This is a genomic window from Oceanibaculum pacificum, from assembly GCF_001618175.1.
Lineage (GTDB): Bacteria > Pseudomonadota > Alphaproteobacteria > Oceanibaculales > Oceanibaculaceae > Oceanibaculum > Oceanibaculum pacificum.
The window spans coordinates 1-52,484 of record NZ_LPXN01000057.1 but is presented as its reverse complement, the minus strand read 5'-3'; the positions used below and the strand labels follow the sequence as shown (position 1 = coordinate 52,484).

At 66.2% G+C, this 52,484-nt stretch carries 54 protein-coding genes and 1 riboswitch; of the genes, 40 read left to right on the top strand and 14 right to left on the bottom strand.

Features of this window, described 5'->3' with window-relative positions; all coding sequences use genetic code 11:
- Positions 1 to 136: 136 nt before the first annotated feature.
- From AUP43_RS04635 to AUP43_RS04625, 3 genes are all read left to right on the top strand, one after another.
- Positions 137 to 1,261 (top strand): DSD1 family PLP-dependent enzyme, encoded by a 1,125-nt coding sequence (locus tag AUP43_RS04635; RefSeq protein WP_067553236.1) that lies wholly within the window; start codon positions 137 to 139, stop codon positions 1,259 to 1,261.
- Between the two features lie 37 nt (positions 1,262 to 1,298).
- Positions 1,299 to 2,198 (top strand): DMT family transporter, encoded by a 900-nt coding sequence (locus AUP43_RS04630; protein ID WP_198154825.1) that lies wholly within the window; start codon positions 1,299 to 1,301, stop codon positions 2,196 to 2,198.
- A 182-nt stretch (positions 2,199 to 2,380) separates the two neighbouring features.
- Positions 2,381 to 3,685, top strand: coding sequence for a hemolysin family protein (locus tag AUP43_RS04625; protein WP_067553234.1), 1,305 nt, complete (start codon positions 2,381 to 2,383; stop codon positions 3,683 to 3,685).
- A gap of 3 nt (positions 3,686 to 3,688) precedes the next feature.
- Here the strand turns inward: AUP43_RS04625 and AUP43_RS04620 are convergent, their stop codons facing one another.
- The 3 genes from AUP43_RS04620 to AUP43_RS04610 form a co-directional block, all read right to left on the bottom strand.
- The gene (locus tag AUP43_RS04620; protein WP_067553232.1) at positions 3,689 to 5,257 is read right to left on the bottom strand and encodes a sodium:solute symporter; all 1,569 of its coding nucleotides are present in this window, start codon (positions 5,255 to 5,257) and stop codon (positions 3,689 to 3,691) included.
- 144 nt (positions 5,258 to 5,401) lie between these two features.
- The gene (locus tag AUP43_RS04615; RefSeq protein ID WP_067553230.1) at positions 5,402 to 5,647 is read right to left on the bottom strand and encodes a DUF1902 domain-containing protein; all 246 of its coding nucleotides are present in this window, start codon (positions 5,645 to 5,647) and stop codon (positions 5,402 to 5,404) included.
- A 46-nt stretch (positions 5,648 to 5,693) separates the two neighbouring features.
- The gene (locus AUP43_RS04610) at positions 5,694 to 6,086 is read right to left on the bottom strand and encodes a RidA family protein (protein ID WP_067553229.1); all 393 of its coding nucleotides are present in this window, start codon (positions 6,084 to 6,086) and stop codon (positions 5,694 to 5,696) included.
- 165 nt (positions 6,087 to 6,251) lie between these two features.
- On the opposite strand from AUP43_RS04610, the gene AUP43_RS04605 reads away from it, so the two are divergent.
- From AUP43_RS04605 to AUP43_RS04585, 5 genes are all read left to right on the top strand, one after another.
- Complete coding sequence (locus AUP43_RS04605) at positions 6,252 to 7,685, top strand: NAD-dependent succinate-semialdehyde dehydrogenase (RefSeq protein WP_067553227.1); 1,434 nt, start codon at positions 6,252 to 6,254, stop codon at positions 7,683 to 7,685.
- A 125-nt stretch (positions 7,686 to 7,810) separates the two neighbouring features.
- Positions 7,811 to 8,662 (top strand): ABC transporter permease, encoded by an 852-nt coding sequence (locus AUP43_RS04600; RefSeq protein WP_232314875.1) that lies wholly within the window; start codon positions 7,811 to 7,813, stop codon positions 8,660 to 8,662.
- A 15-nt stretch (positions 8,663 to 8,677) separates the two neighbouring features.
- Entirely contained in the window at positions 8,678 to 9,511 is an 834-nt protein-coding gene (locus tag AUP43_RS04595; protein ID WP_067553225.1) for a sulfotransferase family protein, read from the top strand.
- A complete protein-coding gene (locus tag AUP43_RS04590; RefSeq protein WP_067553223.1) occupies positions 9,511 to 10,755 on the top strand; it encodes a glycosyltransferase family 4 protein in 1,245 nt (414 codons plus the stop codon). The genes AUP43_RS04595 and AUP43_RS04590 overlap by 1 nt, the downstream gene beginning before the upstream one ends.
- Positions 10,756 to 10,815: 60 nt before the next feature.
- The gene (locus tag AUP43_RS04585; RefSeq protein WP_067553221.1) at positions 10,816 to 11,385 is read left to right on the top strand and encodes a PAS domain-containing protein; all 570 of its coding nucleotides are present in this window, start codon (positions 10,816 to 10,818) and stop codon (positions 11,383 to 11,385) included.
- 1 nt (position 11,386) lies between these two features.
- Here the strand turns inward: AUP43_RS04585 and AUP43_RS04580 are convergent, their stop codons facing one another.
- On the bottom strand, positions 11,387 to 12,361 hold the full coding sequence (locus tag AUP43_RS04580) for an SDR family NAD(P)-dependent oxidoreductase (RefSeq protein ID WP_067553219.1): 975 nt from the start codon (positions 12,359 to 12,361) through the stop codon (positions 11,387 to 11,389).
- Entirely contained in the window at positions 12,358 to 14,055 is a 1,698-nt protein-coding gene (locus AUP43_RS04575; protein WP_157089234.1) for a glycosyltransferase family 4 protein, read from the bottom strand. Before AUP43_RS04575 ends, AUP43_RS04580 begins: the two co-directional genes overlap by 4 nt.
- A gap of 298 nt (positions 14,056 to 14,353) precedes the next feature.
- Here AUP43_RS04575 and AUP43_RS18565 point away from each other — a divergent pair, with 298 nt between their 5' ends.
- From AUP43_RS18565 to AUP43_RS04515, 13 genes are all read left to right on the top strand, one after another.
- Positions 14,354 to 16,060: a methyl-accepting chemotaxis protein gene (locus tag AUP43_RS18565; RefSeq protein WP_084462562.1), complete on the top strand. Its 1,707-nt coding sequence runs from the start codon at positions 14,354 to 14,356 to the stop codon at positions 16,058 to 16,060.
- Between the two features lie 66 nt (positions 16,061 to 16,126).
- A riboswitch (TPP riboswitch) is annotated at positions 16,127 to 16,234 on the top strand.
- Entirely contained in the window at positions 16,195 to 17,367 is a 1,173-nt protein-coding gene (gene thiO / locus AUP43_RS04565; protein ID WP_322096371.1) for a glycine oxidase ThiO, read from the top strand. It overlaps the preceding riboswitch by 40 nt.
- Before the next feature lie 7 nt (positions 17,368 to 17,374).
- Positions 17,375 to 17,599, top strand: coding sequence for a sulfur carrier protein ThiS (thiS, locus tag AUP43_RS04560; protein WP_067553215.1), 225 nt, complete (start codon positions 17,375 to 17,377; stop codon positions 17,597 to 17,599).
- Positions 17,600 to 17,616: 17 nt separating this feature from the next.
- Entirely contained in the window at positions 17,617 to 18,399 is a 783-nt protein-coding gene (thiG, locus tag AUP43_RS04555) for a thiazole synthase (RefSeq protein ID WP_232314874.1), read from the top strand.
- 7 nt (positions 18,400 to 18,406) lie between these two features.
- Positions 18,407 to 19,024: a thiamine phosphate synthase gene (locus tag AUP43_RS04550; RefSeq protein ID WP_067553213.1), complete on the top strand. Its 618-nt coding sequence runs from the start codon at positions 18,407 to 18,409 to the stop codon at positions 19,022 to 19,024.
- Between the two features lie 85 nt (positions 19,025 to 19,109).
- Entirely contained in the window at positions 19,110 to 19,562 is a 453-nt protein-coding gene (locus AUP43_RS04545; protein WP_157089233.1) for a hypothetical protein, read from the top strand.
- A gap of 94 nt (positions 19,563 to 19,656) precedes the next feature.
- The gene (gene secF / locus AUP43_RS04540) at positions 19,657 to 20,613 is read left to right on the top strand and encodes a protein translocase subunit SecF (protein ID WP_067553209.1); all 957 of its coding nucleotides are present in this window, start codon (positions 19,657 to 19,659) and stop codon (positions 20,611 to 20,613) included.
- 2 nt (positions 20,614 to 20,615) lie between these two features.
- Positions 20,616 to 20,831, top strand: a complete 216-nt coding sequence (locus tag AUP43_RS04535) for a twin-arginine translocase TatA/TatE family subunit (protein ID WP_067553207.1) — start codon at positions 20,616 to 20,618, stop codon at positions 20,829 to 20,831.
- Positions 20,828 to 21,031, top strand: a complete 204-nt coding sequence (locus AUP43_RS04530) for a hypothetical protein (protein ID WP_067553204.1) — start codon at positions 20,828 to 20,830, stop codon at positions 21,029 to 21,031. Before AUP43_RS04535 ends, AUP43_RS04530 begins: the two co-directional genes overlap by 4 nt.
- Before the next feature lie 103 nt (positions 21,032 to 21,134).
- Positions 21,135 to 21,848 (top strand): GNAT family N-acetyltransferase, encoded by a 714-nt coding sequence (locus tag AUP43_RS18930; protein WP_157089232.1) that lies wholly within the window; start codon positions 21,135 to 21,137, stop codon positions 21,846 to 21,848.
- Positions 21,849 to 22,020: 172 nt separating this feature from the next.
- Complete coding sequence (locus AUP43_RS18925) at positions 22,021 to 22,887, top strand: PAS domain-containing protein (RefSeq protein ID WP_157089231.1); 867 nt, start codon at positions 22,021 to 22,023, stop codon at positions 22,885 to 22,887.
- Positions 22,888 to 23,315: 428 nt separating this feature from the next.
- Complete coding sequence (locus AUP43_RS04520; protein WP_067553200.1) at positions 23,316 to 25,928, top strand: glycosyltransferase; 2,613 nt, start codon at positions 23,316 to 23,318, stop codon at positions 25,926 to 25,928.
- Positions 25,929 to 25,993: 65 nt separating this feature from the next.
- Positions 25,994 to 27,646: a glycoside hydrolase family 17 protein gene (locus AUP43_RS04515; RefSeq protein WP_067553198.1), complete on the top strand. Its 1,653-nt coding sequence runs from the start codon at positions 25,994 to 25,996 to the stop codon at positions 27,644 to 27,646.
- Between the two features lie 10 nt (positions 27,647 to 27,656).
- Here the strand turns inward: AUP43_RS04515 and AUP43_RS04510 are convergent, their stop codons facing one another.
- The gene (locus AUP43_RS04510) at positions 27,657 to 28,088 is read right to left on the bottom strand and encodes a TIGR01244 family sulfur transferase (RefSeq protein ID WP_067553195.1); all 432 of its coding nucleotides are present in this window, start codon (positions 28,086 to 28,088) and stop codon (positions 27,657 to 27,659) included.
- Between the two features lie 18 nt (positions 28,089 to 28,106).
- Positions 28,107 to 28,538: a hypothetical protein gene (locus AUP43_RS04505; protein WP_067553193.1), complete on the bottom strand. Its 432-nt coding sequence runs from the start codon at positions 28,536 to 28,538 to the stop codon at positions 28,107 to 28,109.
- A 187-nt stretch (positions 28,539 to 28,725) separates the two neighbouring features.
- Between AUP43_RS04505 and AUP43_RS04500 the strand changes: the two genes are divergently transcribed.
- Genes AUP43_RS04500 through AUP43_RS04480 form a run of 5 tightly spaced genes read left to right on the top strand, consistent with a single transcriptional unit; the run spans position 28,726 to position 32,126 of the window.
- Positions 28,726 to 30,156: a mannose-1-phosphate guanylyltransferase/mannose-6-phosphate isomerase gene (locus tag AUP43_RS04500; RefSeq protein WP_067553191.1), complete on the top strand. Its 1,431-nt coding sequence runs from the start codon at positions 28,726 to 28,728 to the stop codon at positions 30,154 to 30,156.
- Positions 30,153 to 30,533, top strand: coding sequence for a VOC family protein (locus AUP43_RS04495; RefSeq protein ID WP_067553189.1), 381 nt, complete (start codon positions 30,153 to 30,155; stop codon positions 30,531 to 30,533). Before AUP43_RS04500 ends, AUP43_RS04495 begins: the two co-directional genes overlap by 4 nt.
- 39 nt (positions 30,534 to 30,572) lie before the next feature.
- Positions 30,573 to 31,142, top strand: coding sequence for a helix-turn-helix domain-containing protein (locus tag AUP43_RS04490; protein ID WP_067553187.1), 570 nt, complete (start codon positions 30,573 to 30,575; stop codon positions 31,140 to 31,142).
- 5 nt (positions 31,143 to 31,147) lie between these two features.
- Entirely contained in the window at positions 31,148 to 31,669 is a 522-nt protein-coding gene (locus AUP43_RS04485; RefSeq protein WP_067553185.1) for a GNAT family N-acetyltransferase, read from the top strand.
- Between the two features lies 1 nt (position 31,670).
- Positions 31,671 to 32,126 carry a DMT family transporter gene (locus AUP43_RS04480; RefSeq protein WP_067553183.1) on the top strand — a complete coding sequence of 152 codons (456 nt, stop codon included), beginning with the start codon at positions 31,671 to 31,673 and terminating at the stop codon, positions 32,124 to 32,126.
- 3 nt (positions 32,127 to 32,129) lie between these two features.
- Here AUP43_RS04480 and AUP43_RS04475 read toward each other — a convergent pair whose 3' ends face one another.
- The 4 genes from AUP43_RS04475 to AUP43_RS04460 are packed head-to-tail and all read right to left on the bottom strand — an operon-like array spanning position 32,130 to position 37,750.
- Positions 32,130 to 33,125, bottom strand: a complete 996-nt coding sequence (locus AUP43_RS04475; protein WP_067553181.1) for an isopenicillin N synthase family dioxygenase — start codon at positions 33,123 to 33,125, stop codon at positions 32,130 to 32,132.
- The gene (locus tag AUP43_RS04470; RefSeq protein WP_084462561.1) at positions 33,094 to 35,658 is read right to left on the bottom strand and encodes a branched-chain amino acid ABC transporter ATP-binding protein/permease; all 2,565 of its coding nucleotides are present in this window, start codon (positions 35,656 to 35,658) and stop codon (positions 33,094 to 33,096) included. The genes AUP43_RS04475 and AUP43_RS04470 overlap by 32 nt, the downstream gene beginning before the upstream one ends.
- Positions 35,655 to 36,527 (bottom strand): branched-chain amino acid ABC transporter permease, encoded by an 873-nt coding sequence (locus AUP43_RS04465; RefSeq protein WP_232314873.1) that lies wholly within the window; start codon positions 36,525 to 36,527, stop codon positions 35,655 to 35,657. Before AUP43_RS04465 ends, AUP43_RS04470 begins: the two co-directional genes overlap by 4 nt.
- A 26-nt stretch (positions 36,528 to 36,553) precedes the next feature.
- A complete protein-coding gene (locus AUP43_RS04460; protein WP_067553179.1) occupies positions 36,554 to 37,750 on the bottom strand; it encodes an ABC transporter substrate-binding protein in 1,197 nt (398 codons plus the stop codon).
- A 244-nt stretch (positions 37,751 to 37,994) separates the two neighbouring features.
- Between AUP43_RS04460 and AUP43_RS04455 the strand changes: the two genes are divergently transcribed.
- The 13 genes from AUP43_RS04455 to AUP43_RS04400 all read left to right on the top strand — a co-directional run bounded on the left by AUP43_RS04455 (position 37,995) and on the right by AUP43_RS04400 (position 49,610).
- Positions 37,995 to 38,960, top strand: coding sequence for an MBL fold metallo-hydrolase (locus tag AUP43_RS04455; protein WP_067553177.1), 966 nt, complete (start codon positions 37,995 to 37,997; stop codon positions 38,958 to 38,960).
- A 90-nt stretch (positions 38,961 to 39,050) separates the two neighbouring features.
- Complete coding sequence (locus AUP43_RS04450) at positions 39,051 to 39,392, top strand: ArsR/SmtB family transcription factor (protein ID WP_067553175.1); 342 nt, start codon at positions 39,051 to 39,053, stop codon at positions 39,390 to 39,392.
- Positions 39,389 to 40,414 (top strand): ArsJ-associated glyceraldehyde-3-phosphate dehydrogenase, encoded by a 1,026-nt coding sequence (locus tag AUP43_RS04445; RefSeq protein WP_067553173.1) that lies wholly within the window; start codon positions 39,389 to 39,391, stop codon positions 40,412 to 40,414. Before AUP43_RS04450 ends, AUP43_RS04445 begins: the two co-directional genes overlap by 4 nt.
- Positions 40,411 to 41,631, top strand: coding sequence for an organoarsenical effux MFS transporter ArsJ (arsJ, locus tag AUP43_RS04440; RefSeq protein WP_067553172.1), 1,221 nt, complete (start codon positions 40,411 to 40,413; stop codon positions 41,629 to 41,631). The genes AUP43_RS04445 and arsJ overlap by 4 nt, the downstream gene beginning before the upstream one ends.
- A 10-nt stretch (positions 41,632 to 41,641) precedes the next feature.
- Positions 41,642 to 42,169, top strand: coding sequence for an arsenate reductase ArsC (locus tag AUP43_RS04435; RefSeq protein WP_067553170.1), 528 nt, complete (start codon positions 41,642 to 41,644; stop codon positions 42,167 to 42,169).
- A 78-nt stretch (positions 42,170 to 42,247) separates the two neighbouring features.
- On the top strand, positions 42,248 to 42,475 hold the full coding sequence (locus AUP43_RS18920) for a hypothetical protein (protein WP_157089230.1): 228 nt from the start codon (positions 42,248 to 42,250) through the stop codon (positions 42,473 to 42,475).
- Between the two features lie 230 nt (positions 42,476 to 42,705).
- Positions 42,706 to 43,920: an amino acid ABC transporter substrate-binding protein gene (locus AUP43_RS04430; RefSeq protein ID WP_067553168.1), complete on the top strand. Its 1,215-nt coding sequence runs from the start codon at positions 42,706 to 42,708 to the stop codon at positions 43,918 to 43,920.
- Positions 43,921 to 44,023: 103 nt separating this feature from the next.
- Positions 44,024 to 44,884, top strand: a complete 861-nt coding sequence (locus tag AUP43_RS04425) for a branched-chain amino acid ABC transporter permease (RefSeq protein ID WP_067553166.1) — start codon at positions 44,024 to 44,026, stop codon at positions 44,882 to 44,884.
- Positions 44,884 to 45,849: a branched-chain amino acid ABC transporter permease gene (locus AUP43_RS04420; protein ID WP_067553164.1), complete on the top strand. Its 966-nt coding sequence runs from the start codon at positions 44,884 to 44,886 to the stop codon at positions 45,847 to 45,849. Before AUP43_RS04425 ends, AUP43_RS04420 begins: the two co-directional genes overlap by 1 nt.
- The gene (locus AUP43_RS04415) at positions 45,846 to 46,625 is read left to right on the top strand and encodes an ABC transporter ATP-binding protein (protein WP_067553162.1); all 780 of its coding nucleotides are present in this window, start codon (positions 45,846 to 45,848) and stop codon (positions 46,623 to 46,625) included. Before AUP43_RS04420 ends, AUP43_RS04415 begins: the two co-directional genes overlap by 4 nt.
- Entirely contained in the window at positions 46,618 to 47,334 is a 717-nt protein-coding gene (locus AUP43_RS04410; RefSeq protein WP_067553160.1) for an ABC transporter ATP-binding protein, read from the top strand. Before AUP43_RS04415 ends, AUP43_RS04410 begins: the two co-directional genes overlap by 8 nt.
- A 226-nt stretch (positions 47,335 to 47,560) precedes the next feature.
- Positions 47,561 to 48,763 (top strand): amino acid ABC transporter substrate-binding protein, encoded by a 1,203-nt coding sequence (locus AUP43_RS04405; RefSeq protein WP_067553158.1) that lies wholly within the window; start codon positions 47,561 to 47,563, stop codon positions 48,761 to 48,763.
- Positions 48,764 to 48,782: 19 nt separating this feature from the next.
- Positions 48,783 to 49,610: a phytanoyl-CoA dioxygenase family protein gene (locus tag AUP43_RS04400; protein WP_067553156.1), complete on the top strand. Its 828-nt coding sequence runs from the start codon at positions 48,783 to 48,785 to the stop codon at positions 49,608 to 49,610.
- Here the strand turns inward: AUP43_RS04400 and AUP43_RS04395 are convergent.
- On the bottom strand, positions 49,607 to 50,344 hold the full coding sequence (locus tag AUP43_RS04395) for a phosphoribosyltransferase (protein ID WP_067553154.1): 738 nt from the start codon (positions 50,342 to 50,344) through the stop codon (positions 49,607 to 49,609). The two genes, AUP43_RS04400 and AUP43_RS04395, sit on opposite strands and share 4 nt — an antisense overlap.
- Between AUP43_RS04395 and AUP43_RS04390 the strand changes: the two genes are divergently transcribed.
- Entirely contained in the window at positions 50,343 to 50,702 is a 360-nt protein-coding gene (locus AUP43_RS04390; protein WP_198154824.1) for a Rieske (2Fe-2S) protein, read from the top strand. The genes AUP43_RS04395 and AUP43_RS04390 overlap by 2 nt on opposite strands.
- Positions 50,703 to 50,704: 2 nt before the next feature.
- On the opposite strand, the gene AUP43_RS04385 is transcribed toward AUP43_RS04390, so the two are convergent.
- The gene (locus AUP43_RS04385; RefSeq protein WP_067553150.1) at positions 50,705 to 51,829 is read right to left on the bottom strand and encodes an oxamate carbamoyltransferase subunit AllG family protein; all 1,125 of its coding nucleotides are present in this window, start codon (positions 51,827 to 51,829) and stop codon (positions 50,705 to 50,707) included.
- 27 nt (positions 51,830 to 51,856) lie between these two features.
- Positions 51,857 to 52,366 carry a MarR family winged helix-turn-helix transcriptional regulator gene (locus AUP43_RS04380; protein ID WP_067553148.1) on the bottom strand — a complete coding sequence of 170 codons (510 nt, stop codon included), beginning with the start codon at positions 52,364 to 52,366 and terminating at the stop codon, positions 51,857 to 51,859.
- Between the last annotated feature and the right edge of the window lie 118 nt (positions 52,367 to 52,484).

The following is a 52,484-nucleotide window of genomic DNA, read 5'->3' as shown; positions in this document are numbered from 1 at the left end:
GGCGTCTCGAAGCATAGGGCGGCTTATGCCCGAAAAGAGGCATCGTTTCCATGACGACGGAAAAATATCCCTCTATCCTGCCGTCATCTTCCCGCCATTCGGCCGCATCCGGCCGTGATCAATTGCGAGGCCTGATATGACGATGCGTCCGCCCGCCACCGTGGGCATGAAGCTGGCCGAGGTCGATACACCGGCGCTTATCCTGGACCTCGATGCGTTCGAGGCGAATTTGCAGCGGATGGCCCGGTCGGTCGCCGGCACGCCGGTCCGGCTGCGGCCGCACGCCAAGTCGCACAAATGCGCCGAGATCGCCAAGCGGCAGATGGCGCTGGGCGCCGTCGGCGTGTGCTGCCAGAAAGTCTCCGAGGCCGAGGCGATGGTCGAGGCCGGCATTCCCAACGTGCTGGTCAGCAACCAGGTCGCCGGCCGGCAGAAGCTGGACCGGCTGGCGGCGCTGGCGAAACAGGCCGAGTGGATCGGCGTATGCGCCGACGATGCCGGCAATGTCGACGCCATCGACGAGGCCGCCGGCCGCGCCGGGGTGATCCTGCCGGTGCTGGTGGAGATCGATGTCGGGGCCGGGCGCTGCGGCGTCCAGCCGGGCGAGCCGGCCGTCGCCCTGGCGAAGCACATCGCCGCCAAGCCGAACCTCTCCTTCGCCGGCGTACAGGCTTATCAGGGCCGCGCCCAGCATCTCCGCACGTTGGAGGAACGCCGCGCCGCCATCGACACTGCCATCGCGCTCACCCGCAAAACGGTGACGGCGCTGGAAGCCGCCGGTCTCGACTGCCCGATTATCGGCGGCGCCGGCACCGGCACGCATGCGTTGGAGGCCGCGTCGGGCATCTATAACGAATTGCAGGTCGGCTCCTACGTCTTCATGGACGCCGATTACGGGCGCAACCTGAAGGCCGACGGCAAGCCGGTGGACGAATTCCGCCACAGCCTGTTCATCTACGCCACGATCATGAGCCACCCGGCCCCAGAACGCGCCTATGTCGATGCCGGGCTGAAGGCGTTCAGCGTCGATTCCGGCCTGCCGCTGGTCTTCGACATCGAGGCGACGCTGGAGCGCGCATCGGACGAGCATGGCAATTTGGCGCTGGCCAAGCCGGCCAACCGCTCGCTGGTCGGCGAGAAGCTGCGGCTGATCCCCGGCCATTGCGACCCGACGGTCAATCTGTACGACTGGATCGTGTGCGTGCGCGGCGGAATTGTCGAAGACGTATGGCAGGTAACCGCCCGCGGGGCGCTGCTGTAGCTGGTCGCGGGGGCGGTAAGCGGCTAGGGTCGCGCTCATGCTGACCCCAAGCCAAATCCAGACGCGCTGGTCCACCGTTCCCGCCAATGTGCGCGGCATGTTCTGGATGGCGCTGTGCGGGCTTATCTTCGCCAGCTTCATGGCCATCGTGCGCCTGTTGAGCCACCAGATGCATCCGGTGCAGGTTTCCTTCCTGCGCTACTCGCTGGGGCTGGCCTTCATGGTGCCGCTGATCCTGCGGATGCGCGCGCAGGATTTCCGCGCCGCGAACCTGCCGCTGCACGCCATGCGCGGCATCGGCCACGGCGTCGGCGTCATGCTGTGGTTCTACGCCATGAGCCGCATCCCCATCGCCGAAGTCTCGGCCATCGGCTTCACTGCGCCGGTCTTCGCCACCCTGGGCGCGGCGCTGCTGCTGGGCGAGAAAATCCGGCTGCGGCGCATCCTGGCCATCGTGATGGGGCTGTTCGGCGCTTTCGTGGTGATCCGCCCCGGCTTCGCCGTGGTCGATCCCGGCGCCATCGCTATGCTGATCACAGCACCCTTGTTCGGCTTCTCCGACGTGTTCGCCAAGATGCTGATGCGCAAAGAGAGCGGGCCGGCGGTGGTCGGCTTCCTGTCGCTGTTCGTCACGCTGGTGACGCTGGGGCCGGCGATCTATGTCTGGCAGACCCCGACGCTGGAGCAATGGGGGCTGGCCTGCCTGATCGCCTTCCTGGCCAATCTGGGCCATCTGTCGATGATGCACGCCTTCAAGATCGCCGAGATGTCGGCGGTGCAGCCGGTGAAGTTCCTGCAGCTCCTCTGGGCGGCGCTGATCGGCTTCATGGTGTTCGGCGAGCTGCCCTCGGTCTGGACCTGGGTGGGCTCGGCCATCATCGTGCTCAGCGCCTATTACATCGCCCGGCGCGAAGCGGCGGCGCGGCGCGGCTTGTAGAGAGCGGCCGCAATCCCTATCCTGTCGGTTCCGCAGCCATTTCGCCAAAGAACGATGCCCGACGATATTGCCGACAGTTGCTCCGCCCGACCTAGCGCGCGCCAGTGCGGCGATAGCGACGAGGAAGGGCCACGACGAACGCCCCGACCCGCTAAGAGCAATCGATCGAAGGCCCCGGCGGCATGTTGATCTGGGAAATTCTGATCGTCGTCGGCCTAGTGCTGCTGAACGGCTTCTTCGCCATGTCGGAAATGGCGCTGGTGTCCTCCCGCCGCGCCCGATTGCAGCAGATGGCCGACGAAGGCAGCCGCCAGGCCGCCGCGGCGCTGCGGCTGCTGGACGACCCCACCCGCTTCCTATCCACCGTGCAGATCGGCATCACGCTGGTCGGCGTCTTCGCCGGCGCCTATTCCGGCGTGACGCTGGCCCAGCCGCTGTCGCTGGCCCTGGCGGATACGCCGCTGCCGGCGCAATACGCCTATCCCGTCGCATTGACGCTGGTGGTGGTGGGCATCACCTACCTGTCGCTGATCATCGGCGAGCTGGTGCCCAAGCGCCTGGCGCTGGTCCATGCCGAGAGCATCGCCGCCTTCGTCGCCCGGCCGATGGGGCTTCTGGCGACGGCGGCGGCGCCGCTGGTCTGGCTGTTGCGCGTGTCGACCGAGACGGTGCTGCGGCTGCTCGGCATGCATGACGCCAAGGGCAGCCCGATCACCACCGAGGAAATCCGCACCCTGATCGCCGAGGGCCGCGAGGCCGGAGCGATAGAGCAGGCCGAGCGCGAGATGATCGACAGCGTGCTCGGCCTGGGCGACCTGCAAGTCCGCGGCGTCATGACGCCGCGTTACGAGGTGGTCTGGCTCAATCTGGACGACGACGCCACCGAGATCCGCGCCAAGCTGGAGCAAAGCGGCCATTCCCGCTTTCCGGTCGCCAAGGGCGGGCTGGACGATTTCGAGGGCGTGGTCCAGTCCAAGGACATGCTGGAGCATCTGCTGAAGGGAGAGGCGCTGGCGCTGAAACCGCTGCTGCGCCAGCCGCTTGTGGTGCATGAGCGCACCTCGGTGCTGAAAGTGCTGGAGATGTTCCGCAACAGCCCGGTGCACATGGCCATCGTGGTCGACGAGTATGGCGGCTTCGAGGGGCTGGTGACGCCGACCGATATCCTGATCGCCATCGCCGGCGACCTGCCGGAGCACGGCGCGATGCAGGGCGACGACGCGGTGCGCCGCGCCGACGGCTCCTGGCTGATCGACGGGGCGATGCATGTGCAGGATGTCGAGCGGGTGCTCGGCCGGGGCGTCATCCCGGTCTCCGAATCCTATCAGACCCTGGCCGGCTTCATCCTGTGGGAGCTGGGCCGCCTGCCGGAAGTGGGCGAGACGCTGGAATATAATGGCTGGCGCTTCGAGGTGATGGACATGGACGGCCGCCGGATCGACCGGCTGCTGGCCAGTCTGGCCGATCCCACGGCCGGGGAAAACTGACGCTCACCAGAAACCGATGACGATGGCCAGCGTCAGCAGGGCGACGCCGATCACCTGGGTGCGATAGTCGGCCAGCACGCTATGCCGGCGGTCCGGCGCGACCAGCCCGCGATGCCACATCAGGCCGGCGGGGTCGCGCGCATTCTCGCCCGGCAGCGCCAGGCTGACCACGATGCAGACCAGCGCGCACAGGCCGGTGGCGATGCCGGCGGTGATGGTGAAATGCAGCGTCAGCCAGCCGGTCTGCGCCGCCGTCAGCGAGGCCAGGCCCAGCACATGGCCGAAGATCAGCGTCGCCAGCGCCGCATCGGCCGTCACCCGCCGCCAGACCATGCCGATGACGAAGATCGCCACCACCGGCGGCACGGCGTAGGAGAAGATTTCCTGCAGATAGGCGAAGATGCCAGGGAAATTGCCGATCATCGGCGCCCATAGCGCGGCCACCGCCATGAAGCCCAGCGTCAGCATCCGGCCCAGCCGCAGCGCGCCCTTCATGCCGAGATTCTCGCGCCTCTCTTCGCTGAGGAAATCGAAGAAAACCAAGGTGGAGGCGGCGTTCAGCGTGCTGTCGATGGTCGACATGATGGCCGCGATCAGCGCCGCCAGCACCAGCCCGCGCAGGCCCACCGGCAGCAGTTCGGTCACCAGCGTGGGGAACACTTCGTCCGGCCGCTCGATGCCGGGCAGGATGGCGACCGCCATCGCGCCGGGCAGCACCATGACGAACAGCGGCGTAAGCTTCAGAAGCCCGGCCAGCGTGAGGCCCCAGCGGGCATGGTCCAGGCTGCGCGCGGCCAGCGCGCGCTGCACGATGTACTGGTTGGTCGACCAGTAATAGAAGCCCAGGACTGGCACGCCGATCAGCGTTCCCAGCCAGGGCAGGTGCTCGTCCTCCAGCGGCCGGATCAGCGACAAATGCCCCTCCGGCAGGCCGCCGGTCGCCGCCTGCCAGGACCAGCCATTGTCGGCGAAGATGATCAGCGTCAACGCCGTGGAACCGGCCAGCAGCACGATGGCCTGGATCACGTCGGTATAGACCACGGCCCGCAGGCCGCCGGCCACCGTATAGAGCCCGGCGAACAGCGCCAGCCCCAGGCAGGTCGGCCAGAAGGGCAGCCCCGGCACAAACACCTGCAGGATCAGCGCGCCGGCATAGATGCTGCCGGCGGTATCGACGAAGATCGACAGGAAGATGGTCATCGCCGAGATGTAGCGCCGCACCCGGCCGTCATAGCGCTTCTCGAAATATTCCGGGATGGTGGACAGCCGGTTGCGATAGAAGATCGGCACGGTCACGAAAGCCATGACCAGGAACAGCAGGCCCGCCATCCATTCGTAATTCGCGACCGAAATGCCGGCGCTATAGGCCTGACCCGACAATCCCACCAGGGTCGTACCCGAGATGTTCGAGGCAAACAGCGAGAACCCGATGGTCGCGAATCCCAAGCCGCGCCCGGCCAGGAAGAAATCGTCGGTATCCTTGATATGGCGCGACGCCAGAAAGCCGATGACGAAGACCGCAATCGCATAAACGGCAACGATGAATGCATCGATGGCCGGAAATTCCGCCATGCCCCTGTCCGATCGTTATTTTCGATTTCTTATCAGGGATTAGCCCAAGCCACCCGCCCGGATCAACCTTTAGGGCCGATCCTCGATCAAAAAGCCAGCCAGCCTGACGTAACAACTGCTTCAGCGGGCTGCTGAAATTATTCATCAGCCCGCGGCGCGAATCCGTTCCAGGCGCTCGGCATGCACATGGATCGGAACATCGGTTCCGTGGCGCAGCGCTGCCGGATGATCATTCAGTTCCAGCAGCTCCGGCACCATCATGCGGACCTTCTCGACCAGTGCCTCCAGCGTATCCGCTTCGGTCGCCAGTCCCGGCACGCCGCTGTCGGTGACATACCACACCCGGGCTTCGGCATCCCACTCAACGAAAATGTCAAAAGGCTGTGTCATTGCGGCGGCCTTCGGCTGTTGCGACTGGCGTCTTAGCAGCAAATTCTCATTTCACCGCCGTGATCTCGATTTCCACCTGCCAGTCCGGCTTGGCCAGCGCGGGAACGTAGACCAGGGTGGAGGCGCAGACATGGCCGGCCATCACGCGGTCGCGGATCGGCCGCAGCAGGGCGATGTCGGCGGCCCCGTAGACCAAGTATATCTGCATCTTCACCACATCGCTCCAGGCCATCTGCGCCTCGGCCAGGATTTCCGACAGATTGTGGAACACCGCCTCGACCTGCCCGGCGAAATCGGCGGGGGTGGTGCCGTCCGGCCGTTCGCCGACCTGGCCGGAGGTCATCAGAATCGTGGCGTCGGCCGGCAGCGAGACGGCGTGCATATAACGGTTGCCGGTCGGCACGGCGATGCTCTTTGGGTTGAAGAAGCGGGCTTTCATCGGCGTCCTCCGTTTTGCCTGCGGTCTATTTTCCTGGCCGAGCTGCCATGATAGAGCATGCCGGCCATAACCCGTCAGCCCTCTTGGAATTGCCTGTCCGCATCCCTAACATCCGGTCAGGCGATTTTTAACGACCTTATCCGAAAAGCATTAGGAGCCACCGCCATGTATCCCGAGGTTTCCCTCTATATCGACGGCAAATGGTGCAAGGGTGCCACCGGCCGCAGCGAGCCGATCCTGAACCCGGCCACCGAGGAGGAAATCGGCACCGTTCCGCATGCCGACAAGGCGGACCTCGACCGCGCGCTGGCCGCCGCCGAAAAGGGCTTCGAGCAGTGGCGGAAGGTCTCCGCCTATGATCGCTCGAAGATCATGCGCAAGGCCGCCGACCTGCTGCGCAGCCGCGCCGACGCCATCGCCAAGGTGATGACGCTGGAGCAGGGCAAGCCGGTCGCCCAGTCCAAGGGCGAGACCCTGGCCGGCGCCGACGTTATCGACTGGTTCGCCGAGGAAGCGCGCCGCACCTATGGCCGCGTCATCCCCGCCCGCGCCGACGGCATCTATCAGCTGGTGATCAAGGAGCCGGTCGGCGTCGTCGCCGCCTTCACGCCGTGGAACTTCCCGATCAACCAGGCGGTGCGCAAGATTTCCGCCGCCCTGGCCGCCGGCTGCTCGATCATCATCAAGGGCCCGGAGGAAACCCCGGCCTCCTGCATGGAACTGATCAAGGCCTATATCGATGCCGGCGTGCCGGCGGGCGTGATCAACCTGGTCTATGGCGTGCCGTCGGAAGTCTCCGAATATCTGATCCCGCACCCGATCGTCAAAAAGGTCACCTTCACCGGCTCCACCGCCGTCGGCAAGCAGCTGGCCGCCCTGGCCGGCCTGCACATGAAGCGGGTCACCATGGAGCTGGGCGGCCACGCTCCGGCCATCGTGTTCGAGGATGCCGACCTCGACACCGCCGTGAAGATCCTGGGCGTGAACAAGTTCCGCAATGGCGGCCAGGTCTGCGTCTCGCCGACCCGCTTCCTGGTGCATGAATCGTTGTATGGCAAGTTCGTCGACGCCTTCACCGACATCGCCAAGAACACCAAGGTCGGCAATGGCCTGGAGGACGGCATGGATATGGGCCCGCTGGCCAATGGCCGCCGCGTCACCGCCATGGAGGCGCTGGTCGCCGACGCCGTGACCAAGGGGGCCACCGTGAAGACCGGCGGCAAGCGCATCGGCAATAAGGGCTATTTCTTCGAGCCGACGGTGCTGACCGATGTATCGGACGATGCCCGCATCCTGCATGAGGAGCCGTTCGGCCCGGTCGCCCCGATCATGCCGTTCACCAGCTTCGACGAGGTGGTGAAGGAAGCCAACCGCCTGCCCTACGGCCTGGCGGCCTATGCCTACACCAACTCCGCCAAGACCGCGAACGCCATCGGCGCGGCGGTCGAGAGCGGCATGGTGTCGATCAACCATCACGGCCTGGCCCTGCCGGAAGTGCCGTTCGGCGGCATCAAGGACAGCGGCTATGGCAGCGAGGGCGGCTCGGAGGCCATCGAAGCGTACCTCAACACCAAGTTCGTCACCCAAGCCGGGCTGTAAGCCTCGCTTACCCGGAAAGGCCGGCGCGGCAACGCGCCGGCCTTTTTGCTTTTGCCCCGCTTGCCAAGCCCGCCCGGCGCGCCTATGCATGGACGCCATCGCGAACGCCATTAACGGGTAAATCCTTGTCCATCGCCTTGAGCCGGTCGCGGCTGCTGCGCTCGCCCTTCCTGGTCTTCTACAGCCTGTTGCGGCATCGGCATCTGATTGTGCAAATGTCGATGCAGGAGGTCCGTGCCCGCTATAGCGGCTCGGTGCTCGGCATCGTCTGGTCGTTCTTCAACCCGCTGCTGCAGCTCACCGTCTATACCTTCGTGTTCGGCTATATCTTCCAGGCCCGCTGGGGCATGGCGACAGGCGATGGCGGTTTCGCCTCGAAGCTGGAATTCGCCGTGATCCTGTTCACCGGGCTGATCCTGCACAGCTTCTTCGCCGAATGCATCAACCGCGCGCCCGGCCTGATGCAGGAAAACGCCAATCTGGTGAAGCGCGTCGTCTTCCCGCTGGAAGTGCTGCCCTGGGTTGCCGTCGGCTCGGCGCTGTTTCATCTGGCGGTCGGGTTCTGCGTGCTGGCCATCGGCATCGTGGTGGTGTTCGGCACCGTGCATTGGACGGCGATCCTGGTCGTGCTGCCGATTCTGTCGCTGCTGCTGATCGCGGTCGGCGCAACCTGGTTCCTGGCCTCCATCGGCGTGTTCTTCCGCGATATCGGGCAGGCGATGGGGCCGGTCACCATGATCCTGCTGTTCGTCAGCCCGATCCTGTTCCCGGTCGACCGGCTGCCGGAAACCTTCCGCTTCCTGCTGCTGCTGAACCCGTTGACCATTCCGGTCGAGCAGGCGCGCGCCGTGCTGCTGTGGGGCGAATTGCCGAACTGGCTGCTGCTGGGCCAGCATTTCGCCGTCGGCCTTGTTATTGCCTGGATCGGCTATTACTGGTTCGCGCGCACCCACAAGGCCTTCGCCGACGTCATCTGAGCTTCGAGCCCGCCCATGCGTCCATCCGTCGTCATCATTCTCGGCATGCATAATAGCGGCACCTCGCTGCTGGCCCGCTTGGCCGCCCTGCTCGGCCTGCGGTTGGGCGAGCAGGTGCTGACCCGCGCCGATTTCGCGGTCGCCCCCGCCTATGATTATTGGGAGCATGCCCGCATCACCGCCCTGCAGGACGAGTTGCTGAGCGTGCTCGACCGGCATTGGAGCCAGCCCAGCAGCCATTGGCCGATTCCGCCCGCCCTTTGGGACCGGCCGGAAGTGCGGCGCATCGAGCAGGCGCTGCGCGACGTGGTGGCGGTGGAATTGGCGCAGGCCGGCGGCGCGCCCTGGGGCTTCAAGGATCCCCGCACCGTGCGGCTGATGCCGCTGTGGCGGCGTATCCTGGCCCGGTTGGACGCCGAAACGCGCTATCTGATCAGCCTGCGCGACCCGGCGACGGTGACCGCCTCCTTCGCCAGCAAGGGCCAGGTCGCCCCCGCCGATGCCGAAGCGTTGTGGCGTCGCCATTATGTCGAGGCGCTGGCGGCGACGCAGGGCCAGCCGCGCCTGGTGGTGGATTACGATGGCTGGCTGGAACGGCCGGAAGTGCAGATCGACGCGCTGGCCGGCTTTCTGGGAGCGTCGGCACGCGGGCCACAGGCGCTGGAGGCCGTGCGCGCGGCCATCGACCCCACGCTGCGCACCATGCGCGCGCAGCAATTTCAGCTCTCGCCCCTGACGCTGCAAACCGCCGAATGCCTGCGCGCCATGGTTGGCGGCGTGGAACCGGCGGCGCGGATCGACGCGCTGCTCGCCGCCGCCGGCGCGGCCGACCGGCGACCGGCCGCCTGATGGAATTTCCGCCGCTCGTCGCGCCAGACGGCCCCGCCGCGCAGGGTGCCGCCGTGAAGCGCCGCATCGCCATCGTCACCGCCGAGATATTGGGTCCGGTACGCAATGGCGGCATAGCCACCGCGCTGACCGGCCTGGCCGAGGCGCTGGCGCTCGACGGTCACAAGGTGGATATCCTGTTCGTCGATCTAGCGAACAGCGCCGTCGACAGCATGCAGGGCTGGGTTGCCCATTACGCCGCCAAGGGCATCAGCCTGTCGCGGCTGCCCGGCGGCGCCGACCTGCCCACCCTGTCGCACGCCGCCGCCGACTGGCTGGCCACCCGCACGCCGGAGATCGCGCATTTCCATGAGTGGCTTGGCCTGGGCGCGGCCGCCCTGGCGCAGAAGAAGAGCCGCCGGCGTTTCCGTGGCACGCTGATGGTGGTCGGCGCGCACGGCCCCAGCGCCTGGGCTGCGGAAGGCAACGGAACGCCGCTCGATCCCGAGATCGACGCGCGGGAGCGCCAGAGCGTGGCGCTGGCCGATATTCTGATCAGCCCCAGCGCCTATCTGCTCGGCTGGTACCGGGATCGCGGCTGGACATTGCCGGCGCGTTGCCATGTGCAGCAGAATCTGCTGCCGCTGCGCCCCGATCCCCCTGCCCCGCGCCACCGCCTGCCGGTGCGCGAGCTGGTGTTTTTCGGCCGGCTGGAACAGCGCAAGGGCGTGGTGCTGTTCTGCGACGCGCTCGACCGGCTGAAGCTCCCGCCCGGCCAGCGCGCCGGCCTGACCGTCACGCTGCTGGGCAAGACCGCGCCGGTCGATGGCCAGGACGGGCTGGCCTACACGCTGGCCCGCGCCCAAGGCTGGGGCCTGCCGGTGCAGCATATCGGCGATAAGGATACCGAAGCGGCGCTGGCCTATCTGCGCCAGGATGGCCGGCTGGCGATCATCCCCTCGCTGATCGAGAATTCGCCCTGCACCGTACTGGAATGCCTGCTGGAGGGAATTCCCCTGCTGGCCGCCAATGTCGGCGGCGTGGCCGAGCTGATCGCCCCGCAGGACCAGGCGCTGCTGTTCCCCGCCACCGCCGACGCCCTGGCCGCCCGGCTGGAGGCGGTGCTGGCGACGGGGGCCGCGACCGGCAGCCCCGCCATTCCGCAATCCCTGGTGCGGACGCAATGGCTTACCTGGCACGGCGCGCAGCGAACCGAGACGCCCGGGCTGCGGGGCTGGCTTATGCGGTTCTTTACGAAGCGTTAACGCATTCCCCCTCATTGTTTACGGGCATTTGGTGCAATTTTTCGTAAATAGGGAGGGGCTGTGTTACTTGCCGGCAAACCGGTTTCAAGCTTCGCGGTCGCCTCGCTTGCGGGCGATGCGCTGCCGGACGAACGGCTGCGCGGCCTGTTTCTGTATTGGCGCGACAAGCATAACCCCGACAGGGCCGAAGCCTTCCTGCCCGGCCGCGCCGCGATAGACCCGCTGGATTTCCCCCGCCTGCTGCCGAACATCATGCTGCAGGATGTCGAACCGCCCGGCCCCAGGCGCTTCCGCTTCCGGGTCTTCGGCACCGAGATCGCCCGCACCATCGGCCTCGACGGCACCGGGCGCTATACCGAGGATCTGTTGCCCAGCCCCTATCTCGATTATGTGCTGTTCATCAACCAGCAGGTCATCGACACCCGCCGCGCGCTCTATTCCGAGACGCCCTACCATGAGGAGGGCAAGGCCTCGCACAGCCTGACCTATCGGCTGCTGCTGCCGCTGGCCGCCAATGGGCGCGATGTCGACATGATCCTGGCCTGCCAGTATTTCGCCTTTCGCGGCAATCTGGGCGACTGGGAGGGCGACTGGCTGAATCTGGAGCCGCGAACCCTGCTGCTGGACTGATCTACAGCCCCTTATAGCCGCGATACCATTCGACGAAGCGCGGCAGGCCGACATCGATGGGCGTTGCCGGATCATAGCCGAAATCGCGCCTGGCTTCGTCGATATCCGCATGGGTCGCCCGCACGTCGCCCTGCTGCATCGGGGCTTCCTCAATGATCGCCGCCCGCCCCGCCGCCTGCTCGATCACCGAGACGAAGCGGCGCAGCGGTTCCAGCCGGTTATTGCCGAGGTTATAGATTTTATGCGCCACGCCGGCCTCGTCCGGTGCCGGCGGACGGTTGAGCGCGCCCATCAGCCCCGCCGTGATATCGTCGATATAGGTGAAATCGCGCGCCATCTCGCCCTTGTTGAACAGCCGGATCGGCCGCCCCTCCAGGATCGCGCTGGCGAACAGATAAGGCGCCATGTCCGGCCGGCCCCACGGCCCGTAGACGGTGAAGAAGCGGAAGCCCGTGGAGGGAATGCCGTACAGGCTGGCGTAGGAATAGGCCATCGCCTCGTTGGCCTTCTTGGTCGCGCCATAGAGGGAGACCGGCCGGTCGGTCCTGTCGCCGACCGCGAAGGGCAGCTTGCGATTCGCGCCATAGACCGAGGAGGAGCTGGCATAGAGAAAATGCTTCAGCCCGCGCTGCCGCCGCGCCAGCTCCAGCACCGTCAGGAAGCCCTGGATATTGGCCCGCACATAGGCCTCCGGATTCTCCACCGAATAGCGCACGCCGGCCTGGGCGGCGAGGTTGATGATGATGTCGAACGCCTCGCCTGTCAGCGCCTCCCGCACCGCCGCGCCATCCGCCAAATCGAGCCGGTGGAACGTGAAATCGCCCGGCGGCAGCGCGTCCAGCCGCGCCTGCTTCAAGGCGACCTCGTAATAATCGTTCATATTATCCAGGCCGACGACGCGGTGCCCGGCGCGCAGCAGGGCGGCGGCCAGATGATGGCCGATGAAACCGGCCGCGCCGGTGACCAGAATGTTCATCTTTCCGCCTCGTGCGCTTCGTGGAGCGACACAACGCCATATTTCGCCAGCCATGCCAAGCCGCGGAACAGGAAGGGATGCCGCGCCGCCGGCATCCGCAGGATCAGGTCGGCGGCGCGCCATGCCGGCGCTTCGGCCAGCAGGCGGCACAATTCTTCCGCTTCCGCCGGCGTAGGCAGCATTTTCAACGCATATGAATTGACCGGGGAGGCGTAGGCGGCGGCCAGCGCGGCCGCGGCATCGGGGGCAATCCGCACCGACATGTCGGGCGCGATCGCGCGGCTGGCATAGCCGGCGAAATGCAGAAAGGGGTCGGGCCGCCAGGGATCGGCCGGCGCATCGGCGCGCGGCGGCGCGATTTCGACGCCGCTGGCCCGCCGCCTTTCCGCCAGTTCGCCCCACAGCGCCTGATAAGCCGGCACGATGGTCGCCCAATCGAACATCTCGCGCGCCCGGCGGCGGCCGCTCTCGCCCATCCTGGCGCGCAATTCCGCATCCTCGATAAGGCGCAGAAAGGCATCGGCGCAAGCCTCCACATCAATGGCAACGAACTGGCTGGCCTGGCCGATATAGAGGTCGTATCGATCCAGCTCCAGGGCGTGGCGCAGGGCCAGGTCGCCACCGGTGCCGGGCGACGCGGCAATCGTCGGGATGCGGAAGCCGTCAATGCCGTCGCGCACCGTGTCCCGATAGCCGTTCCAGTCGCTGACCACGGCCGGCAGGCCGGCGGCCATCGCCTCCACCGGCGTCAGGCCGAACGTCTCCTGGATATTGTCGCTGAGCGACACGAAGAAATCGGCCGCCGACCAGATCTCCCGATGCGCCGCCCCCTCCAGCGGCGTTACGAAATGCGTGACCACCGACGGTGCGAACGCGGCGGCCCCGGCGCGGAAAGCCTTTTCTATCGCGGCATTGTAGAACCAGCCGGCCTGGATGAGATGCAGTTTTCGCCCGCTGCGGCGCGCCGCGCGCTCCAGCGCCAGATACATCGGATCGGGGTTGGCCTTGGCGTGGGCGCTCAACCGGCCGACGAACAGCGCCGCGACATCGCCCTCGCCGATCCCGAGCCGGGCGCGCCAGGCCGCGCGGTGCCGCGGATCGCGGGTAAAGGCGGCGCTGTCGACGCCCAGCGGAATTGTCGGCAGATACGGCAGAGCCGGCGGTCGCCCGCCGGTCCGCTCCGCCAGATAATCGCCAACCGCCTGCAATTGCCGTTCAACCGCCGCCCGCCCCGCATTGGAAGTACAGATCAGCGCATCCCAGGGCTGAATCGGGGCGACCAGCAACGACGCCAGGGCATCCATCGCCTGGGCGGAGGCGATGGTGTGAATAATCCCGCACAGGCTGAAGCCGCGCTGATCGAAAGCGCGGCGCATGAACGCGAAATTTCGCAGATTGGGACCGGGCGTGAACAGGCAGCCCACCGCCGCCAGCCCCTCGGCTCCGCCCATAGGCACCCAATGCACGGGGCGCTTGGGCCCGTCGGCCACCTCGACCTGGCAGAAAAAACTCTCAGCGTGATTCTGGCTGATGGCATGGCAATAGAGCGCCTCGGCGCGGGCGTGCCGGACGAAGCCGGTCAGGAAACCCTCCCCGGCGGCATGCCGGCCCATCGGCTTGCCACTGTCGGTAGAGAAATCCTGCGGCCAGTAATGGATCGCGGCATTGCCGTCCTGCGCTCGATCGTCAACCACGCCGCACTCGCCTTCCACCTCGGGGCCGCCATACTGCCACGGCACGGCGGCCGGAAACCACCCGTCTCGACGAGTCTCTTGAATCCGAGAATGCACGCTGGAATTGAAATAAAGAGAAAAGAATAATTCAATTAAAATTGGCTAATTAACCATATTATCTATTCTTAATTATAACAATTTTGGATGAAGAACCCGCTAATCGCTAAAAATTAACCGATAATTAACAAAAGATAACCGACTATTTAGGAAATAATGGAACGAACGTTCCTTTACTTACACTCTTTCAAAGGACCGTAGAATGGATTTAGGTAAATTCTCCATCGGATCCAAAGTATCCGCGATAATAATCACTCTCGGCCTGGTAATCGTCGGCGTCGCCGGCGCGGGCATCTATGCGATGAACGAGATGCAGCGTCTTTCCAAGGCCGTCGAGACCGCGGCGGGCGACGCGGCCGAAGGCAACCGGATGACGCAGCTCGTCACCTCGCTGAACCGCGCTGAGTTCCGTATCGCCGCCGACCCTTCCCCGGAAAATCTAGCAGAGCTGAAAGGCACGATCGAACACGAGCGCAACGCCCTGGCGGAGCGGTTGCGGCAGGCGGCGGAAACCGCCGGACCGCGGCGCAAGGCGCAATTGGCGACGGTGAGCCAGGCCTACGAGAATTACCTTCGCGGCCTCCAGGTCACGGTCGAGACGGCGGAACGCAACGGCGCCGGCGTCACGCTGGGCATGCTGCAGGCCGGCATTCTCGAAAAAGTACAGGAGAATCGGGAAGAAGCCGGGACACTGAACGATACGATCCGCGACTATGTTGTCCTGGCCGACAGCATCGCCGCCGAAAATGTCGCACAATCGGAGGAAACCTTCGTCCAGATCAGCACCCTGCTGATCGCCGTCTCCCTTATCGGCCTGCTGGTCGGTGCGACGCTGGGCTTCGTCATTGCCCGCTACGGGGTGATCGCGCCGATCCGCAAGATCGTCTCGGCCCTCCAGGAACTGGCCAAGGGCAACCTCTCCGTCACCATCTTCGGCGTCGAGCGCAAGGACGAAATTGGCGCCATCGCGGAGAGCATGCAGGTGTTCAAGGACAATATGATCCGCACCAAGGAGATGGAGCGCGAGGCCGAGGCGGCCGAACTGCGTGCCGAGGAGGAGCAGAAGCGCGCGATGAATGCGCTGGCCGACCAGTTCGAGCAAAGCGTCGGCGCCATTGTCGGTCTCGTCTCCTCCGCCGCGACCGAGCTGGAGGCCGCCGCCCAGACGCTGAACGCCACGCTGGAGGAAACCAACGCGCAGGCCAGCACGGTGGCCGCCGCCGCCACCCAGGCGACGACCAATGTCGAGACCGTGGCCACCGCCTGCGAGGAACTGGCCGCCTCGGTGCGCGAGATCGGCCAGCAGGTGCACCAATCCTCGGAAATCTCCGGCCGCGCCGTGATCAATGCCGAAAGCACCAAGACCACGGTGGAGGGGCTGGTGGTCTCGACCCAGAAGATCGGCGAGGTGATCAATCTTATCAACGACATCGCCGAACAGACGAATCTGCTGGCCCTGAACGCCACGATCGAGGCGGCGCGCGCCGGCGAAGCCGGCAAGGGCTTCGCCGTGGTGGCCTCGGAGGTGAAGAATCTGGCCAACCAGACCGCCAAGGCGACCGACGACATCACCCAGCAGATCGCCGATGTGCAGAGCGTCACCCACCGCACCGTCTCCGCCATCAAGGACATCGCGGAGGTGATTTCCGAAAGCAACGAGATCGCCTCCTCCATCGCCTCGGCGGTGGAACAGCAGGACGCCGCGACGCAGGAGATCGCGCGCAACGTGCAGCAGGCCTCGGCCGGCACCAGCGAGGTGTCGGGCGCCATCGTGCAGGTCAGCCAGGCGGCGTCCGAGGGCGGCTCGGCGGCCAGCCAGGTGCTGTCCAGCGCGCAGGAACTCTCGCGCTCGGCCGCCAACCTGCGCGACGAGGTGACGAACTTCGTCGCCAAGGTCCGAGCGGCCTAGCTGACATGACGCAACGGCGGGGGCAGGGTTCCCGCCGTTGCATTTCCTGGCGAAACCATTACATGCAATAGTGAACTGGGGTGCCGAAAGCGGGTCCGTTCGCCTCGGCTGAGAACATACCCATAGAACCTGATCTGGATCATGCCAGCGAAGGGAGAGTCACCATCGCGCGCTCACATTCCATAGCCATTATCGGCGCCGGCGTTTCCGGTCTCGGCATCGGCTGGCGGCTGGCCCAGGCCGGCTGCCACGTTTGCGTGTTCGACCGCGGCCAGGCCGGGCGCGGCGCCAGTTGGGCGGCGGCCGGCATGCTGGCCGCCAATGCCGAGGCGGAGCCCGGCGAGGAGGCGCTGCTGGGGCTCACCCTCGCCAGCCAGAAGATGTGGCCCGGCTTCACGCGGGAACTGGAACAGGCCAGCGGCCAGGATATCGGCTATCTGGAAAGCGGCACGCTGGTCGCCGCCACCAACCGCGACGAGCTGGAGCAACTGCGCTTCACCTTCGAGTATCAGCGCGGTCTCGGCCTTGCCGTGGAATGGCTGAACGGTGTCGAGGCGCGGCGGCGCGAGCCGTATCTGCGCAGCGGCATTCCCGGCGCGATCTGGGCGCCCACCGATCATCAGGTCGACAACCGCAAGCTGGCCGAGGCGCTGAAGGCGGCTTATCTGGCCGCCGGCGGCGGCCTTTACGAGGGGTGCGCCGTCACCGGCCTGGATCTGACCGGCGGCCGCGTGACCGGCGTGCAGACCGGCGACAAAACCCATAAAGCGGACAGCGTTGTGCTGGCCGCCGGCTCCTGGTCGCGCGACCTGCCCGGCCTGCCGCCGCTGGCGCTGCCGCCGGTGCGCCCGGTGAAGGGCCAGATGCTCAGCCTGCGGATGAACCAGGCCGATCCGGTGGTGAAGGGCGTGCTGTGGGCCCCGAAAATCTATCTGGTGCCGCGCGCCGATGGCCGCCTGATCGTGGGTGCCACGGTCGAGGAGAAGGGCTATGACCCGCACCTGACCGCCGGCGGCGTGCTGGCCCTGCTGGATGCCGCCTGGCGCGCCATACCGGCCATCGAGGAGCTGCCGATCGAGGAAATGTGGGTCGGCTACCGGCCGACCAGCCGCGACGACGCGCCGATCCTGGGGACCAGCGGCGTCGACGGGCTGCTGGTCGCCACCGGCCATCACCGCAACGGCATCCTGCTGGCCCCGATCACCGCGGAGGCCATCGCCCGCGAAATCCTGACCGGGCAGCCTTTGCCCGAAGCAACCCCCTTTACCCTGGAGCGTTTCCGGCAGGCGCTGCCCGCCGCCGGATAGTGGATACATGACCGAGAACAAAACCCTTCTGGCGATCCGCGTGAACGGCAAAGCGGCCGAAACGCAGGCCGTCACCATATCCGACCTGCTGGCCGAGCGCGGGCTGGACATTACCCGCCCCGGCATCGCCGTCGCCGTGAACCGCAAGGTCGTGCCGCGCGCGGCCTGGCCCAACACGCCCCTCGCGCCCCAGGACGAGATCGAAATCGTACAGCCCTTTTCGGGCGGTTGAGTTTTATGATGAACGCCATGACAGACAGCGCCAAAGACCCGCTGACCATCGCCGGCAAGAGCTTCGGCTCGCGCCTGCTGATCGGCACCGCCGGCTACCCGAACCGGCAGGTGATGCTGAACGCCATCGAAACCAGCAAGGCGGAGATCGTCACCGTCTCGATCCGCCGGGTCAGCATCGACTCTCATGCCGAGAATCTGTGGGATCTGCTGAAGGACCGCTATCATCTGCTGCCCAACACGGCGGGCTGCGAAAGCGTGCGCGACGCCGTGCTGACCGCGCAGCTCGGCCGCGAGGCGGTCGGCACCGACTGGGTGAAGTTGGAGCTGATCGGCGACCGCGAGACGCTGTATCCCGACGTCACCCAGCTGATCGAGGCGGCGGAGGAGCTGGTGAAGGACGGCTTCATCGTGCTGCCCTACTGCACCGACGACCCGGTGGTGTGCCAGAAGCTGGCCGATGTCGGCTGCGCCGCGGTCATGCCACTGGCCGCGCCCATCGGCTCGGGTGCTGGCATCTGCAACCCGTATAATCTGGAGATGATCTGCAACCGGGCCGGCGTGCCGGTTATCGTCGATGCCGGCATCGGCACCGCGTCGGACGCCGCCCTGGCGCTGGAGATCGGCGCGGATGCGGTGCTGCTTAACACCGCCGTGTCCAAGGCCCGCAACCCGGTGCTGATGGCCGCCGCCATGCGCGACGCCATCGCCGCCGGCCGCGCCGCGCGCCGCGCCGGGCGCATCCCGAAGAAAGCCTATGCCGAGGCCTCCAGCCCGCAACTCGGCATGATCGGGTCGTAGGCCGATCATGCCCCTCCCCGCCCCGCTGCTGCTGATCACGGACCGGGCCCTGAACGATCGGCCGGTGGTGGAGACGGTGGAGGCGGCACTGGAAGGCGGCTGCCGCTGGGTGATGCTGCGCGAGAAGGATCTGCCGCCGGAATCGCTGCTGAACATGGCCTGGGAGCTGGCGGCGCTGGCCAAGCGCCATCATGCGGCGCTGTCGATCAACTCCGACCTGGAGGCCGCCAAGGCGGTCGGCGCCGGGCTGCATCTGCCGGCCGGGGGCGATATCGCGACGGCCCGCGTGGCGCTGGGCGACGCGGCGTTGATCGGCGCTTCCGCCCATAGCCTGGAAGAGGCCGAGGCGGCGCAGCAGGCCGGGGCCGATTATGTGACCCTGAGCCCCATCTTCGCCACCGCCAGCAAGCCCGGCTACGGCCCCGCCCTGGGGCTGGAAGGGCTGCGGCATGCGGTCGCGCGGCTGCATCTTCCCGTTGTGGCGCTGGCCGGCATCGATGCGACGAACGCGGCGGCGTGCCGGGCCGCCGGCGCGGCGGCCGTGGCCGTCATGGGCGGACTCATGCGCGCTGGCGACCCCCAAGGCGAAACCGCCGCCCTGCTGCACGCCCTGCGGGAGGCTTGACGCCACCGCCCCGCTTTGCCCATCTTGTGGGTCTCGGCACAGGACGACACCGTCGCCCGCTGCCGTCTGTGAGGATGATGCCAGGGTGTCCGCCCTTTCCGCCCTAGAAAGCCCGAGCCCACGGCACTGGCAGCGCTGCCTTGTCAGCCTGCTGTTGCTGGCGGCCTTGCTTATCGGCCTGCCGCAGCCCCCTGCCCTGGCGCTGCACGGCCAGGGGCAGCCGGTTCAGGGCCATCCGGTTCAGGGGGAAGCCAGCCTGTCCGGGCCGGCCATGGCCCCCGACCACCACATCCTGCCCGATAGCGGACCGGACCGGCATCTGCGCAAGGCGGCGGAGACGATCCGCCAGCCATCGCGCCAGAATGTGGCCGATACCCTCATCCTGCCACACCCGACCGATGCCGGCCTGCCGACATCCTGGCAGATGGCCGCGGATTCCGGCCCTGCCGCGCAGGCCGCGCCGACCGCCGCGCCCAGCCTGCGCCCCTGCCTCCTCTCCAGCCTCCGGAAGACCGGGCCGCCCGCCAGCGCCGCCTGATCGGGCCTATCGCGCCCGATTCTTCCGTTCATCCAAGGTTTGACGACCGACGCGCGAGACGCGGCCGGTCCTCCCGATCTGGAGGCTTGATCCCATGCGACCGCTCCGATTGTTTCCGGAGACCACCAAATTCGATTTCGTCCGGCTGCGCTTCGCGGCCTTCGGCTTCACCCTGCTGCTGCTGACGGCCACCGCCCTTTCGCTGGCCGTCAATGGCTTGAATTTCGGCATCGATTTCAAGGGCGGCATCCTGGTCGAGCTGCAAGCACAGCAGCCGATCCAGGTGGCCGATCTGCGCAACCACCTCAGCAACGCCGACCTCGGCGAGGTGGAGGTGCAGCAATTCGGCAATCCCCGCGAAGCGCTGATCCGCGTCGAGGCCGGCGCGCTGCGCAGCCAGGAAGCCAGCCAGATCGTTCCGCGCCTGCGCCAGGCGCTGGGCGATCAGTACGAATTCCGCCGCACCGAGGTGGTCGGCCCGCGCGTCAGCGGCGAATTGCTGCGCGACGGCGCGATGGCGACGGTGCTGGCGATCCTCGCCATCGGCGTCTATGTCTGGTTCCGCTTCGAATGGCAGTTCGGCGTGTCCGCCCTGGCCGCCACCGCGCACGACGTGATCGTGACGGTCGGCCTGCTGTCCGTCACCCAGCTGGAATTCAACCTGACCGCCATCGCCGCCCTGCTGACGCTGGCCGGCTATTCCATCAACGACACGGTGGTGGTGTTCGACCGCATCCGCGAATTGCTGCGCACGCACAAGCGGGCGGCCCTGGGCGAGATCATCAATCTGGCCGTCAACCAGACCCTGTCGCGCACGATCCTCACCTCCGCCACCACGCTGGTGGCGATCCTGCCGCTGTTGTTCTTCAACACCAGCACCTTGCTGAATTTCACCGTCTCGCTGGTGTGGGGAATTCTGATCGGCACTTTTTCCTCGGTGTTCGTCGCCGCCTCGCTGCTGCTCTACATGCCGCCGGTCGGGCGCAGCCAGGAACCGGACAAGACCGGGGAAAAGCAAGCCGCCGCCACTTTGGAAAACGAAGGGAGATAGAGATGGGAAGTTTCAGCGCATGGCATTGGATCATCGTCCTGGTGGTGATCCTGATCGTTTTCGGCGCCGGCAAGCTGCCCAAGGTGATGGGCGACGTCGCGCAAGGGGTGAAGAATTTCAAGAAAGGCATGGCCGAGGACGATACCCAGCCGGAGAAACCGGCCCCGCTCGCCGAGGCCCCGAAGCCCGACCCTCAGCCTGAAAGGCGGCAATCATGACCAGCGTCCTGCTGCTGATGGCCGGGCTTCTTCTTATCGGCGGCGGGCTGGCGACCATGCCCGCCCTGCGCCGCGCCTTCGCCGCGACCCCACCGCCGCGATGGGCGCGCGGCGAGGATTGGCGGGAAATTCTTCTGTTACTCCACTTCACCGCAACCGTAACGGGCGCTTGCCTGCTAATTGCCACCGCTACCGGCTAACAACTGGGCCGCGTTAACACTTTCACGCTTCGAATTACCGCCGAAAAATCGTTCTAATCGACTGAGCCGCAATTCCTGCGGTTCAGTCGATAGGAGAACGAAAATGCGCGGACTTACTGCCTCTGACTACCAGAATATACAACGCGTTATTTCAGTTTATCTTGAAGAGCTAGACCGTCTTGGTCTGGCTCTAACCGTAGAAACAGACATGTCGGGTTGGGCCACAGTGATGCGGTCAGCCCCCCAAATGTCAGCGGTAAACCCAACTTTCGACCCCTCCCAAAGCCACCTTCATCCCGGAAATAGCTTTTGGCTGAGAGTGACATACGGAAGCGAGACAATTGCTTGCATCGCCAACCGTCTGTTTATCACGGAAGATTATCTGAATCTGAAGCGCTCCCTCCGGCTATGGTATGATCTAAAGCCTGTGCTGATTCGGGAACCCCTAAATGTCGTGATCGGTGATCACGTTCCTCATATCAGTGGCCGAGTTGGACATCATGGCGGGCTATGGGTGCATCCTAGTTGGCGGGGCAATGGCCTTGCTGGATTCCTTCCTCGTCTGACACGCGCATTATCCATGCGTCATTTTGATGTGGATTGGCATTGCGGTATCGCTTTGAAAGCCATTGCAGATCGTGGCTTGCCGCTTAAAGCCTACGGCTATCCGCACATGGATTTGTGTGTCCAAGGGTTCTTCCCGGTCACTGGTAAGCACGAGGATATTTATATGGGTTGGATCACCCGACCCGAAATGCTGATGCAAATGGAAGAAACGGCTTTGGAGCCGCTGGTTGCTGCCGCTTCCGCAGCTTAACTGGGAAGAGATGCCACATGGCAGGCCCACTAGCCTGCCATGGAGGCTCTTCTTGCATGGCTCGGTTGTGCCTTATCGTATGCAATTGGGGCTTGATGGCTCGCTTTTGAGGCGTAATGTAATATTTACGATTGCGTGCCACCATATGCGTCCGTTTGCCTTAGGAGGCCACGTGTCTACATCGCAACTCTATATTGATCGTGATCTGCAACGATGCCACGACCTGCTTAACTTGGCCAATCTGCTTTTGGCGCAGAACGAATTTGATCGGGCATCCGCAACCATCACCGAGTTGCGGGAAGCATGCCAAGCTATTCCTGCATGGCACGCTCACTACTTTCAGAGACGTCTCATTCGTTTCAATCTTGAGCACGCACGACGCCAGCAGGCTTTATCAGAAGATGGAACAGTTGTTGATTTAGCTAAATACCGCCGCCATCTACAGAAAAAAGAATCTAATAATTCTCAAGAAAAGGAAAACTTCTCAACGAACATATCGGTAGGGCGACGCGCCATTCCGGCCATCAGCGAGGATGAGAGAGGAAACTTTATATACCGAATGCCAATGGCACTCGATGACGTAAATTATTCTGATAGTTACGGCATGGAGTTTCTTCTTAGCATGTGGAAAGAAACAAAATTAAAAAAGAAAAATGCCCTTCCACTTCTTTCTGATATTAATCCAATCGTTTTTGCTGATATTGGAATGTTGGGATACGTCCATGTCATCGACGTATCGCACGCCGATCCATCGCATTTTAGCGTTCAGGTCTATGGCAGCCGGGTAACTCTACATAATGGGCAAAATCTTTCGGGCTTATCCGTGGGAGACTTGCCGATCTCGATCTATCGGCAAGCCATAGGAACCGACTACAACACCGCGCGGATGACCGGCATGCCGGCCTATCATCGCATCGTCGCCACGATCGATGATTCGCGGCGGCATTACACGCGGCTGATCCTGCCCTTCTCGACCGACGGGATGCGACCGGACCGGTTGCTGGTGGGCGTGCGGGTGGATAATTGGCTGGTCGAATAGTCCGCTCGCTTTTCTCATGAGATCGGCTTAAGCGGCGTTCGGGATTTCAATATCAGCTTATGTATTGAGCCTCGGCGCTTGCTTCTGGCGTGTCAAATAATCGAAATAAGCCGCGCCCGCTTTACCCGTACACGAACAATCGCAATTCGGCGCTGATCAGGCGCGGCATCGTCTTGCCCAAGTCGTTGCGGGCCTCTATATTTGCGCACGGCGGCGGGCTTAAGAAGCCGCTACCACCCAACGGCAGGATGAGGCTTAGCCGGGGTGGGAACAGCGGGCCTCTTTCGAGAGTTGCAGCATCGGTCGGCAGAAAGCCGGACGATGGCACGGATAACGAGGTGGGATGACCGCATGCCCTGCGGTCGCCCCATTTTTGCGTATTCTCGTGCGAGCATGCGCCTCTTGTTAAACTGAAGAAGCCGGAAAAAATGCGCCTGTCTAACCTTCTGATCCTCGCCGCCGTGGTTTTGGCGAATATCGCCGTCTGGGGCTACATCTACCGGCCGCAGGAGGCGGTGACCGCCGGCGGGCTGCTGCCCGGCCTGTCCTACAGCCCCTATCAGCGCGACCAGAGCCCGCTGACCAACCCGCCGACGACGGAGCAGATTCGCCGCGACTTGGCCATCATCGCCAAGGAAGCCGGCGGCATCCGCACCTATACGACCGGGCATAATCACGGCCAGATCGCAGCGCTCGCGCGCGAGGCCGGCCTGCGCATCATGCCCGGCGCCTGGATCGGCAGCGACGATGCGCGCAACAAGAAGGAAGTCGGGGAAGTTATTGAGATCGCGCGGCAAAACCGCAATGTCTCGCGCGTGATCGTTGGCAACGAGGCCCTGCTGCGCGCCGAGATCGAGGTGCCGGAACTGATCGACTATATCCGCCAGGTGCAGCTTGCCGCCTCGGTGCGGGTGTCCACCGCCGAGCCGTGGCACGTCTGGCACAAGCATCCCGAGCTGGTCGAGGCGGTCGACTTCATCGCCGTGCAGCTGCTGCCCTACTGGGAAGGCGTGCCGGTCGAGGATGGCGTGGCCGATTCGCTGCGCCGCTATGCCGAACTGCGCCAGCTCTACCCGAACAAGCCGATCGTCATCACCGAGGTGGGCTGGCCCAGCCAAGGCCGCAAGACGGGGGCGGCGGAGGCTTCGCTGGTCAACCAGGCGCGTTTCATTCGCGAATGGGTGAATGTCGCCCGTGCCCACCGGTTCGACTATTACATCATCGAGGCGTTCGACCAGCCCTGGAAAGTTGGCGAGGAAGGCATCGCCGGCGCCTATTGGGGTCTGTTCAGCGCCGACCGGCAGCCCAAATTCCCCTGGAACGAGCCGATCTCCGAGCTGCCGAACTGGCCGCTCTGGGCCAGCATCGCCGCCATTCTGGGGCTGATTCCGGCGGTCATATACCTGCGCGCCCGCACGCAGCTTCGCCTGCCCGGCCGGATCGCCTTCGCCGTCGTGTTCCAGGCCGCTGGCACGGCCTTGACCGTCTCCATGCTGCTGCCCGCCATCCGCTATCTGGGCGCCGGCGAGATCGCCGCCTGGGCGGTTCTGATGGGCCTGCAGATGCTGCTGTTCACCGCCGTCGCCGGCGACATGGTCGAGCTGATCGACGTGCTGTGGCGCAAGAGCAAGCGGCGCGAGCTGGAAACGCCGGCCATCGCGTCCGACGCCGAGCTGCCCAAGGTCTCCATCCATGTGCCGTGCTACAACGAGCCGCCGGAGATGCTGAAGGCGACGCTGGATGCGCTGGCGAAGCTGGATTATCCGAATTTCGAAGTCCTGGTGATCGACAACAACACCAAGGACGAGGCGGTCTGGCGGCCGGTGGAAATCCATTGCCAGACGCTGGGCGAGCGCTTCCGCTTCTTCCATCTGAATCCCTGGCCGGGCTTCAAGGCCGGCGCGCTGAACTTCGCCTTGAAGCAGACCGCGCCGGACGCCGAAGTGGTCGCCGTGATCGACAGCGACTATGTGGTGGAGCCGAACTGGCTGCGCGCCCTGGTGCCGCACTTCCAGAATCCGGAAGTCGGCCTCGTCCAGGCGCCGCAGGATTATAGCGACCAGCACGAGAACGCGTTCAAGAAGGCGTGCTACTGGGAATATGCCGGCTTCTTCAAGATCGGCATGGTCCAGCGCAACGACGACAACGCCATCATCCAGCATGGCACGATGACGATGGTCCGGCGCGCCGCCCTGGATGAGGCCGGCGGCTGGGCGGAATGGAACATCACCGAGGATGCCGAGCTTGGCCTGCGCCTGTTCCAGGCCGGCTGGCAGTCGGTCTACGACCATCGCTCCTATGGCCGCGGCGTCATGCCGGATTCGCTGGATGCCTACAAGAAGCAGCGCTTCCGCTGGGCCTATGGCGCGGTGCAGATCATCAAGCATCACTGGCGCAGCCTGGTCATCCCCGGCGAGACCAAGCTGACCAACGCGCAGCGCTATCATTTCATCAGCGGCTGGCTGCCCTGGTTCGCCGACGCGCTGGGCCTGGTCTTCACCGTAGCGGCGATCTTCTGGACGGCGATGCTGATCGCCTTCCCGAAAGTGCTGGAATTCCCCAGCGCGGCCTTCGTGGTGCCGGCGCTGTCGGTGTTCGTTTTCAAGGTCTTGCGGTCGCTGTGGCTGTACTGGATTCGCGTGCCCTGCTCCTTCGCCGAGAATCTGGGCGCCGCCCTGGGCGGCCTGGCACTGGGTCACATGGTTGCCAAAGCCATCCTGATCGGTATCTTTACCTCTGGCCGTCCGTTCCTGCGCACGCCCAAGCTGGAGAATCGTCCGGCCTGGGTGCAGGTGGTGGGCCAGGTACGGGAAGAAGCGGCGATCCTCGCCGGCCTGATGATTGCGGTGGCGACGATGATTCTGACCAACCATTTCAGCCAATTGGAAGAAACCTTGTGGCTCGCGATGCTGTGCGTGCTGTCGCTGCCCTATTGGGCGGCGCTGGTCATGTCCTTCATCAATGTGGCCCCCTATCGGGCGATGCTGCGGATGCTGCCCAGCAGCACCCCGGCCCGGACCGCTGATCAACAGGCCAAATGACCGATATAGAGTCGCACTTCCTCGCCGGCGGTCGGCCCCGACCGCCGGCGTCGCTTTTCCGCCGTATGCTCGTTCTGCTGGTGCTGGTCGCCGGCACGCTGGCGGGGCTGTTTTCCTGGTATGCGCAGTCGCGGCCGGTCGGCCTGCCCGACGTGTCGGGCGGCAAGTTCGCCTGCGTCTCCTACGCGCCGTTCCGCGAGGGCCAGTCGCCGTTCCAGGAGGATATCGAGATTCCGCCGGAACAGATCGCCGAGGATATGGAGGCGCTCAGCCAGAATACCCGCTGCGTGCGCACCTACGCGGTCGACCAGGGCCTGGACATGGTGCCGGAGATCGCCCAGAAATTCGGCCTGCGCGTGCTGCTGGGCGCTTGGATCGGGGCGCAGCCGGCGAAGAACAAGCTGCAGCTCGACAGAGCCATCGAGCTGGCCAACGCCTTCCCCGGCACGGTGCGGGCCATCGTGGTCGGCAATGAGGTGATGCTGCGCGGCGAGCTGCCGCGCGATCGGCTGATCGAGGCGATCCGCTATGTGAAGGCGCGCACCGAGATCGCGGTCACCTATGCCGATGTCTGGGAATTCTGGCTGCGCCACAAGCAGATCGCGGCGGAGGTGAATTTCGCCACCATCCACATCCTGCCCTATTGGGAAGACGATCCCATCGGCATCGAGCAGGCCGTCCCGCATATCATGGACATCTACCGCCATGTCGAGACGCAGATGCCCGGCATACCGCTGCTGATCGGCGAGACCGGCTGGCCCAGCGCCGGGCGCCAGCGCGAGGGCGCGGTGCCGAGCCGGGTGAACCAGGCCGCCTTCCACCGCTATTTCGTCTCCGCCGCCGATCAGGCCGGCATCGACTACAATCTGATCGAGGCGTTCGACCAGCCCTGGAAGCGCTATAACGAGGGCACGGTGGGCGGCGAATGGGGCATCTACGATGTGAAGCGCAAGCCGAAATTCCCGTTGATCGGCACGGTCCAGGAACTGCCGGGCTGGCGCGTCTATCTGCTGGCCTCGGTGGCGCTGGGGTTGCTGCCGCTGGCCTGGGCCGCGGTGCGCCGCCGGGAGATGGGCGGCGCGCTGGGCTGGGTCGCCCTGGCGATCGGCGGGCTGGGCAGCGGCACCTTGCTCACCCTGTTCGGCCGCTATCTTATGGAATCCAGCCGCAGCACCCTCGAATGGGCGGCCGGCGGGGCGATCTGGCTGCTGCTGGTCTGCACCGCCATTTCCCTCAGCATCGCCCTGGGGCAGGCGATTGCCGGCCGGGGCACCGAGGGCCCGGCCCCGCTGGAACGCATTCGTGCCCATGTCGCCGGCGAGTTCGACCTGACTGGCCGCGCCCATGCGCTGGGCCTGATGCGCCTGCTGGCGCTGGCGCTGGCGCTGGCGATGAGCCTGGGGCTGGTGTTCGACGGGCGATATCGCGACTTCCCGGCCTCGGCCGCCCTGCTGCCGGCGATGGGGTTCCTGCTGCTGGCCTTCCTGGACCGGCGGTCGAGCGAAACCGGCGATGAGGAAAGCGTGCTGGCCGTGCTGCTGGGCCTATCTGCCGTCGCCATCGTGGCGCTGGAGCATTTTGCCAATCTGCAAGCCGTCGCCTGGTCGGCAACGACCTTGCTGCTCTCGGCGGGCGTGCTGGCGGCGCGCCGGCTGCCCGCGCTCCAGCGCCGCCGGATGCCGCCGCTGGAGCAGCCGCAACCCCGAGCGGCGGATTAAGCGCGGCCGATCAAGCCTTCAACTTCTCCACCAGCACCGGCAGCGACTTGATGTCGAACCCCTTGGAGGCCGCTTCCGCGACCAGGGAATCGGCATCGGCGCCGTGCTTCAGCACCTGCGTGGCGGCATAGAGCAGATAGACCCGGGTGCCGGTGCGGCAATGCGCCAGAACCGGCTTCTGCGCGCCGGCCAGCAACCGGTCGAAGGCTTCCACGTCCGGCCGGCTGATGGTCGAACTGGTGACCGGCAGGAAGATGTAGTCCAGCCCCAGCGCCTCTGCCTCCGCCTTGGCGGCGGCCATCGGCATCTGGCCGGGCTCTTCCTCATCCGGGCGATTATTGATCAGTGTCTTGTAGCCGCGCTTGGCGATCTCGCGGATCGAGGCGCTGTCGATCTGGGCGGCGGTATCGATGCCGGGCGCCATCGGCGTGGGGGCGATCATGACGGTGTTTCCTTCCGGTCAGCTTGTCGGTTCGGCGGTTTCCGTCGGCTGCGCCTCCGGATTGGGTTCGTCGCGATGCTCCGGCTCGTCGGTCGGCTGGTCGCGGCGAAGCGCGGCGATCAGCCCCAAGACGAAGCCGATGCCCGCCGTCTCCGCATTATACAGCACCAGCCCGGCCCCGCCGGCGAACAAAGCCAGCATGGTCATCGACCGATAACGCAGGAACAGCGCCACCAGCCCGGCGATCAGCGCCACGATGCCGAAGCCGCTGGATTGGAAGAACAGAATGATCGCCTGGCGCGCATGGCACCACCACGGGCCGCCGCCGGCATCGCAGATGTGACCGATCCAGTGCTGCTGCACCACCAGGTAGCGATAGGCGATCCCGAAGGCGATGCCGGCGACGGCCCAGGCAAGGGCGCGCCAGCGCAAGGGGGTCATCGTGAACAAATCGGCGATCCTGGTCAGCGAACGGGATTTGCAGAAAACCGGGACATTGTGGCGCGGTCAAGAGCGCGCATGCAATCGGCGGCGGATAAGCGTGCCGCCTGGGCGGGAAATCGTCGCGGTATTCCCTGCGGTCAGTCTCGATTATGCTGCGCCTCGCGGCTTCTTACGATGGATTGGAGACGAATGAATGCGCCAGGCCGAGAAAGGCTTCGCCGATATTATCCCGGTCATCCTGTCGGGCGGAACCGGATCCCGGCTCTGGCCGGTCTCGCGGCTCAGCTATCCCAAGCAGTTCCTGCCGCTGATTTCGGAACGCAGCCTGATCCAGGAAACCGCGCTGCGCATCGCCCCCTCCTACGGCTTCGCCCCGCCCATCGTGGTGTGCAGCGAGGATCACCGCTTCATCGTGGCCGAGCAGATGCGGCAGATCGATATCGAGCCGGCCGCCATCCTGCTGGAGCCGCAAGGGCGCAACACCGCCCCGGCGCTGACCGCCGCCGCCCTGGTGGCCCAGGCGGCGCAGCCCGATGCGGTGCTGCTGGTGCTGCCGGCCGATCATTTCATCGGCGACGAGGACGGGTTGCGCCAGGCGGTTCTTTCCGCGCTGGAGGCCGCGCGGGAGGGCTATCTCGGCACCTTCGGCATGAAGCCGACGGAACCGGCGACCGGCTATGGCTATGTGAAGCCGGGCGCGGCCATCGCCGGCCACTGCCACCGGGTCGAGCGCTTCGTCGAAAAGCCGGACCGGGCCACGGCCGAGCGTTTCGTGGCGGAGGGCTATCTGTGGAATTCCGGCATGTTTCTGCTGCCGGTCGCGGCCTATCTGCGCGAGGTGGAACAGCACGCGCCGGAGGTGCTGGCGACGACGCGGCAAAGCGTGACGGAGGCCAAGCAGGACCTCACCTTCCTGCGGCTCGGACCGAGCTTCCGCCAGGCGCCCTCGATCTCCGTCGATTACGCGGTGATGGAGCGCACCGACAAGGCCGCCGTTACCCCGGCCTCGGTCGGCTGGGCCGATCTCGGCTCCTGGTCCTCGCTGTGGGAAGTCGGCGATAAGGATGCCGACGGCAATGTCGTGCAGGGCGACGGTTTCGTGATCGGCGCGACCAACTCCTTCGTACGCGCCAGCGGCATCCCCACCGTCGCCATCGGCGTCGACAATATCGTCGTGGTGGCGATGGAGGATGCGGTGCTGGTCGTCGCCAAGGACCATGTGCAGCAAGTGAAGGACGCCGTCACCCTGCTGAAGCAGGACGGCCGCAGCGAGGCCGATACCCACCGCCGCATCTACCGGCCCTGGGGCTATTACCAGACGCTGCATATGGGCGAGCGTTTCCAGGTGAAGCGCCTCACCGTCAATCCCGGCGGCAAGCTGTCGTTGCAGAAGCACTTCCACCGCGCCGAGCATTGGGTGGTGGTGAACGGCACCGCCCTGGTCACCCGCGACAGTGAGCAGACGCTGCTGCGCGAGAACGAATCGATCTATCTGCCGCTCGGCTCCGTCCACCGGCTGGAAAATCCGGGCCGGGTGGAACTGAACCTGATCGAGGTGCAGTCCGGCTCCTATCTCGGCGAGGACGATATCGTGCGCATCGAGGATGTGTTCGGCCGCGTATGATCGACCATGTCTCCATCGGCGTCCGCTCGCTGGAGAAAGCCACGCGCTTCTACGATGCCGTGCTCGGCGCGCTGGGGCTGGAGAGGCTGGTCGAGCGTGAGGACAGCATCGGCTATGGCGGACGCTATCCGGTTTTCTGGCTGAATGCGCGGCCGGACAGGGCGGCCGATCCCGGCACCGGCGCGCATGTCTGCCTGCGGGCGAGAACGACGGAGCAGGTCGACGCCTTTCACGCCGCCGCCCTGGCCTGGGGCGGCATAGACGATGGCCCGCCCGGCCCGCGGCATTACAGCCGCGCCACCGTCTATGCCGCCTTCGCGCGCGACCCCGACGGCAACCGGCTGGAAGCCGCCACAATTCTGGAAAGCCGCGCCTGACGCTTGCGCGCGTTCCTAATCTGAGATAATTTCCCGTATATGGGAAATGAAATCACCGACAATTCCATCGACCAGCGCATCGCGCAGCGGCTGAAGGGCCTGCGGGCCGAACGGGGCTGGTCGCTGGACGAGCTGGCCGGCCGCAGCGCGGTCAGCCGCGCCACCCTCTCCCGCCTGGAGAATGCGGAGGTCAGCCCGACCGCCAGCGTACTCGGCCGGCTGTGCGCCGCCTATGGCCTCACCCTGTCCCGGCTGATGCACATGGTGGAGGGCGATTTCGTCCCGCTGGTGCGCCGTGACGCCCAGCCGCTCTGGACCGACCGCAGCATCGGCTTCCGCCGCCGCTCGGTCTCCCCGCCGGCGCAGACGCTGGCCGGCGAGGCGCTGGAATGCACGCTGGAGGCCGGCATCCGCATCGACTATCCAGCACCGCCGCGCCAGGGGCTGGAGCATCATGTGCTGCTGCTGGAAGGCGCGCTGGAGATCGCCGTCGGCGGCCAGACGCATGCGCTTCAGCCGGGCGACTGCCTGCGCTACCAGCTTTTCGGCCCCAGCGCCTTCGCAACCCCGCCGGACACCGGCGCGCGCTACATCCTGTTCATGGTGTGACCCCGATGACTGTCATCTCGATCCTGACCGCCGACGATTTGGAACGCCGTCTCGACGCCTTCGCGGCGCTAATGCTGGCCTGCGTGGAGGATGGGGCCAGCGTCGGCTTCGTGCTGCCCTTCACGCTGGCCGAGAGCGCCGCCTTCTGGACCAACAGGGTGCTGCCCGGCGTGCGCAGCGGCAAGGTGCTGCTGCTGGCGGCCGAGCGGGCCGGAAAGCTGGCCGGCACCGTGCAGCTGGATTGCGACACCATGCCGAACCAGCCGCACCGCGCCGAGGTGCGCAAGCTGCTGGTGCATCCGGATTTCCGCCGCCAGGGCGTCGCCCGCGCGCTGATGGCCGAGCTGGAGCGCCAGGCCGCGCTGCGCCACCGCCGGCTGCTGACGCTGGACACCCGCACCGGCGACAGCGCGGAGCCGCTCTACGGCTCCATCGGCTACCGCGTCGCCGGCATCATCCCGGATTTCTGCCGCGACACGATCCAGGACCGACTCGACCCCACCACGATCATGTACAAGGCGCTGTAACATGCAGGCCGCGCTGTTGGTCCTGGCGACGCTGGCGGCCGGCGCACTGCTGGCCGCGCAGGGGCCGATCCTGTCCCGCCTCGCCTTCTATGTCGGCGGGCCGATCCAGGCCGCCATCGTCGCCTTTTCCATCGGCCTGACCGCCCTGCTGGCGGTCTGCCTGCTGTCCGGCGCGGGGCTGCCGAAGGCCGGCGGGCTGGTGCGCATGCCGGCCTGGGTGTGGGCCGGCGGGCTGATCGGCACGGCGCTGCTGGTGCTGACGCTCCATGCCGTGCCGCGCATCGGCGTCAGCCTGTTCGTCGCCGCCGTGGTGTGCGGGCAGCTCGCCGGAGCCATGGCCTACGATCATTTCGGCGCGTTCGGGCTGGCGCTGCGACCCGTCGGCCTGCGCGACATGGCCGGCCTTGGGCTGCTGCTGGGCGGGCTGGCGCTGATCGCCACCGGCCCGCGCGGCTGACGGCTACATCGCCTGGGTGCGCACGAACTGGTTGCGCAGATGGTCGCCCGAGGTGGTGACTGGGTATTTCGCCGCCACGCCATCCGCGACACAGGAGTCGATACAGCGAATCTCCGCATCGTAATTCGGGTTGTGGAAGAACACGATGGATTGCCGCCGGCTGCCGGCCGCCTTGTCCATCGGCGGGTTGATCACCCGGTGCAGGGTGGAGACCCAGCGGTCGTTGGTCCAGCGGGCCATCAGCTCCCCCAGATTGATCACGAAGGTGCTGGGCACGATGGGCACGTCGACCCACGCGCCGGCCTTGTTAATCACTTGCAGCCCGCCGGGATTGGCCTCGGTCTTCAGGATGGTCAGGCTGCCATAGTCCGAATGCGCGCCGACGCGCAGCTGCCCCGGCTTCGGCAGGGTCTCGGGTGCTGGGTAATTGCGCACCCGCAGGCGGCTGATATGCCGGTCCACCTTGTCGTCGAAGAAGCGTTCCGGCATGTCCAGCGCCAGCGCGAAGATGCGCATCAGCACCACCGCCAGGTCGGACATGGCGCGGTAATAGCGGGTATAGACATCGCGCAGCCCGGCCGGCTGGGCCGGCCAGAGGTTGGGGTGGAAATGCCGGCCCGCGGCCTCGGCCGTGTAATAGGGCGCGTCGGTCACGTCGACCGGGCCGATCATCAGCGATTCGTTCAGATCGCCCGGCGCGTTTTCCTCGCCCCGGCTGCGCGCCACGCTTTCGGCCTCCAGCGGGATGTAGCCGCGCGTCACGTCCGGCGCCGGGCGCTTTACCGCCAGCTTCTCCGCCACCGGCAGATCGAAGAACAGCCGGGAGACCGCGTCGATCTCGTCGATCAGCGCCTGCGGCACGCCATGGCCGGAAATCACCAGGAAGCCGATATCCGTGCAGGCCTGGTCGACCAATTGGGTCACCTTACGCTTCTCCGCCGCTCCGCCGGTGCGGAACGGAGCGATGTCAATGACGGGTACCTGCAACAGCGGCTGCATGCGCGCTCTCCGGTTGGGGGGAAGGGTCACGGTCGCGGCCGCCGCCCAGATAGGCCTCGGCCAGGGTGGGGTCGTTACGCAGTTCCTCGGCGCTGCCGGCCTTCACGATGCGGCCATTCTCCAGCACCAGCGCACGGTCGACGACGGTCAGCGCCATGGCCGCCATCTGGTCGACCAGCAGGATCGTCATGCCCTCGTCGCGCAGCGTCGCCAAATCGCGATAGAGCCGTTCGACCAGATTGGGCGCTAGGCCCAGCGACGGCTCGTCCAGCAGCAAGATACGCGGCCGGGCCATCAGCCCGCGACCGATCGCCAGCATCTGCTGTTCGCCGCCGGACAGCAGGCCGGCGCGGCTGCCGGCGCGCTCGCGCAGGCGCGGGAACCGGTCCAGGATCGCCTCCAGCTCCGCCGCGTCGGGCCGGGCGCGGCGCGCGAAGGCGCCCAGCGCCAGATTGTCCATCACCGTCAGCTCGGGGAATACCTGCCGGCCCTCCGGCACCAGGATCAGCCCTTTCCGGGCGATCTCCGCCGCTCCCGCGCCGGCCAGGCTGTCGCCCAGGAATTCCACCGTGCCGCCGCTGGCGGGCAGCAGGCCCGACAGGGCGGCCATCAGCGTCGTCTTGCCGGCGCCGTTCGCCCCCAGAATGGCGACCATCTCGCCGCTATGGACGGCGAAGGAGATATCCTCGATCACCGGGGCGGCGCCGTAGCCGGCGGTCAGCTTCGCCACGTTCAGCAGCGCGTCGCGATCCGCCCGCCAGGCGCTCAGCCGGCCCAGATCGACCGTCGCCCCGGTGCCCAGGTAAGCCTGCTGCACGCGCGGATCGCGCTCGATCGCGGCGGGCGGGCCGGCGGCGATCACCTGTCCGGCGTCCAGCACCACGACGTGATCGGAAATGCCCATGACCAGATCCATGTCATGCTCGACGATCAGCACCGTCACCCCGGCATCGGCGATCTGCCGGATCAGCTGGCCGACCTTGCGGGTGTCGGCATGGCTGAGGCCGGCGGCCGGTTCGTCGAGCAGCAGCATGTCCGGCTTCATCGCCAGCGCGCGGGCGATCTCCACCAGCCTCCGGTCGACATGCGGCAGATCCTGTGTCGCCACATCCAGCCGGCCGCGATAGCCGACATAGGCCAGCAGCGCCCAGGCTTCCGCTATCTGGCGGCTGCCGCTGGGCGTCAGCCGCAGCGGCAGGAAGGGCAGACCCAGCGCGCCGCGCGGAAAGGCGATCAGCAGATTGTCCAAAACTGACAGATTGCCGAAAAGCTGGGTGGTCTGGAAGGTGCGGGCCAGCCGCTGCCGGGCGATGCGGTGGTTGCGCCAGCCGGCGACATTGCGCCCGCCCAGCATCACCTGCCCGGCATTGGGCACATAGAAACCGCAGATCAGGTTCAGCGCCGTGGTCTTGCCCGCCCCGTTCGGCCCGATCAGGCTGGTCACCTGGCCCGGCCTGGCCTCGAAGGACACGTCGGTTACCGCCTTTACCCCGCCGAAGGCGACGGTGAGACCGCGTATCTTCAACCCGCCGCCCGGCTCGCCGGCGAGAAACGCGGCCAGGTCGAGGGCGGTGGCGTTCACCGGCGCGGCGGGTTGGACGCGGCGGAACAGCCGTCCCAGCTCCCCCACCACGCCGCCGGGGGCGATCAGCAGCACGACCAGCAGCAGGAAGCCGACCAGCAGCAGACGGTATTCCGCCAGGTTGGACAGCATCTCCGGGATCAACACCACGATCAGCGAGCCTGCCAGCGGCCCCAGCACCGTGCCGGTGCCGCCGATCATCACCACCAGAACGAAGATGATGGAGGTCAGCAGCGGAAAGGATTCCGGGCTGATGAAGCCGGCCATCGGCGTGAAGAAGCCGCCGGCCATCCCCGCGAACCCCGCCGCCAGCCCGAAGGCGACCGTCTTCACCCACAGCGGGTTCAGGCCGAGCGAGGCGGCCGCCACCTCGGAGCCGCTGACCGCCTGCATGGCGAGGCCCCAGCGGCTGGCCTTCAGCGCCCAGAAACCCAGCAGCGACAGCGCCGTCAGCGTGACGATCAGCACCGCAAGGTGCTGCGGCGTCGCCATGCCGACGACAGGCAGGATCGGCGGCGTGCCGAGCAGCCCGTTGGCCCCGCCGGTCAGGCCGCGCGCCTCGATCAGGCTATGCTCGACCACGAAGGCGAAGGCGATGGTGACCATGGCGAGGTAAGGTCCGCTGAGCCGCATCGCCGGCAGCGCCAGCAGCAGCCCCGCGCCGCCCGCCAGCAGCGCGCCGAGCGGCACGGCAAGGCCGAAGGGCAGGCCGTACTCCATCGCCGTCAATATGCCGACCGCATAGGCGCCGATGGCGTAGAAGGCGATCTGACCGATGGAGATCTGCCCGGCCAGCCCCATCAGGACGTTCAGCCCGACCGCGACGATGGTAGTGAGGCCGATCAGCCCGATCACATAAGCCTGGTAGCCGTCGCTATAGGCGCTGAGCGCCACGGCCAGCGGCCATCCCAGCCCGGCGGCGAGCAGGCCCAGGGGTTTCGACGCCCTCATACCTTGTTCACCCCGGCGCGGCCGAACAGCCCGTGCGGGCGCAGCACCAGCAGGCCGATCACCAGCCCGAAAGTGAGGATGTAGGTGTAGCTGGAGCCGAACAGCGCGATCACCATCGCCTCGATGACGCCGAAGATCAGCCCGGCCGCCACCACGCCCCAGGGATTGTCCATGCCGCCCAGGATGGCGACCGCGAAGGCCTTCACCCCGAACAGGAAGCCCATGGTGGAGGAGACGGTGTAGAGCGGCGCGATCAGAATGCCCGCCACCCCGGCCAGCAGGGCCGACAGCCCGTAGGAGAACATAATCACCGCCGGCACGCTGATGCCCATGAGCTGCGCTGCCCGCGCATTCTGCACCACCGCCAGCATCGCCTTGCCATAGCCGGTATATTTGCTGGCCGCCCAGAAGGCGAGCGCGATGCCGATGCCGACCGCCGGGATGACGAGTTGCAGCGGCATGACGCCGGCGCCGAAGATCATCAGCGGCGCCTCGGCCAGCGCCGACGGCATGCCGCGCGGCTCCTTGCCGAAGGTGAACAGCACGATATTATCGACCAGGATGCCGGCCGCCACCGTGGCCATCAGCCAGGCGTCGGAATTGCGCTGGCGGAACGGCCGCACCGCGACACGCTCCACCAGCAGCCCATACAGCACGCACAGCACCAGCGACGCCGGCACCGCCAGCAGGATCGGCCAGCCGAAGGTGACCGCCAGCGAGTAGCAGAAAACCGCGCCCAGCATCATGCTGCTGCCCAGCGCGAAATTCACCGTCCGCGACACCGCCCAGGTGACGTGATAGCCCAGCGCCAGCAGCCCATACATGGAGCCGATGGCCAGGCCCGAGATCAGGCTGGAGAACAGCAGCACGGCCGGTCCTTCCGGTTACGCCGGGATCAATCGATGGGAACGATCTGGTCGCCCTTGAAGCGGACCATCACATAGTCCTTCTCGTTCAGCGCATCGTGCTCGGTCGCGGTGAAGGCCGGGTTGTAGGTCTTGATCAGCCCCTGGTGGCTGCCCAGCGATTCCAGCGCCTTGCGGATGGCGTCGCCATCGGTGGAGCCGGCCTTGTCGATGGCCTTGGCCAGCAGATGCATGGCGTCGTAGGCGTTGGCGGTGCCGACCGGCGCGATCACGTCGCCCGGGCCCTTCACGTCGCTATATTTCGCCATCAGCGCGTCCAGCACCTTCTTGCCGGTCGGGCTCTGTTCGCCGAAGAAGCTGTAGGTCTGGATGAAGTGCACCTTCTCCGCCGTCGGGCCGGCCAGCTCGGTGAAGCGCCCGCCGGAGATGCCCCAGTGCGACACCACCGGCACGTCCCAGCCCATGCGGTCCATCGACTTGATCATCTGCGCCGCCGGGGCGGCGTTGGACACCAGGATCAGCGACTTGGCGCCAGCCTGCTTCAGCCGGGTCAGCTGCGCCACCATGTCGACGTCGCTGGCCTCGAACTTCTCGATGCCGACGATCTTCACCCCCTGCTCCTCGGCCGCCGCCGTCAGACCGACCTGGTTCGATTCGCCCCAGGGGTTGTTGATCAGCATGAGGCCGACCTGATCGGCCGAGAATTTAGCCTTGGCGTGGGCGATCAGCGCCTTGTCGACCAGCACGTCCATCGCCGAGACGCGGAACACGTAATTCGGCTCCGCCTTGTTGCGGGTGATGCCGGTGCCGGCCGCCCAGACGCCCATGAAGGGCACCTTCTGCTGGTTGGCCAGCGGCACGATGGCGAAGGAGACCGGCGTGTCGATGCCGCCGAAGAAGGCGGCGACCTTCTCGGAGAAGATCAGCTCGCGCGCCGCCGCCACGCCCTTGCCGGGGTTGGATTCGTCGTCGCGGCGGATCAGCGCGATCTTCTTGCCGCCGAGAATGCCGCCGGCGGCGTTGATCTCCTCCATCGCGATGGTGAGGCCGCGGGTGATCGCCTCGCCCGACACGGCCGAGGTGCCGGAGAGGGCGGCGACCAGCCCCAGCTTCACCGTGTCCTGCGCCTGGACCGGCTGGAAGGCGGCGATGGCGGCCAGTGCCAGGCCACCCAGGGCGGCGCTGCGGAACAGCTGCCGGCGAGATGATGTCGGTGCGAAACCCATTGTCCCCTCCTGATGCGGAAAACCCCTCAGGGGCAATTCGCATGCCAAGAGCCCATACCGGGATATTTCAGCCGCAAAGCGCCGGCCCTGCCGCGGCTGCGGGGAAAAGCGCTGCCCAAAAGGGTGGCCGATGATTAATTCAAAGGCAGAAACGCCTGCCGATTGTCTGCGGCAAAACCGGCCTATTTCACGTATGATCGTTTCCGAAAGAAACGCACCGCCATGATTTTGGGAGGGGGCTGTGATGACCGTGAAATATGCATTCTGCGCCATGCTTTTGAGCGCCGTGAGCCTGCCGCTGGCGGCCCAGGCGAATACCGTGAAGGTGACGCCGCTGGGCAGCCATGACGGCGAATTCTGCGCTTTCGACCGGGCGATGGTGTTTGAGGATCCGGACGGCACGCGCATCCTGTACGATGCCGGACGCACCGTCGCCGGGGCAAGCGACCCGCGCCTCGGCAAGATCGACGCCGTGCTGGTCAGCCACATGCATGGCGATCATGTCGGCGACCGGCACACCTCGGCCGTCAATGCCGGGGCCTGCGGCAAGCCGGACATCTCCGTCGTCGCCCTGCCGAACACCGCCTCGGTGAACATCGCGGTGGCGAAGGGCTCGAAGATCGTCACCGGCAGCGAAATGCCCTCCTACTTCGCCAGCAAGCTGAAGGAAGTGGGCGGCAAGCCGGAGGATTCCCTGCTCGTGCGCTTCGGCGCGTCGCGCAAGGTGGGCGGGGTGACCATCACCACAGTGCCGGCCGCGCATTCCAACGGCATCGCGCCGGGCATGATCGGCGGTCCGTTCGCCGAGATGCTGGAGAAGGCCGGCCTGACCGCTTATGCCGGACCGCCGACCGGTTATGTGCTGACCTTCAGCAACGGGCTGGTGGCCTATCTGTCGGGCGACACCGGCGTCACCGCCGAGCAGAAGGTGGTTGTCGGCGAGCAGTACAAGGCAGCGCTGGTGGTGATGAATATCGGCGACACCTTCACCACCGGCCCGACCGAGGCGGCCTATGTGGTGAACGAGCTGATCAAGCCGAAGGCTGTCATCCCGTCGCATGTGAACGAGCCGGCGACCGAGAAGGGCGTGGTGCGGCCCGGCTCGCGCACCGACGTGTTCGCCAAGGCGGTGACGGTGCCGGTGCATCTGCCGCTCTCCGGCCGCACCATGGCCTTCGATGGCAAGGCGAGCTGCGTTTCCGGCTGCTGACGCGCGCCATTATCTCCAAGGCAGGGGCCGGCCATGCGCCGGCCCCTCTTTTTTCATGACTCGTTTCGATATTTTTGCTATTCTCAAAATATGGAAACGATAATCGCCATTCAACGACTGACCGCGCTGGCCCAGGAAACCCGGCTGGCGATCTATCGCCTGCTGGTGCCGGCGGGCGAGGATGGGCTGGCCGCCGGGCTGATCGCGGAGACGCTGGGCGTCTCCCCGGCCACGCTTTCCTTCCACCTGAAGGAGCTGGACCGCGCCGGCCTGATCACCGCGCGGCGCGATGGACGGTCGATTTTCTACGCCGCCGACTATGACGGCATGCGCGACCTGCTGTCCTTCCTGGCCGAGGATTGCTGCCAGGGCAGGCCCGAGCTCTGCGCGCCAATCTCCTGCCTGCCCGCCACCAAGGGAAGCCGCGCATGACCGTCCGCATTGGCATTAACGGCTTCGGCCGCATCGGCCGGCTGGCCCTGCGCGCGCTGACGGAGCGCGCCGCGACGCTGGGCGATCTTGCCGTCGTGCATGTGAACGAGGCCAAGGGCGACAGCGCCACGGCCGCGCACCTGCTGGAATTCGACAGCGTGCATGGCCGCTGGCCGGTGCCGGTGGCGGGCGATGCCGAGGGGTTGCTGGTCGACGGCCGGCGCATCGGCTACAGCAACGCGATAACGCCGGGCGATGCGCCCTGGCAGCGGCGTGGCGTCGATATTGTGCTGGAAGCGACCGGCAAGTTCCGCACCACCGATGCGCTGGCCCCGTATTACGAGATGGGGGTGCGCAAGATCCTCGTCGCCGCCCCGGTAAAGCAAGGCGCGCTGAACATCGTGATGGGCGTGAACGACCATCTGTATGAACCACAGCGCCACCATTTGCTAACGGCGGCGTCCTGCACCACCAATTGCCTCGCCCCGCTGGTGAAGGTGATTCATGAAGCCATCGGCATCCGGCACGGCAGCATCACCACGATTCACGATGTCACCAACACCCAGACCATCGTCGATGCGCCGCACAAGGATTTGCGGCGCGCCCGCTCCGCGCTGAATTCCCTGATCCCGACCTCGACCGGCTCGGCCACCGCCATCGGAGCGATCTTCCCGGAGCTGCAAGGCCGGCTGAACGGCCTTGCCGTGCGCGTGCCGCTACTGAACGCCTCGCTGACCGATGCGGTGTTCGAGGTCGAGCGTCCGACCGACGCGGCCGAGGTCAACGCGCTGTTGAAAGCCGCGGCCGAGGGGCCGCTGGCCGGCATTCTGGGCTATGAGGAACGGCCGCTGGTGTCCGCCGACTATCTGAACGACACACGCTCCGCCATTGTCGACGCGCCCTCGACCATGGTGGTGAACGGCACCCAGGTAAAGATATACGCCTGGTACGACAATGAGATGGGCTATACTCACCGCCTGGTCGAGCTGGCGGCCAAGGTCGCCGCGGCGCTGCCGTCATGAGTGCCGATATCCGCCGCTACGCCATCGTCACCGCCGGCTATTGGGGCTTTACCCTGACCGATGGCGCGCTGCGGATGCTGGTGCTGCTGCATTTCCACACGCTGGGCTATACGCCGTTCGAGCTGGCACTGCTGTTCCTGCTGTACGAGTTGGCCGGCATGGCGACCAACCTGGCCGGCGGCTGGGTCGGCGCGCGTTTCGGGCTGAAGCTGACGCTGCATCTGGGTCTGGCCTTGCAGATCGCAGCGCTGGGCATGCTGGCGCTGCTCGATCCCGCCTGGCCGCTGGCCTGGTCGGTCGCCTATGTGGTCGCGGCGCAGGGGCTGGCCGGGGTAGCCAAGGATTTGACCAAGATGAGCGCGAAGAGCGCCATCAAGCTGGTGGTGCCCAGCGGGCAATCCGGGCGGCTGTTCCGCTGGGTGGCGCTGCTGACCGGCTCGAAGAACGCGCTGAAGGGCGTCGGCTTCTTCATCGGCGGCGCGCTCTTGGCGGCATTCGGCTTCGAGAGCGCGCTGTGGATCATGGCCGGCGGGCTGGGGCTGGTGCTGCTGGCGACGCTGATCTTCCTGACCGGCGATCTCGGCCGGATGAAAAGTAAGCCGGGCATCGGCGCGCTCTTGGCCAAAAGCGCGGCGGTGAACCGGCTTTCGGCGGCGCGCTTCTTCCTGTTCGGCGCGCGCGACACCTGGTTCGTGGTCGGCGTGCCGGTGTTCCTGTACGACGTGCTGGGCTGGAGCTTCGAGCAGGTCGGCGGCTTCCTGGCGCTGTGGATCATCGGCTATGGCGCGGTGCAGGCCGCCGCCCCGGCGCTGGTCCGCCGGTCGGTGGACGGCACCTCCAGCGAGGTCGGCGCGGCGCGGCTGTGGGCCTTCATCCTGGCGCTGCTGCCGGCCGGCCTGGCCTTCCTGCTGACCCGCCCGGATATGCTGGCGCCGGACCTGGCGATCATCCTCGGGCTCGGGCTGTTCGGGCTGGTCTTCGCCATCAACTCCGCGCTGCATTCCTACCTGATCCTGGCCTATGCCGATGCCGAGCGCGTGGCCCTGGATGTCGGCTTCTACTACATGGCCAATGCCGGTGGCCGGCTGCTCGGCACGCTGCTCTCCGGCCTGGCCTATCAGGCGCACGGCATCGCCGGTTGCCTGCTGATCGCCGCCCTTCTGGTCGGCTTTAGCTGGCTGCTGTCGCTGCGATTACCCAGAACCGTCTCGACCTGAGGAGGAAACCATGACTTCCGAGCGTCCCTACAATGTCCTGTTCCTGTGCACCGGCAATTCGGCACGCTCGATCCTGGCCGAGGCCATCCTGAACGTCGACGGCAAAGGCCGGTTCCGCGCCTTTTCCGCCGGCAGCCATCCGAAGGGCTTCGTACATCCGCGCGCGCTGGAGACGCTGGAATCGCTGGGCTACGAGACGGCGCCGCTCCATTCGAAAAGCTGGGATGTGTTCGCCGCCCCGGACGCGCCGCGCATGGATTTCGTCTTCACCGTGTGCGACCGGGCGGCGGGCGAGACATGCCCCGTTTGGCCCGGCACCCCAATGACCGCCGTATGGGGCATCGAGGATCCGGCGGCTGTAGAGGGCGAAGAGGCCCAGGCGCGCGCCTTCTCACAGGCCACCCGCTATATGAAGAACCGGATTTCCGCCTTCCTCAGCCTGCCGCTGGCGTCCATCGACCGGTTGTCGTTGCAGACCCGGCTACGCCATATCGGCACGATGGAAGGCGCGTCCCGCATCGACCCGGACGTCGCCTGACAATACTTCGCGCCCGCGACGGATTTATCCGCCGACAGCGTTCAATCATCAGGTTCGAAGTCCCTATGGAGGCTTCCCATGATGATGAACAAGCGCAGGATTCCGACGACCGGTGACCCACCCGACGATGCCGCGCTTATGCTGCGGCTTCGCCGGCTCTACCCAGTGCCCGACGATACGCCGCCGGAACTGCTTGCCCTGGCGCGCCGGGTCGAGCGATTACTCGCCGAACGCTCGACCGCCCCGAGCCCTGGGCCACAATCGCCCTCCCGTCCGCCCGGCAAGCCGCGCCGGACCGATGAATGACCACGCCCCTGCACGGTTTTTCATCAGACCGGGCTCATTTGCGCTCAAAGCCTGATCAATTTCCCCCGGCACATGCTCCCCGACACAATAGTTGTAGTTGAAACTATTGGCCTTACGGCTTTTGGCATGGGGCTTGCGGTGCATGGCTGCTCCGCACCGTCGAAGAGAGGCGACGGCGCATCGGCTTCACGGCCGCGCGCAACATTCATGGCAGAACTGGGGGTCGCGATATGTTCAAACCATCCACGAAAACCGCCGTCACGACGGCAGCCGCTATCGCCTTCGTCGCGGCGGCCGCCTTGCCGCATGCCGCTTTCGCGGCTGACGTGCTGCGCATCGGCGCGCCGCTGGCGCTGACCGGCGGCCTGGCCGACGAAGGCAAGAAGCAGGAGGCGGTCTGGCAGCTCTGGCTCGACAAGCTGAACGCCGCCGGCGGGGTGAAGGTCGGCGACAAGACCATGAAGGTCGAGATCATCAAGTACGACTACCAGACCGATGGCAAGCGCGCCGGCCAGCTGGCCGAGAAGCTGATCACCGACGACAAGGTGGATTTCCTGACCGCCCCCTTCGGCTCCGGCCACACCAAGATCATCGCCGCCGTGACCGAGCGCTACCAGGTGCCGCTGCTGGCCTGCGTCGCCTCCTCCGAATCGGTGTATGACCAGAGCTTCAAATACCTGTTCGGCACGCTGGCCCCGAACAGCGGCATGACCGACGCGATGGCCGCCCTGTACAAGGAGAAGCTGCCGACTCTGAAGAAGGTCGCGATCTACGGCCGCGACGACGTGTTCCCGAAATCGATGGCGACCTCCATGGCGACCTCCGCCAAGGCGGCGGGCATCGAGGTGGTCTATAATGAGCTGTACGCCGTCGGCACGATGGACCATTCCGCCGCCATCTCGGCGATCAAGTCGACCGGCGCGGACTGGATCTACATGACCGGCTACACCCAGGATCTGATCCTGGGCCGCAAACAGCTGAACGATCTGGGCGTGAAGGCGCCGATCGTCACCATGGTGACCGGCCCGGCCTACCGGGAGTTCACCGACGGGCTTGGCGACCTGGCCGATGGCGTCACCAGCTCCACCTGGTGGCACCATGCCACGGCCTATACCGGCGCCGCCGGGGTGTGGCCGTCAACGGAAGCCTTCTACAAGGATTTCACCGCCGCCTTCAAATCCGACCCGGACTATGTTCACGCCTCCTGCGCGGCGGCGGCCGATGTGCTGGTGAACGCGGTGCAGAAGGCCGGCGGCACCGACAAGGCCAAGGTGCGCGACGCGCTGGAAGCCACCGACATGCTGACCTTCTACGGCCCGATCAAGTTCGGCCCGAACCACATGAATCTCGGCCGCGACATGCCGATCATCCAGGTGCAGGGCAAGGACATCAAGGTGCTGTATCCGGCCAGCATCGCCAATGCCGAGATGAAGCTGATCAAGTAAGCCACGCCTGACTGACGACTGACCGAGCGGCCGGGGGAGAGAACCGCCTGTTCCCTCCCCCGCTTCCGCCTCATCCGCTACGGGTCGCGAAAGGGTATCGGCCGTGGACCTTCTGCAAATCCTCGTCAACGGCATCGTGCTGGGCGCGCTCTACGCCTGCATCGCCGTCGGCTTCTCGCTCGTCTGGGGCGTGTTGAACGTGATCAACATGCTGCATGGCTCCTTCATCATCCTGGGCGGTTATCTCACCTTCTTCGCCTGGTTCCATCTGGGCGTCGACCCGATCCTGGCGCTGCCGGCGGTGGCCCTGCTGCTCTATGCGCTGGGCTATGCGCTGCAATATCTGTTCATCAACAAGGTCGTGACCTCGCCGGTGCTGACCACGCTGACGCTGACCTTCGGCCTGGACATGATCCTCTACAACCTTATGACCGTGTATTTCACCGCCACGCCGCGCCGGGTGACGCTGGACATGGGCAGCGCCGACATATTGGGCGTGGTGATGCCGATGGACCGGGTGCTGGGCATGGGCCTGGCCTTCTTCCTGACCGGGCTGCTCTATCTGGTGATGCGCGGCTCGACCATCGGGCGGGCCATCGTCGCGGTGCGCATGGACCGCCAGGCGGCGGCCCTGATGGGCATCCGGGTGAACAATATCTACGCCATCACCTTCGGCATCGGCGCGCTGATGGCGGGTGCGGCAGGCGCCGTGTTCGCCATGGTGTTCCCGGTGACTACGAATCTGACCGGCACCTTCCTGGGCAAGGCCTTCGTGATCTGCGTCATCGGCGGGCTGGGCAGCGTGCCCGGGGCGCTGGTCGGCGGCATCGCGCTGGGCGTTATCGAAAGCTTCGCCGGCTTCCTGATCGGCCCGCAGCACGCCATCACGCTGGGTTTCGTGCTGATGCTGGTGCTGCTGGTGGTGAAGCCGACCGGCCTGATCGGCGTGAAGGGGTACGAATAATGCCGACACTCTCCCGTCCGCTGCGCTACGCAGCCCTGGCCGGCTGGTTCGCGCTGCTGGCCGTCACCCCGTTCATCGCGGATAATTACACCGTGCGCGTCGCCATCACGGTGGCGATGTATTCGGCGCTGGCGCTGTCCTGGAACTTCATCGGCGGCTTCGCCGGCTATCCCTCCTTCTCCACCGCTGCCTTCTTCGGGCTGGGCTGCTATGTCGGCGCGCTGTCGCAGCGCCACGGCGTGCCGCTGGTGCTGGCCTGGCTGCTGGCGACGCTATTCGTCACCGCCTTCGCCGCGGCGCTGGGGACGATCATCCTGCGCCTGAAGGGGCATTATTTCGCCATCGGCTCCATCGCCATCGTCGAGGTGGTGCGCCTCGTCATCTCCTCCTGGGGCAGCCTGACCGGCGGCGGCGACGGGCTGAACGTGCCGCTGCTCTCGGGCGGGCCGGACCGGGTGGCGTCGACGGTGCTGTACGTCATGCTGGGGATCATGCTGCTGGCCTTCATCGCCACGCTGCTGGTCGACCGCTCGCGCCTTGGCTTCGGGCTGCGCTGCATCAACCAGAACGAGGACGCGGCCGACATGGTCGGTATCGACACCACGCGCTACAAGATCCTCGGCTATGCCCTGTCCGCGCTGTTCTGCGGCACGGTGGGCGCGGTCTACGCCTCCTGGGTCGGCTATATCGACCCGACCGACAGCTTCTCCATCCTGCTCACGGTGAAGGTGCCGGTGATGGTGCTGCTGGGCGGGGCGGGCACGGTGTTCGGGCCGATCGTCGGGGCCGGGCTGTTCGTGCTGCTGGAGGAGTTCTTCTGGGCCAATTTCCTGGAATGGAACCGCGCCATCCTGGGCGGCATCATTGTGTTCCTGATCTTCTTCCTGCCCAGCGGCATCCTGAAGCTGGATTACCGCCGGCTGTTCCGTCGCAAATCCCCTGCTGACCGGGTGGAGGCAGCATGACCGAGATACTGCGCCTGGAGAACGTCAGCAAGGCGTTCGGCGGCATCCGCGCCGTCAACGACGTCTCCTTCACTCTGAGCGAGGGCGAGATTGTCGGGCTGATCGGCCCGAACGGCGCCGGCAAGACCACGCTGGTCAATCTGATCACCGGCGTGCACAAGCTGACCGGCGGCAAGGTGATCTTCGCCGGGCAGGATGTCAGCCGGCAGAAGCCGTTCCAGGCGGCCCGGCGCGGCCTCGCCCGCACCTTCCAGATCGTCCAGCCCTTCCCGGCCATGACGGTGCTGGAGAATGTCGCCGCCGGCTCGCTGTTCGGCGGCGGCCACGCGGCGATGGGCGCGGCGCTGGACGCCGCCCGGCAGGAGCTTGATTTCGTCGGTCTCGGCCCTGTCGCCGACACGCCGGCCGCCCTGCTCAGCCTGCCCAACCGAAAGCGGCTGGAGCTGGCCAAGAGCCTGGCGATGAAGCCCAAGGTGCTGCTGCTGGACGAGGTGAATGCCGGGCTGAACGCCGCCGAGATCGACGGCGCGCTCGACCTCATTCGCAAGATCGCGGCGCGCGGCATCACCATCGTCATCATCGAGCATCTGATGAAGGTCGTGCTCTCGGTCTCGCAGCGCATCCTGGTGCTGCATCATGGCGAATTGATCGCGCAGGGCGACCCCACCGCCGTGGTCAACGATCCGCGCGTCATCGAGGCCTATCTGGGGGCTAAATTCGCCGCCCGCTTCGGTACGGCTGCCAGCACGAGCCAGGGAGCGACCAGCCATGTCTGAGGCTTTTCTGACCATCCAGTCGCTGCAATCCGGCTATGGCGACGTGCAGGTGCTGTGGGACATCTCGGTCGCGGTGGAGCATGGCGGCATCACCTGCATCGTCGGCTCCAACGGGGCCGGCAAGACCACCCTGCTGCGCACCATCAGCGGCCTGTTGAAGCCCCGGGCCGGCAGCATCAAGCTGGCGGGGGAGGAGATTGGCGGCCTTGCGCCCGATGCCATCCTGACGCGCGGCATCGCCCATGTGCCGGAGGGCCGCCGCCTGTTCAAGGGCCTGTCGGTGCACGATAATCTGCTGCTGGGCGCCTATCTGCGCCGCGACACGCCGGAGATCGAATCCGACCTGAATTTCGTCTACGACCTGTTCCCGATCCTGAAGGAAAGGCGGCGGCAGGACGCCACCACCCTGTCCGGCGGCGAGCAGCAGATGTGCGCCATCGGCCGCGGCCTGCTGTCGCGCCCGAAGCTGCTGATGATCGACGAGCTGTCGCTGGGTCTCGCCCCACGCCTGGTGGAGAAGCTGGGCGACGCGCTGATCGAGATCAACAAGACCGGCCTGACCATCCTGCTGGTCGAGCAGGATGTGATGACCGCCTTCGACATCGCCCGCCATGCCTTCGTCATCGAGACAGGCCGCGTCTCGATGGCCGGCACCACCGCCGATCTCGGCCAGAACGCCCGCATCCGCGAAGCCTATATGGGCATTTGAGGATTGCCTAATCCATGAGCGAATGACGCCGAATTAATCGGCGCGCATGGGGTGCCTCGGCACCCCATTTGCATTCATAGAGGCTATAACTGTTGCATTTACGACTATTTGCCGAAGCCCGATAAACTGGCATGCGGATTGCTGCTCTTTCCAATCCGGCCGCCAGGGGAAAACGCGGCCGCCCGCGCCGTTGCCCGGGCGCGGTCAAACAGGGAAAGGCACGAACATGCAACAGCAGAAATCCCGCAGGCTCCTTCGCTCCGCCGCACTTGCCCTCGGCCTGTTCGCCGGCCTTGCCGGTGCGGCGCAGGCGGCCGATGCCATCCGCATCGGCTCGCCCCTGGCGCTCACCGGCGCGCTGGCGTCCGAGGGCGCCAAGCAGAAGCTGGCCTACGATCTGTGGCTGAAGCGGATCAACGCGGTCGGCGGCATCCAGGTCGGCGACCGCAAGCTGCCGGTGGAGCTGGTGACCTACGACTACCAGACCGACGGCAAGCGCGCCGGCCAGCTGGCCGAGAAGCTGATCACCGACGACAAGGTGGATTTCCTGACCGCCCCCTTCGGCTCCGGCCACACCAAGATCACCGCCGCCGTGGCCGAGCGCTATGGCGTGCCGATCGTCGCCGTCGCCTCGTCGGAGCCGGTGCACGATCAGGGCTTCCGCTTCCTGTTCGGCACCCTCGCCCCCTCCAGCGGGCTGATCGACGGCATGCTGGACGTGTTCCGCAAGGCCAAGCCGGATGTGAAGAAGATCGCCATTCTGGGCCGCGACGACGTGTTTCCCAAGATCATGGCCAGCCTGATGGCAAAGGGCGCGGAGAAGGCCGGCCTCAGCGTCGTCTATAACGAGCTGTACCCGGTCGGCACGATGGATCACGCCACCGCCATCACCAGCATGAAGTCGGCGGCGCCCGACTGGATCTACGTCACCGGCTACACCGCCGACCTGGTGCTGGTCGCCAAGCAGATGTCCGACCTGGGCCTGAAGGCCCCCATCGTCACCATGATCACCGGGCCGGCCTACAAGGAGTTCGTGGATACGCTGGGCCCGCTGGCGGAGAACATCACCAGCGCCTCCTGGTGGCATTATTCCGCCGCCTATGAGGGCGACGACGTGTTCGGCACGACCAAGGCGTTCTACGACGAGGTGCTGGCCGCCTCGGGCCAGGAGCCGGATTATGTGCACGCCTCCTCGGCCGCCGCGCTGATCACCCTGCAGAAGGCCATCGAGAAGGCCGGCACGCTGGACCGCGAGGCTGTCCGCAAGGCGCTGACCGAGCTGGACATCAAGACTTTCTACGGCCCGATCAAGTTCCGCGCCGACGGGCTGAACGACAATCGCGACCTGCCGATCATCCAGATTCAGGGTGGCAAGCCGGTGGTGCTGGCCCCGGCCGCCATCGCCTCGGCCGAGATGAAGCTGAATTGACGCTAAGGGACAATCGACCATGACCGGCAGTCTGACCGCGGCGGAAGTCGCGCATTTCCAGTCGCAAGGCTATTTCGTGAAGAAACGCGCCATCTCCGCCGCCCATGCGGCGGAGTTCCGCGCCCGCATTGAAGCGTTCGAGGAAACGCTGGGCGAGGATTGCAATGTCCGCATGAAGATCAAGGCGCATATGGTGTCGCCCTGGATGACCGATCTCGCCCGGCATCCGGCAATCCTGGATGCGGTGGAATCGCTGCTGGGGCCGGACATCCTGCTGTTCGGCTCCTCCATGTTCGCGAAATCGGCGCAGAGCAGCAAATTCGTCTCCTGGCACCAGGATTCCGCCTATTACGGGCTGACGCCGAACGATTCGGTTACCGTCTGGGTCGCCTTCACGCCCAGCAACAAGGCGAATGGCTGCCTGCGGGTGCTGCCCGGCTCGCATCTCGGCCCGGAATACGAGCATGACGAGACCTACGATCCGCAGAATTTGCTGGCGCGCGGCCAGACCATCCACGGGCTGGACGACGACAAGGCGGCCTATCTGGAGCTGGAGCCGGGCGAGTTCTCCATGCATCATGTCCGCACCGCGCATGGCAGCCTGGGCAATTTCACCGACGACCGGCGCATCGGCCTGGCCTTCTTCTATATCGGCGCGCATGTCGCCTCGACCCTGGGCCGGCGCACGGCGCTGCTGGTGCGCGGCGAGGACAGACACGGCCATTGGGACGCCGACCCGGTGCCGCGCATCGATCTGGACCCCAAGACCCTGCAATTCCTGACCGATATGTGGGGCCGCTATCAGAGCAAGGAAATCCAGCAGGCCGCGAAGGCCGGGCGGGTCTAGCCGATATCCAGCGTGCCCGGCATCGGCCCCCAGCCGCCCTCTACCCGCTCGAAGATCGGGGCGGCGAAGGCGCCGCGCACCAGCGGGGCCAGGGCGGGATTGCGCTCGTTCAGCCGGGCGCGCCAGGCCACGCCCTGGCGCATCGCCACGATCACGGCGGCGACCTCGCATTCCAGCCGGCCAAGCAGTTCCAGCACCGACAGCAGCGTGGTGCCGCTGGACACCGCATCGTCGACCAGCGCGATGCGCCTGCCGCGCAGGCGCGGCAGCATGTTGGGATCGATGAAGACCGATTTGGCGCGGTCCGGGCTGGTGATCGACCGCACCGGCTCCGACAGCTCGTCGCGATACCAGAATTTCCGCGAATACCCCAGCGGCAGGTAATGCGTATGACCGAGCAGCCGGGCGACCAGCGGCGCGAAGACCAGCCCCAGCGTCGGCACGCCGACGACCAGCTCCGCCCCGGCGTCGCGCGCCTGTCGCGCCATGAAGCCGGCCAGCGCATCGGTAACCGTGAAGCTGGCCTGGTTGGCGATCAGCGAGGCGACAGCCCGGCTGCCATCCGGCAGGCGGCGCAGCGGGAGCACCAGAAACCGCCCGTCCGGCAGGCGCGCGGGATAGCCGTAGCGATAGGGCGGCGTCGCCTGCCCCGCCGGATCGTCCGCCGGCAGAATTTCCTGCCAGAAGCCGGTGGTCGGCTTGACGAAATCATCCTGCTCCGGCGGGATGGCCATGGATTTACCTGTGCGCGATGAGGATGGAATGATCGAAGGCTGGCAGGCGGTGGCCCGGCTCGACGCGCTGACGCCGGGCAAGCCGCGGGAAGCGCTGGCCGGCGGCCGGCTGGTGGTGCTGCTGCGCCAGGGCGATGCCGTGACGGCCTATCAGGGGCTGTGCCCGCACCAGGCGGCACGGCTGGGTTTCGGCCGCATCGCCGATGGCTGGCTGCACTGCCCGCATCACCAGGCCCGGTTCAATCTGGCCGACGGCGCCTGCGGCCCCGGCTGGCGGCTGCCGGCGTTGCAGCGCTTCGCCACCCGCATCGAGGATGGCGTCATCCTGCTGCCCGATCCGCTGACGCCGCTGGAATAGCCCTATTCCGGCCACGGCGCCACGCCCCGGCCGATCAGCCCTTCGGTGCCTTTCTCCCCCACCATGCCGAGCATCACGCCGAGGCAGGCGCGCGGGCGCGTCAAATCCAGCCCGACCTTCACCCCCGGCAGGGCCGGATGCGGGCCGATGAAGGCGTCATGCGCCGCTTCGGTGAAATAGGCCGCATCGACATGATCCTTCAGCCCCGCCAGATCGGGCGCGAAGCGCAGGCAGGCCGCCCCCAGCCCCAGCGCGTCGATCACCGCGCTGTCGCCGATGGCCGGCAATGGCTTCGATTCCGCGTGTCCCGGCATGCGGCCGCCGATCGGGCGGTTGGCCGGCCGGACGATCCAGCGATCCGGCTCGCCCGCCAGCTTGTAGCCGTGCTGCACCCCGTTGCCGGCGCTGGCCACCACCATCCCGCTGCCCGGCACCCCTGCCCCCGCGCCGATCATCAGCGCGGCCGCCGCCATGATCACATTCAGCACGAACTGGTTGGCCTGGGTGAGATAGGCCTCGCTCTCCGGTTTCAGGCCGGGGCCGAAGAAGCCGCGCACTTCAGCCTGGGCGGCCATCACCCTGCCATGCAGATCGTCGCCGCCGGCCAGCCCTTTGGCCAGCACCGGCAGCAGCGGCGTGGGCTTCAGATTCGCCGCCAGGTCCGCGCCGATGCCCTCCGTCAGGCTGCGCAGCAGCGCCAGCCCCGCCGGCCTTCCGGTGCCGAGCCGCAGGCAATCCGGCAGCGGGCCGTCATTCAGCGGCGAATATTTCACTGCCCCGGTTTTCGCATCGCTCACCCCCAGGCAATAGACGCTGGGGCCGAGGATGAAGGCCAGCGGCGTGACCACGCCAATATCCTGCGCCGGCGACAGCCTCACCGCGCCGGAGGACAGCGCCTTGGCGGCGGCTTCCGGCGTATCGGCCCAGCCTTCATGCAGGATCACCGCAAGGGCGCTGTTGCGCATCGGCGCCGGCAGCGGGCCGGCGAAGGGCGGGCCGGCATGAAACAGCGTCTTTTCCGGCAGGCCCGGCACCAGCGCGCCCAGCGGCGCGATGCGGCTGAGAACAGGCTCGACGGCCAGCAGCCGTTCGTAGGATTGCAGGGTGGCGGGCGTCGATCCGGTCAAAGGCTTCTCTCTTCGCTTACAGGGACGTCAATCGACGGCGTCCGATCCGTCTTGCAGGGAATCCTTGGCGTCGATGATGCGCATCATCAGCGCGACGAGCTGCGCCTGCTCGCCCGGCGGCAGATCCTCCACGGTGCGCAGATGCGCCCGCTCCGCCTTCGCGTCGACGCGGTCGAGCAGCGCGCGGCCCTCGTCGGTCAGCACGGTGAGCCGCACGCGGCGATCCTTCGGCGCGACCCGGCGGCGGATCAGCCCGCGCTTGCGTAGTCGCTCCAGAATGTCGGCCATGTTGGTCTTGTCGATGGCCACCGCCCGGGCCAGCGTGGTCTGGTCCACCGGCCCGGTCTGCGACAGGGCCGACAGCACGGAATACATGATCGGGGTGATCTTCTCCTCGCCGATCTCCTGGGTGAACAGCGCGGTGTGGATCTGGTGCAGCCGCCTGATCAGAAAGCCCGGCCGGCCTTGCAGCGGCCCGCCGCGCCAGGTGTGGTCCTGGTCGATATCCTGGGTTTTTCCCGCCTTTACGACAGACATGTCTTGTCCTGTTCTTATCGTTAATGACGGGTCCAACATCAGCGCGACTTCACCGCGACCGCAAGAAGCGTTTGACCATGCCGGCCAGCGAGGCGGCCAGCAGCGCCAGCCCGGCCAG

What these genes read in the sequence shown, in the direction of transcription:
- AUP43_RS04435 (WP_067553170.1), top strand. Translation starts at nt 41,642, where the DNA reads ATGACTTCCGAGCGTCCCTACAATGTCCTGTTCCTGTGCACCGGCAAT.
- AUP43_RS04430 (WP_067553168.1), top strand. Translation starts at nt 42,706, where the DNA reads ATGTTCAAACCATCCACGAAAACCGCCGTCACGACGGCAGCCGCTATC.
- AUP43_RS04405 (WP_067553158.1), top strand. Translation starts at nt 47,561, where the DNA reads ATGCAACAGCAGAAATCCCGCAGGCTCCTTCGCTCCGCCGCACTTGCC.
- AUP43_RS04630 (WP_198154825.1), top strand. Translation starts at nt 1,299, where the DNA reads ATGCTGACCCCAAGCCAAATCCAGACGCGCTGGTCCACCGTTCCCGCC.
- AUP43_RS18920 (WP_157089230.1), top strand. Translation starts at nt 42,248, where the DNA reads ATGATGATGAACAAGCGCAGGATTCCGACGACCGGTGACCCACCCGAC.
- arsJ (WP_067553172.1), top strand. Translation starts at nt 40,411, where the DNA reads ATGAGTGCCGATATCCGCCGCTACGCCATCGTCACCGCCGGCTATTGG.
- secF (WP_067553209.1), top strand. Translation starts at nt 19,657, where the DNA reads ATGCGACCGCTCCGATTGTTTCCGGAGACCACCAAATTCGATTTCGTC.
- AUP43_RS04400 (WP_067553156.1), top strand. Translation starts at nt 48,783, where the DNA reads ATGACCGGCAGTCTGACCGCGGCGGAAGTCGCGCATTTCCAGTCGCAA.
- thiG (WP_232314874.1), top strand. Translation starts at nt 17,617, where the DNA reads ATGACAGACAGCGCCAAAGACCCGCTGACCATCGCCGGCAAGAGCTTC.
- AUP43_RS04460 (WP_067553179.1), bottom strand. Translation starts at nt 37,750, where the DNA reads ATGGGTTTCGCACCGACATCATCTCGCCGGCAGCTGTTCCGCAGCGCC.
- AUP43_RS04475 (WP_067553181.1), bottom strand. Translation starts at nt 33,125, where the DNA reads ATGCAGCCGCTGTTGCAGGTACCCGTCATTGACATCGCTCCGTTCCGC.
- AUP43_RS04515 (WP_067553198.1), top strand. Translation starts at nt 25,994, where the DNA reads ATGCTCGTTCTGCTGGTGCTGGTCGCCGGCACGCTGGCGGGGCTGTTT.
- AUP43_RS04415 (WP_067553162.1), top strand. Translation starts at nt 45,846, where the DNA reads ATGACCGAGATACTGCGCCTGGAGAACGTCAGCAAGGCGTTCGGCGGC.
- AUP43_RS18565 (WP_084462562.1), top strand. Translation starts at nt 14,354, where the DNA reads ATGGATTTAGGTAAATTCTCCATCGGATCCAAAGTATCCGCGATAATA.
- AUP43_RS04420 (WP_067553164.1), top strand. Translation starts at nt 44,884, where the DNA reads ATGCCGACACTCTCCCGTCCGCTGCGCTACGCAGCCCTGGCCGGCTGG.
- AUP43_RS04615 (WP_067553230.1), bottom strand. Translation starts at nt 5,647, where the DNA reads ATGACACAGCCTTTTGACATTTTCGTTGAGTGGGATGCCGAAGCCCGG.
- AUP43_RS04625 (WP_067553234.1), top strand. Translation starts at nt 2,381, where the DNA reads ATGTTGATCTGGGAAATTCTGATCGTCGTCGGCCTAGTGCTGCTGAAC.
- thiS (WP_067553215.1), top strand. Translation starts at nt 17,375, where the DNA reads ATGACCGAGAACAAAACCCTTCTGGCGATCCGCGTGAACGGCAAAGCG.
- AUP43_RS04495 (WP_067553189.1), top strand. Translation starts at nt 30,153, where the DNA reads ATGATCGACCATGTCTCCATCGGCGTCCGCTCGCTGGAGAAAGCCACG.
- AUP43_RS04390 (WP_198154824.1), top strand. Translation starts at nt 50,343, where the DNA reads ATGGATTTACCTGTGCGCGATGAGGATGGAATGATCGAAGGCTGGCAG.
- AUP43_RS04490 (WP_067553187.1), top strand. Translation starts at nt 30,573, where the DNA reads ATGGGAAATGAAATCACCGACAATTCCATCGACCAGCGCATCGCGCAG.
- AUP43_RS04580 (WP_067553219.1), bottom strand. Translation starts at nt 12,361, where the DNA reads ATGAACATTCTGGTCACCGGCGCGGCCGGTTTCATCGGCCATCATCTG.
- AUP43_RS04550 (WP_067553213.1), top strand. Translation starts at nt 18,407, where the DNA reads ATGCCCCTCCCCGCCCCGCTGCTGCTGATCACGGACCGGGCCCTGAAC.
- AUP43_RS04500 (WP_067553191.1), top strand. Translation starts at nt 28,726, where the DNA reads ATGCGCCAGGCCGAGAAAGGCTTCGCCGATATTATCCCGGTCATCCTG.
- AUP43_RS04480 (WP_067553183.1), top strand. Translation starts at nt 31,671, where the DNA reads ATGCAGGCCGCGCTGTTGGTCCTGGCGACGCTGGCGGCCGGCGCACTG.
- AUP43_RS04535 (WP_067553207.1), top strand. Translation starts at nt 20,616, where the DNA reads ATGGGAAGTTTCAGCGCATGGCATTGGATCATCGTCCTGGTGGTGATC.
- AUP43_RS04450 (WP_067553175.1), top strand. Translation starts at nt 39,051, where the DNA reads ATGGAAACGATAATCGCCATTCAACGACTGACCGCGCTGGCCCAGGAA.
- AUP43_RS04530 (WP_067553204.1), top strand. Translation starts at nt 20,828, where the DNA reads ATGACCAGCGTCCTGCTGCTGATGGCCGGGCTTCTTCTTATCGGCGGC.
- AUP43_RS04445 (WP_067553173.1), top strand. Translation starts at nt 39,389, where the DNA reads ATGACCGTCCGCATTGGCATTAACGGCTTCGGCCGCATCGGCCGGCTG.
- AUP43_RS04510 (WP_067553195.1), bottom strand. Translation starts at nt 28,088, where the DNA reads ATGATCGCCCCCACGCCGATGGCGCCCGGCATCGATACCGCCGCCCAG.
- AUP43_RS04610 (WP_067553229.1), bottom strand. Translation starts at nt 6,086, where the DNA reads ATGAAAGCCCGCTTCTTCAACCCAAAGAGCATCGCCGTGCCGACCGGC.
- AUP43_RS04520 (WP_067553200.1), top strand. Translation starts at nt 23,316, where the DNA reads ATGCGCCTGTCTAACCTTCTGATCCTCGCCGCCGTGGTTTTGGCGAAT.
- AUP43_RS04485 (WP_067553185.1), top strand. Translation starts at nt 31,148, where the DNA reads ATGACTGTCATCTCGATCCTGACCGCCGACGATTTGGAACGCCGTCTC.
- AUP43_RS04455 (WP_067553177.1), top strand. Translation starts at nt 37,995, where the DNA reads ATGACCGTGAAATATGCATTCTGCGCCATGCTTTTGAGCGCCGTGAGC.
- AUP43_RS04380 (WP_067553148.1), bottom strand. Translation starts at nt 52,366, where the DNA reads ATGTCTGTCGTAAAGGCGGGAAAAACCCAGGATATCGACCAGGACCAC.
- AUP43_RS04470 (WP_084462561.1), bottom strand. Translation starts at nt 35,658, where the DNA reads ATGAGGGCGTCGAAACCCCTGGGCCTGCTCGCCGCCGGGCTGGGATGG.
- AUP43_RS04395 (WP_067553154.1), bottom strand. Translation starts at nt 50,344, where the DNA reads ATGGCCATCCCGCCGGAGCAGGATGATTTCGTCAAGCCGACCACCGGC.
- AUP43_RS04605 (WP_067553227.1), top strand. Translation starts at nt 6,252, where the DNA reads ATGTATCCCGAGGTTTCCCTCTATATCGACGGCAAATGGTGCAAGGGT.
- AUP43_RS04410 (WP_067553160.1), top strand. Translation starts at nt 46,618, where the DNA reads ATGTCTGAGGCTTTTCTGACCATCCAGTCGCTGCAATCCGGCTATGGC.
- AUP43_RS04595 (WP_067553225.1), top strand. Translation starts at nt 8,678, where the DNA reads ATGCGTCCATCCGTCGTCATCATTCTCGGCATGCATAATAGCGGCACC.
- AUP43_RS04620 (WP_067553232.1), bottom strand. Translation starts at nt 5,257, where the DNA reads ATGGCGGAATTTCCGGCCATCGATGCATTCATCGTTGCCGTTTATGCG.
- AUP43_RS18930 (WP_157089232.1), top strand. Translation starts at nt 21,135, where the DNA reads ATGCGCGGACTTACTGCCTCTGACTACCAGAATATACAACGCGTTATT.
- AUP43_RS04635 (WP_067553236.1), top strand. Translation starts at nt 137, where the DNA reads ATGACGATGCGTCCGCCCGCCACCGTGGGCATGAAGCTGGCCGAGGTC.
- AUP43_RS04590 (WP_067553223.1), top strand. Translation starts at nt 9,511, where the DNA reads ATGGAATTTCCGCCGCTCGTCGCGCCAGACGGCCCCGCCGCGCAGGGT.